Genomic DNA, 55,140 nt, shown 5'->3' with positions numbered 1-55,140 from the left:
GAGCCGGACAAACGACCCGGCCGGACGGCCTTCCAGCGCGACCGCGCCCGGGTGCTGCACTCCGCCGCGCTGCGCCGCCTCGCGGGCACGACCCAGGTCGTTGCCCCGATGCGCAGCGACTTCCCGCGCACCCGCCTCACGCACTCGCTGGAGTGCGCCCAGGTCGGCCGCGAGCTCGGCGCCGCCCTCGGCTGCGACCCGGACCTGGTGGAGGCCGGCTGCCTCGCCCACGACATCGGCCACCCGCCGTTCGGCCACACCGGCGAGGAGGCCCTCGACCAGGCCGCCGAGGCCTGCGGCGGTTTCGAGGGCAACGCGCAGTCGCTGCGGATCCTGACCCGGCTGGAGCCCAAGCGCTTCGCCCCGTTCGACGAGACGCCCGCCCGGCTCGCCCCCTGGCCGGGCCGCAGCGTCGGCCTCAACCTGAGCCGCGCCGCCCTGGACGCCGCCACCAAGTACCCGTGGGTGCGCGGCGGCCACCCCGGCGACCCGGGCTCCGGCAAGTACGGCGTGTACGCCGACGACCTGCCGGTGTTCCGCTGGCTGCGGGCCGGCTCCCCGGCCGGCCGCAAGTGCTTCGAGGCCACCGTGATGGACTGGTCGGACGACGTCGCCTACTCCACCCACGACGTCGAGGACGGCCTCCAGGCCGGCCACATCGACCCCCGGGCGCTGCGCTCACCGGGCGAGCGCGCCGAGCTGTTCAAGGTCGCCGAACGGTACGCCCCGGACGCCGCCCCCGACGAGCTCTCGGCGGCCTTGGACCGCCTGCACGCCCAGCCCTGGTGGCCGCAGGCCTACGACGGCTCGGCCCGCGCCCGGGCCGGCCTGAAGGACCTCACCAGCCAGCTGATCGGCCGCTTCTGCCAGGGCGCCGAGCAGGCCACCCGGGCCCGCTACGGCCCCGGCCGGCTGACCCGGTACGAGGCCGAGCTGGTGGTGCCCCGCGACGTCCGCCTGGAGTGCGCGGTGCTCAAGGCCGTCGCCGTCCGGTACGTGATGCAGCGCGACGAGCAGGCGCAGCTCCGCACCCGGCAGCGGATCGTGATCGCCGAGCTCGCCGACGAGCTCACCCGGCGGGCGCCGGACGGCCTGGACGTGGTCTTCGCCGCACTCCACGAGGAGGCGGAGGACGACCGCGGGGCGCTGCGCGCGGTGATCGACCAGATCGCGACCCTCACCGACGCCTCGGCGCTCGCCCTGCACGCCCGCCTGCTCGGGCCGGCCCGGGCTTGATCACGCCAGGGAACCCGGCGGCGGGGACGTAGACTTCCGGGGTGGCCGGGCGGATCAGGGACGAAGACGTACAGGCGGTGCGCAGCGCGCTGCCCATCGATGTGGTGGTCGGCGACTATGTGCAGCTGACCAACGGGGGCGGCGGCGAGTACAAGGGCGTCTGCCCGTTCCACGACGAGAAGTCCGCGTCGTTCTACGTGAACCCGGCCAAGGGCGTCTTCCACTGCTTCGGCTGCCAGGAGAACGGCGACACCATCGCCTTCCTGATGAAGATCGAGCACTTCACCTTCGCCGAGGCCGTCGAGCGGATGGCCGCCCAGGCCAACGTCACCCTGCGCTACGAGGACGGCGGCTACAACCCCCGCCACCAGCAGGGCGAGCGCACCCGGCTGGTCGAGGCGCACAAGGTGGCCGCCGCCTACTACCAGGAGCAGCTGCAGTCGCCGGAGGCCGAGATCGGCCGCGCCTTCCTCGCCGAGCGGGGTTTCGACGCCGAGGCCGCGCAGCACTTCGGCGTCGGTTACGCGCCCGCCGGGTGGGAGCACCTGGTGCGCTACCTGCGCGGCAAGGGCTTCAGCGACAAGGAGATCCTGCTCGGCGGCCTGGCCTCGCAGGGCCAGCGCGGGGGTCTGATCGACCGCTTCCGGGGCCGACTGGTCTGGCCGATCCGGGAGACCGGCGGCGACGTGATCGGCTTCGGCGCCCGCCGGCTGCGCGAGGACGACACCGGGCCGAAGTACCTCAACACCCCCGAGACGCCGATCTACAAGAAGTCCAACGTGCTGTACGGCATCGACCTGGCGAAGAAGGACATCGCCAAGTCGGGCCGGGCGGTGGTGGTCGAGGGCTACACCGACGTGATGGCCTGCCACCTGGCGGGCGTGACGTCCGCGGTGGCGACCTGCGGCACGGCCTTCGCCGAGGACCACATCAAGATCATCCGCAGGCTGCTGATGGACACCTCCCAGTACCGCGGCGAGACGGTCTTCACCTTCGACGGCGACGCCGCCGGGCAGAAGGCCGCCCTGCGCGCCTTCGAGGACGACCAGAAGTTCGCCGCCCGCACCTCCATCGCCGTCACCCCCGACGGCATGGACCCGTGCGAACTGCGGATCGCCAAGGGCGACCAGGCCGTCCGCGAGCTGATCGACAACCCGACCCCGCTGTTCGAGTTCGCGCTGCGCTCCGCCGTCGCCCGGCACCGGGTCGAGACCGTCGAGGGCCGCTCCGCCGCCCTGCTGGAGGCGGCGCCGATCGTGGCCAAGATCAAGGACCGCTCGATCCAGCACGAGTACGCCGTCCAGCTCGCCGGCATGCTCGGCATCCTGGACGAGCAGTTCGTCGTCCGCCGGGTCGGCCAGCTCGCCCGCTGGGACCGCGAGAACCAGCAGGCCCCGCGCACCCGGCAGTACCAGCGCCCCGACGAACGGCAGCAGCAGCCCGTACAGCCCGCCCGCCCCGCCTACCGGCTGAACCCGCGCGACCCGGCCCAGTTCGTCGAGCGCGAGCTGCTCAAGCTCGCCCTGCAGTACCCGGCACTGGTCAGCCCCGCCTTCGACAACTACGGCGAGGACGAGTTCCCCACCCCGCCCTACACCGCCGTGCGCCGCGCGATCGGCCAGTGCGGCGGCGCCGCGTACGGGGCCACCCTGCCGGACTTCACCAAGACCGTCCGCGAGGGCGCCCCCGACGACCAGGTGCGCTCGCTGGTCACCGAGCTGACCGTCGAGCCCGTCCGCACCCGGCGCAAGCCGGACGAGATCTACGCGGGCGAGTTCCTGGTCAAGCTGCGCCTGCACGCCGTCGAGCGCCGGGTCGCCGAGGTCCGCGCCCAGCTCCAGCGGCTCGGCAACCGGGCCGCCCCGGAGGAGCTGCACGCGGTGCAGACCGAGCTCTGGCAGCTCCAGCAGTACGGCGACCAGCTGCGCAGCCGGGGCACCGCCGCGCTGTAGGGGCGGCCCGGGGCCCGGGCAGAAAGTACGCGCACGAGTCTCGGCCGGAGCATGTGGCGTACGCCACACTGGAGGACGTCCCAACTCCGTCCAGCGCGGGTCCGCCAGAGTCGCGCACGGCCCCTAGGGGATGCCCGTGGAGCTTGCCGCGACAGTCGGCCCTGCGCCGGACCGGATCCCCGACGGCCCGGACGGGCCCGAGGCCCCCGACGGCCCGGACGCGTTCGGGCCCGAACCCGAACCCGGCCCCGAACCCGGACCGCCCGACGAGGACGAGCCCGCCCCCGCCTCGCTGGACGCCGCCGCCGGCCCGTCCGCCGACCTCTTCCGCCAGTACCTGCGCGAGATCGGCCGGGTCCGCCTGCTCACCGCCGCCGAGGAGGTCGAGCTCGCCCGCCAGGTGGAGGCCGGCCTGTTCGCCGAGGAGTACCTCGACCGCCACCCCGGCACGGCCGACCGCCTCGCCGACGACCTCGACCACCTGGTGGTGCTCGGCCGGATCGCCAAACGCCGGCTGATCGAGGCCAACCTGCGCCTGGTGGTCTCCGTCGCGAAGCGCTACATCGGCCGCGGCCTGACCATGCTCGACCTCGTCCAGGAGGGCAACGTCGGCCTGATCAGGGCGGTGGAGAAGTTCGACTACACCCGCGGCTACAAGTTCTCCACCTATGCCACCTGGTGGATCCGGCAGGCGATGAGCCGGGCCCTCGCCGACCAGGCCCGTACCATCCGGGTGCCCGTCCACGTGGTGGAGCTGATCAACCGGGTGATCCGGATCCAGCGCTCACTGCTCCAGGAGCGCGGGGTGGAGCCCACCCCGGCCGAGATCGCCGCCGTCCTGGAACTCCCCGAGGCCCGGATCCACGAGGTGCTGCGCCTGGCCCAGGAGCCGATCTCGCTGCACACCCCGGTCGGCGAGGAGGACGACGTGGCCTTCGGCGACCTGATCGAGGACGCCGACGCCGCCTCACCCGTCGAGTCCGCCTCGTTCCTGCTGCTGCGGCGCCACCTGGAGGCCGTCCTGGCCACCCTCGGCGAGCGGGAGCGCCAGGTCGTGCAGCTTCGCTACGGCCTGGACGACGGACGCCCCCGCACGCTGGAGGAGATCGGGCACCTCTTCGGCGTCACCCGCGAGCGGATCCGCCAGATCGAGTCCAAGACCCTCGGCAAGCTGCGCGACCACACCTTCGCCGAGCAGCTCCGCGGCTACCTGGACTGAGCGCCGGCCCGGCCCTCAGTGGTGGAAGGCCTCCCTGGCCGGCACGCCGAGCTCCTTCAGCGGGACGGGCTGCTTCTTCAGCTCGGGCAGCAGCCGGGTGAGGTCGGCGAGCAGCAGGTCGGCCAGGTCGCGGGAGAAGCCGTTGCGGCAGACCACGCGCAGGACCGCGAGGTCGGTGCGGTTCTCGGGGAAGCTGTACGCGGGGACCTGCCAGCCGCGTTCGCGCAGCCGCCGGGAGACGTCGAAGACGTCGAAGGGGACGTCACCGTCGGTGGTGAACGCGAAGACCGGCAGTTCGTCCCCCCGGGTGATCAGCCGGAAGCAGCCGAGTGCCTCGATCTCGCGCGCCAGGTACTGCGCCACGTCGCGGGAGGCCTGCTGGACGGCCCGGAAGCCGTCCCGGCCGAGCCGCAGGAAGACGTAGTACTGGGCGATCACCTCGGCGCCCGGGCGGGAGAAGTTCAGCGCGAAGGTGGGCATCTCGCCGCCCAGGTAGTTCACCCGGAAGACCAGCTCCTCGGGCAGGGCGTCGTGGTCGCGCCAGAGCGCCCAGCCGACGCCCGGGTACACCAGGCCGAACTTGTGGCCGGAGGTGTTGATCGAGGCGACCCGGGGCAGCCGGAAGTCCCAGACCAGCTCCGGGTCGAGGAACGGCGCGACCATCGCGCCGGAGGCCCCGTCCACGTGGACGGGGATGTCGTGGCCGGTGCGCTGCTGGAGGTCGTCCAGGGCGGCGCAGATCTCCGCGACGGGCTCGTAGCTGCCGTCGAAGGTGGAGCCGAGGATGGCGACGACGCCGATGGTGTCCTCGTCGCAGAGCGCGAGTGCCCGCTCGGCGTCCAGGTGGTAGGTCTCGCCCTCCATCGGGGCGGTGCGGGCCTCCACCTCCCAGAACGTGCAGAACTTCTCCCAGCAGACCTGCACGTTGACGCCCATCACCAGGTTGGGCCGGGCCCCGGCCGCGTAGCGGTCGGCGTTGCGGCGCATCCAGCGGCGCTTGAGGGCGAGGCCGGCCAGCATGCAGGCCTCGCTGGAGCCGGTGGTGGAGCAGCCGACGGCGCCGGCCGGGTCGGGGGCGTGCCAGAGGTCGGCGAGGATCGCCACGCAGCGCCGTTCCAGCTCGGCGGTCTGCGGGTACTCGTCCTTGTCGATCATGTTCTTGTCGAGGCACTCGGTCATCAGGCGGGTCGCCTGCGCCTCCATCGACGTGGTCACGAAGGTGGCCAGGTTGAGCTTGGCGTTGCCGTCCAGCATGAGTTCGTCGTGGATCAGCTGGTACGCGGTGTCGGCCGTGACCGGGCCGTCCGCCAGCCGGTGCACCGGCGGGGCCAGTTCCATCGGCCCCAGTGGATCGGCCGTGCCGAGGAACGGGCTCACCGTCAGCCGTCGGTCGTCCTCGGCTCCCTTGTGCAGCGCCATGTCGTGGTCTCGCCCTTCACTCCGGTGGCCGCGTCCCGTCCCACGCTGCCACCGGTGGCCGGGTGACGCATCTTCAGCGCCGCCCGGCCGGGCCCGCGGTCAGGACGCCGTCTCCGGGTGGATCTGCTCGCGGGCCGCCGCGTACTGCCCGCGGACGGCCGAGCCGACCGGGAGGTCCTGCTCCTGGTCGGGGGTGGCGGTGACGGCCTGCGGCAGCTCCCAGTGCGGGGGCTCGGCGGTGCCGGCCAGGGCCCAGGCCGCCTGCCGGGCGGCGCCCCGGGCGGCGTGGTCACCCGGGGCGGGGACGACCACGGGGATCCCGAACAGCTGCGGGGCGATGGCCCGGACGGCGGGCAGCCGCCCGGCCGCGCCGAGCAGGAAGACCCGGCGGATCCCGACGCCCTTGGCGCGCAGCACGTCCAGCGCGTCCGCGATGTTGCAGAGCATGCCCTCGACGGCGGCCCGGGCCAGGTGCTGGGGGGTCATCGACTCGGCCCGCAGGCCGGTCAGGGTGCCCGCCGCGTGCGGCAGGCTGGGCGTCCGCTCGCCGTCCAGGTAGGGCAGCAGCACCAGCCCGTACGCCCCGGGGGAGGACTGCAGGGCCAGCTCGCTGAGCCCGTCCAGGTCGCGGCCGAGCATCGCGGCGGTGGCGTGCAGCACGTGGGCGGCGTTCAGGGTGCCGATCATCGGCAGGTGGCGGCCGGTCGCGTCGGCGAACGAGGCGATGATGCCGGAGGCGTCCACCACGGCCCGGTCGTGCACCGCGAAGATGGTGCCGTTGCCGCCCAGCGAGACGATCGCGTCGCCCTGGCCGAGGCCGAGCCCGAGCGCCGCCGCCATGTTGTCGCCGGTGCCGGCGGAGATCAGCAGGCCTTCGGGGGTGTGCCCGGCGGGCTCGGCGGGGCCGAGGACGTCGGGCAGCCGCAGTTCGTGGCCGAGCGCGAGCTTCACCAGGTCCTGGCGGTACTCACCGGTGATCGGCGACCAGTAGCCGGTGCCGGAGGCGTCGCCGCGGTCGGTGGTGCGCCGCTGCGGGTGGCCGAGCAGCTGCCAGACCAGCCAGTCGTGCGGCAGCAGCACCTCGGCGATCCGCCGGGCCGAGGCGGGTTCGAACTCGGCCAGCCAGCGCAGTTTCGCGATCGTGTAGCTGGCGGCGGGGACGGCCCCGATGGCCCGGGTCCAGCCGGCGGGCCCGCCGAGGGCGTCGACCAGCGCCGCCGCGGCGCCCGCCGCGCGCGGGTCGTTCCAGAGGATCGCGGGGCGGACCAGCACGCCGCCCGCGTCCAGGCCGATCATGCCGTGCTGCTGGGCGCAGACGCCGATCGCCCGGACGCCTTCCAGCAGGCCCCCGGCGGCGGCCTCGCCGAGCGAGTGCAGCCAGGACTGCGGATCGGTCTCGGTGGCCCGCGCGTCGGCGCCCTCGGGCGCCGGGTGCGGGGCCTTGCCCGCGCGCAGGACGGCGCCGGTCTCGGCGTCGCACGCGACGATCCTGGTGCGGTTGGTCGAGCTGTCTATCCCCGCGACGATGGCCATGTCGAGATCATGCCTCAGCGGGCGGCCGGATGCGGCCGGGCGGCACAAGTGTTGTCCACTCGGTACCGGTGGGTAGCAGGGGCCGCCGACAGCCGCGCGGCGCCCGCCGCCCGCCCGGCCGCCGTCCGTCCCCCGAGGGGGCCGTTCACGGGCGGAACGTGCCCCAGCTGTCGTCCTCGACCGGCTGGCGGTTGAAGTACGGCACCCGCTCGGTCAGCGAGTTCGGCAGCCGGTCGCCGACCTTGTCCGCGACGGCGCCCGCGGCCTTGCCGGCCGCTGCGCCCGCCTGGTGCTTGGCCTTGTCGGCCGCGCTCTGCACCTTGGGGTTCTGGGCGACCTGCCGGGCGGCCTTGGCGATCTGCTCGTAGCGCTGGCGGCCGGCCCGGGTGCCCAGGACGTACCCGGCCGCGACCCCCACGATGAAACTCAGTTTCCACATATTCGGTCTCCACCCTTCCTCGCGGACTGTGCCGCAGTGCTCTACCCGCCGTTCGCGGCGGCGAACCGTCCGTGTTCCCAGCATCCCCGTGCGGTGGGCCGCCCGCGCGCCGGGCGCGCCGGTCGGGGCCCGCGGACCGGTGCGTGGAAAGCGATTGGCGGACCACCCCCCTGAGTGCGCTAATGTATGACCCGCAGCAAGCGCCGAGGGGCCGGGAGACCGGAGGCCCGGGCAGGACGCTCAATCCCCCATAGCTCAATTGGCAGAGCAGCCGACTGTTAATCGGCAGGTTATTGGTTCGAGTCCAATTGGGGGAGCTCAGGAAGCCGGGCCCCAGGGCCCGGCCGCCTGGACGACGGTCCCGCGGTGTCGCGGTACGGTCACACGCACAATCCCGCATAGCTCAATTGGCAGAGCAGCCGACTGTTAATCGGCAGGTTATTGGTTCGAGTCCAATTGCGGGAGCTTCATCAGGTTCGTCCCTGATGAGTGCTCAGAGCGAAGGCCCCCCGGTCGACCGGGGGGCCTTCGTGTTTCCCGTCACCTCGCCCGTGCCCGGGCCGCCCGCCTCCGGGGCGGCCGTGGCCTGCCGGTAGAGGGCGGTCACCCGGTCGTCGAAGGTGATGCTGTACGAGGTCAGGGCGGTGTCCCCGCCCTCCTGGTAGCCGCCGATCACGCCGACCACCTCGCCGGCGCCGGTCACCCACGGGCTGCCGCTGGTGCCGTTCACGAAGCCGTCGCAGTCGAAGCGCTGCTGGGTGGGGCTCAGCGCGGACGTCCGGCCCGAGCAGGTGATCGGCTCCTCACCCCGGTTCGGGTAGCCGGTCACCGAGACGGCCTGCCCGGCTCCTCCGGCCCCGGCGAGGGCGTTCGCGCCGACCACGTCCTCGATCCGGCGGCCGCCCACCGGCGGGACGGTGAGGAACGCCACGTCGTACTCGGGGTCGGCGTCCTCCGTCCAGCGCGGATCGACCGTCATCGCGCTGACCGGCCAACTTCCGTACGGAGAGGCCCCGTTGCGGTACCCGGGGGTGAACACCAGATCCTCCAGCGGATCGGGCGGATCGGGCACGACGCAGTGCGCGGCGGTGACCAGCAGGTTGCGGCCGGGGCTGTGCACCACGCTCGCGGTGCACTCCCGCGGGCCCTGTGCGCTGCCGACCGACAGGGTGCCGACGCGGTCGCCCGCGTGGTCCGGCGGTGCGGTCCTGGCCCGGGGCGCGGGCGGGGCACCGTCGCCGCCGCCGTTCCCGCCGCAGGCCGCCGCCGTCAGCACCAGGGCCGCGAGCAGCAGGGCGGCTGCTCGGGCGGGCCGCCACCGGCGGGCGGGCCCTGCCGGGCGAAGCGCCATCGGGCTCCCCTCTCGTCCGTGCACCGGGTCTGCGTCGCAGGCCTCTCGGAAGATCTACCAGGCAGGGAGGCCAGGGCGCCACCAGCCACGGCCCGTCAGCCGGTCGCCCGGTCGTACAGGGCCTGCACGTCATCACCGAAGTAGCTGCTGTACGAGGTGTCCGGGGTGTCCCCGCCCTGCTGGTAGCCGCCGATCACGCCGACCACCGTGCCCGTCCTGGTGGCCGGGTCGAAGTCCGTCACCCAGGGGCTGCCGCTGGTGCCGCCGGTGTAGTCCGGGCAGTCGATGCGCAGTTGCGTCGGGCTCTGCTCGCCGGTGGTGTTGCTGCAGGTGATGGGCACCTCGCCGCTGCTCGGGTAGCCGGTCACCTTCACCGGCAGGTCGTAGCCCCGGTCGGTGCCCAGCCGGTTCGCGCCGAGCACCTGCTGCACCTGCAGCCCGCCCTGCGCCTGGACGACCGCGAAGGCGACGTCCAGATCCGGGTCGGCCGAGTCCTGCCAGCTCCGGCCGACCGTCACCGAGAGCAGGGGCCAGACGCCGTCGGGGGTGTCGCCGTCGCGGTAGCCGGGGACGAACACCAGCTCGCTGCGCCGGCCGAGCCCCGGGTCCCAGACGCAGTGCGCGGCGGTGACGATGAGGTTCTGGCCGGCGCTGTCCACGACGCTCGCGGTGCAGAAGTGGTCGCCGCCGGAGTTGTGCGTGAACACCGCCCCCACCAGCGCGTTCAACGCCGTGGGCCCGGCCGTCCGGGTCGTCCCCGGGTGCTCGGCCACCGCCGCGCGGATCCGGTCCCCGGTCCAGCCGTGCCCCGGCCCGGCGGTCGGGGAGGCGGTACCGGAGGCGGAGGCGGGGGAGGCGGCCGGTGTGTCCGGTCCGGCCGGGGAGGAGCAGGCGGCGCAGGCCAGGGCGAGCGCGCCCGCGCAGGCCCGGCCGGTGAGCTCACGTATCGTCATCCGCCGCCGTCCTCCCGCCCCGCCGGGCCGCCGGCCGGCCCTTGTCCGGTCCCAGGCTCCGGCCCGGGGCCGGCCGTGGCCACCGGGATTCGCCCGGACGGGGAGGGTGGTGCGGGTCCGCACCCGTGTGCGCCCCCGGCGCGCATCCCGGGTGATCGACCGGCTATGCTGCCCGGGACGGCCTTCCGGGGCCGTCTGCTGTTGCCTCACCCGGATCACCGGACGGGCACGGCGAACCGGGGCGGTAGCTCAGCCGGTTAGAGCAGGGGACTCATAATCCCTTGGTCGTGGGTTCGAGTCCCACCCGCCCCACTCTCAGATGTGATGAACCGTCCGAGAAGTACGCGCGCTGACCTGCGGGAACGTCCGGCCGCCTCGGCTTGTAGCCCACGTTAGCGCCTGCTGCGGACTCCCACACGTAACGCCACGAGGCCCATCCGTGGAATTTCCGTGGAAGTCCCGCAGGACTCACCCCTGAAGCCATGTCCGAGGCGCAGGGTCTCATGGCCGGACAGGGCCCCGCTGCGGGCCGCTGCGGCTCCCTCCGTCGTGGAACCGGAGGCGCACCGATCCGAGCCTCACGGAATCACCCATTCGGGGATCGCTCTTCGCTGACCTTCCCGGCACGCATCAGGTCGCGGGACGAGGACTTCGCCGAGGTCACCAGCCTGCTCGCGCCGGGCGGCGCCCGCCGCTGGACGCGGCCCGGGCGCTTCGGTCAGCGCAGGGCCTGCAACGCGTAGAGGGCGCCGACGCCGACGGCCAGGCCGCCGAGCAGCATCCGCAGCGCGGTCTCGGGCAGGCGGGGTTGCAGGCGGGCGCCGAGGTACCCGCCGGCCAGCCCGCCGAGTCCGCTGGCCAGCCCGAGCGTCCAGTCGGGTGCGATGTCGCCCTCGGCGACCAGGGCGAGCAGGGCGTAGGTGCCCGCGCCCACCAGCGAGGTGACGAAGGTGGAGGCCAGGGCCGCCGGGGCGACGGTGGCCACCGGCAGGCCCCGGCCCACCAGGACAGGCCCGAGGATCGAACCGCCGCCGATCCCGTAGATCCCGCCGACCGTTCCCACCGCCAGCGCGAGCGCGGTGGTCGCCCGCCGGGACGGGGGCACGGTGGCCGGCCGGGTACGGGCCGGGCGCAGGGTGCGGGCACACAGCCAGATGCCCAGAGGCAGTAGCAGGACCGCGACCAGGAGCCGGAAGACGCGCGGGCCGGGGACGGCGAAGACCCGCACGGCCGCGCCGATCACCACCCCGGGCACGGTGCCGGTGACCAGCAGCCGGGTCAACGGGCCCCCCAGGCTCCCGGCCCTCCGGTAGCGGGCCAGGGCGCCGGGCCCGGCGACGACGTTGAACAGCAGGTTCGTTGGCGTGACCGCCGGACTCGGCACGCCCAGCACACTGACCTGGACCGGCAGCAGGAACACCGCCCCGGACACGCCCACCGGCGCGGTCAGCGACGAAATCAGCAGCCCGGCGGTGAATGCGAGCAGCGGCGTGGACCAGGTCACCGCGCACTCCCCCCTCGACGGCTGGCCCGGCCAGTATCCGCTTGCCCGGCACGGGGCCGGCCTCCGGGTCGCGCAGCGCCCGCAGGCAGCCCGGCATCTCCGGCGGCAGGAAGGAGTGCTGGCCGAGCATGTTGACGTGGTGCCGCACGAACGGCGAGAGCCGCCTACGTCGCGCTCTTGGACGGCGAGAGCGGATGTCCCCGGGAACTGTCACGCAGGGGCTTCCGTGCTCTGGGCCTTCCGCTGCCGTGCTCGGCGCAGCGCGGTGAGCCGGCTGCCACCTACCGGGCGCAGCTCGGCGGCCTCGGCCGGTGCAGGTACCGGAGCTGGCACGGCGGCCGGGGTCGGCGCGGGGATGGTGGCGGGCCGTCCGGCGCGAGGCACAACACCTAGCGCGCGCTCGGCCAGCTCCCGCTGCTCCTCCTCGAAGATGTTCGTGTAGGTGTCCATCGTGAGCTGGTAGCTGCTGTGCCCCAGTTGCTCCTGGACGGCCTTGGGCTTGGACCCGCCGCGGTGCGCGATGCACGCCGCGCCGTGGCGAAGGCCGTGGAGGGTGATCGGCGGCAGGCCTGAGAGTTCGACGAGCCGCTTGAACCTCCGGGTGAGGAAGTCAGGGTGGTAGCCCTCGCCGTTCTCCTGGGTCCACACGAGCCCGGTTTCGACCCAGGCGGGCCCGGCCTTGAGGCGCTGAGCGAGTTGGCGGCTCCGGCGGTCGGTGAGGTTCTGATGGGCCTCGCTGTCGATCGGGATGATCCGCTCGGATCCGGCCTTGGGGTCGGCGCCGATCAGCTGGTTGGCGACGGAGATCACCTGGCGAGTGATGGCGACGGTCATGTCGTCGAGGTTCACCTCCGTCCACGGCAGGGCGCACGCTTCGCCCCGGCGCGGGCCTCGGAACGCGAGGAAGTGCCACAGGTCGTACAGTTCGTCGGCCTCGTGCCGGTCGAGGAATTCGCCGGTCAGCTCCGGCGTCCACACCATGACCTTGCTGGGAACCTCTCCTGTCTCCCGCCAGTGCGCAACGCGGGAGGCCGTCCACAGCATCGGCTTGATCCGGGACTTGCTGATCTTGATGAGCAGCGCCCAGTTCTTGGTGACCTCCTCCGCCTCGAATGCGTCCTGGAGGGCGGAGGACAGGGTGGCCCGGACCTTGTACTGGGTCGCCGAGTCGGTGATACGGCGGACCTTCTTGCGTTCGGCGGCGAGGAGTTCCCGGGCTTCGTGCCACGTGGCCCGCAGGGTCGGCCGGTCCTCCTTCGATCCGTCCCGCCACCGGCGGCGCTTCTCCTCGCAGTCGGACGTGAGCAGCGACACGTACTCGCGGTGGATCTGGGCGGTGATGTTGCGGTCGTTGATGCCCTTGAACATCGCCTCCAGGTCGTGCTTGCGCAGGTCCTTCCGGTCGATCTGGCCTATGAACGGGACGATGTGTAGCCGGATGTGCTCGCGGTACTTCTCCATGGTGGAGAGCGCGACGTCCTTCTTGTTGTCGGCCCATCGCTCCAGCCACTGGGCGACGGTCTCCTTGATCGTCACGTCGATGCCGGCGGTGTGCAGCTTCCACACTTTCTCGGCTTCCTCGGCGGCCTTGTCTTGGGTGCGGAAGCCGGAGCGGCGGTACCGGGTCGGCTCGGCCTGGCCGGGGGTGTCGAGAAGCAGAAAGTAGGACCAGACGCCGTGTCCGCGCCTTTCGAGCTGAGGGCAGGCGGAGCCGAGTTCGCCGGTCTTGTGGCTGCCTTCGCTGTCCAGGATGGGCTTGCCCTTGTTCGGGCCTCGCCGGTGGTAGAGCAGGCCGGTGCAGTAGCACCGCTTGTAGGTCCTGTCTTCGAACATGTGAGCGAGTCCTTGCCTTTCCCTCAATGGTGCGATTTGCGCCGGGTCGCTACCTAGTGTTACTCGAATGTGCGTTCTATTATGTCGAAAGTTGGGCGCCTTGTATACGCATGACCCTTTACTGGTAAGCAAGTTGGTCGCATTGAGCCTGTCGACTCGCTCAAATGTTCGATTAACTGTTGTGCAGGGAAACGCGCTATCCTGAACTTTCCGTCGTTGTCCATCGCTGTTGTTGTTGCGTTGGTGAGGGCGGGCCAGGTTGGCGCGGGGGAGATCGCGACGACCCATGGACAGTGGCAAGACCAACCAGGTCGAGGTGTCCGAGGAGCGCGGCATGACGGCGCGGGAGGTCCTGGACCTTCCGGTGACCATCAGTGTCGTGACTGCTGCTCGGGTGCTCGGAATGGGACCGAACAAGGCATATTCGCTGGTCAGGAGCGGGGACTTCCCCGTGGACATGATCACGGTGGGCGGCACGAAGCGCGTGTTGACCTCGGCCCTGTGGCGGTTCCTCGGGCTGGATGGACTTGCCTTGCAACGATGACTCCGCCGCCAACGTGATGGAAGATCATGGGAAGTCCTCCATCACGTTGGCGGCCGGTATTGACGGGTAGGAGCCGATGCCACCGAGACAGTTCGGGTTCGCTGATTCCAGCCGGGAGACCCTGCACGAGAAGGAAGCAGGGATCACTGCTGAGGCCGCGCACCTCAGCGCCGCCGGCGCGAACGACGCTGCCGTGGCAGCGTTCCTCACCAAGGCCGGGTTCGTGGGAACGCTCGGCTCCCGCTTCACGTCGCAGACCGCAGGCCGGCTGCTGACGAACCCGGCCATCGCTGGGTTGAAGAGGGACGCGGCCGGGGAACTGGTTCCGGCCGGGCACCCGTCCATGATTACGCCCGAGCTGTTCGCGGCGCTGCTGGAGATGCGCCCGCCCAAGCCTCGCGCCGAGGACTTCGACTACATGCTCACCGCGGCCGACCTCGTCGTGTGCGGCCGGTGCGGGACTCCGCTTGTCGGCCAGCGTTCGTCGTCGGGCCAGCCCGGGTACTCCTGCCCGGACGGGCCGCGCCAGGACCGGCCCGGCAACTGCGGCCGGGTTCGTTGCAACGCGGGCCTCCTGGAAGACCACGTCGGCGAGCAGATCCTTGCCCGCCTGCTGCTGCCCGCGACGCAGGCCGACCTGGAGAAGACCCGCCAGCTCTTGGCCGGACAGCTGGACGCCGACCGCCTTCGCGTGACCGAGATCGAGGCGTCCATTCAGGAGCTGGCTGCGATGGTGGTCCGCCGGGACCTCCAGGCCAAGGACCTGAAGAAGGCGAAGGCCGAGGCGGCCGACGAGACGCGGCAGCTCAAGCGCCGCATCCGCTCGGCCGAACAAGCGGTGGCCGCCCCGGTGGCCGGAAGTGTGGACGAGCTGGTCGAGTGGTGGAACACGTCCTCCGCGGAGGCTCGGCGAAGCCTGGCGATCCTTATGTTCCACCGCATCGACGTCCACCCGGCAGGGAAGGGCACGCGCAGCATCACGCCGGGCCGGGTCGTGCTGTGGTGGCGCAATGAGGCACCTCCGGGGCCGATCGTGCTGACTGGGTGAGCGGCAGGGCGCGGGAGGCCCGGCCGGAGGCGGCCGTTATGGCTTCAGCGCGGAGAACAGCGGGCGGGCGAGGGAGCTGATGGCTAGCCCGGAGAGCGAGCACAGCAAGCCCGGAGAGCGAGCACAGCAAGAACAGGCCAGAGGAAAGGCTGCTCAGGTTCTCTCCCACCCCCGGGTCCCACGCCAGGCCGAACACCTGCTGGGCGGCGACGAACGCGGTCCCGGCTGCGCCGTAGATGACACACGCCACCCCGCCGGCGGCGAGAAGGGCCTGACCGAGGCCGAGGGTGCGGTGCCCTGCGCTGCGCAGGTTCGCGCCAGCGAGCGTGCCGGCGTCGATGGCAGTGGTGGCGCCCACCCACAGGCTGTAGAGGTACACCACCAGGAGGTAGGCGGCAACGCCGCGGTCAGTGGCGAATGAGCTGGTGAAGTCGAGGCTGCTCCGGTTGGCGACGTAGAAGATTGCGGACGCGGTGAACGCCACGGCACCCGCCACGGCGATCCGTAGTAGTGCCGCGTTCTTGCGGGAGTCCACCCCGTGGGTCCACTCGGTCATTGCGGAGCGCAAACCGACAGCCAGGCCGATCCCGCACAGGTGCGCGCCGAGGCGGCCGGCGTTGTCGATGCGGGTCACCTGTTCGACGAGTTCCGCTATGGCGGGTACGGCGCACAGGCTTGCGATCACAGACATGACGGAGCCGAAGGCCAAGCTCCCGGGCAGGTGCCGGCACGGCCCCGGGCCTCCGGGACCACCTGCATGGACCGCTGCGGCGCCGAACAGCAGGGTGCTGATCAAGGCCACTCCGGCAGTGACGCTGAAGATCGCTGCGTCCACGTCGTATCACCACTTGATTCGTACGGGCCGACACATCGGGTGTGGGCCGCTAGTCGTAAAGGGAGTAAATGGACTGGCGACTTGCCTCGGCGGCCTCGGTCCGTGACAGCCGGCCGCGGCGCTTCGTCTCCGGGCGCGCGGGGGCTTCAGGGTGAGCGGCAGGCGTGTCCTGCACGGCCATGCCTCGGACCTCGCGCAGGGCGCGGGCCGCCTGTAGCAGCCCGTCGGCGCCCGAGTCCCCGAGGGGAGCGATCAAGCGAAGCGCCTCTCTGACCTCGTCGTGCCTGTAGTACACCTCCAGCGATTCCAGGTCGTGAGGCCCTGGGAGGAGGTATGCAGGCGGGCAGTCGAAGGCTTGGGCCAGCCCGAGAATCGTACGGCACGGCGGGTTGGATTTGGCCCCGCTGAGAGTGTCGTGAATCACTGTGTGGTCAATGATCGAATTGCCGTCGTTGTCCTTTGCGCGGGCCGCAAGGGTGCGAGTGCTCGGCGGCTTGGAGCCACGGAAGGTGAGACGTTCACGGAGGAAGGCGAGCTTCGCAGCCAGGCTTCCTTCCGGAGGTGGCTCATAAATGGCCGACATAAAGATCCTTTCTGCGAGCGCCGCTCCCCTGCGCCGGGTTGTTGGCGGCCACCAACAGTGGGAGGTATCACACGCTCCCGCTTCGCGGATATCGGGATTTTGACAGCTTCATTGGTTCGGATGCAAGCTATGTGCCTGCCGCCGGTTGCCCGGCGGTCACCTGTGGGCCCCCGGGGACGGATCGGGGGCCGGTTCCGTGCGGTCGGCTTCCCCGGCTGTGATGCCCCGGGAGTAGGCGTGACGATGGACCGTGGCGGCGCCCTTGTCGGGCGCGCGGGGCAGTCCGGGGCAGATAGTGCTCCCCGCCCGGTCGGCCGGGCCGTGCAGCTCCGCTCCCCATGGGATCGTCGCACGTCACAGTGCATGGTGCGAACCTTCATGCTACCCGGGGGTCTTTAGCATGGCGGTCACGAGTGCGGGCGTCCTCAAGGCGCTCGCGGAGATGCGCCGCGCCGGCGTAGAGCGGGGTGACGATGGCGGCAGTCCGTTCGCCGACTTCGCTGACGCGGCACGCGCCCTCGCCGTTCTGCCTCGCGCTGTGGGAGGGCAGGCTAAGCCCGCCGACGTCTGCGGGGGAAGCCGGCTCGGGGAGTGAAATCCGCCGCCGGCGCGCGGATTCGCCGAAAGAATTCTGATCGGTGGGTCCCGCAGCGCCTCCGCCGTATTGAGCCTATGTAGTTTGCATGCAACGCCCACTTGCCTCCGTATCGAAGGCAGGGGGGCGTTTCCCGATTTACCGGGTACGGTCGTGCGGCCCGCCGACGTAACTACGCAGGCAGGTTTCATTAACCGGAGCCGGTGGCGCAGGCAAATTCTGACGTTTTTTTGAAAGGAACCTCCAGTGTTGACCCGCCATCAAGATGAGTATAGAATTTACTTACAAGGAAGGGGGGAGGCCCCCACCGAAACCCGCTCACAGGAGAAAAGATCATGGCGAAGACGCTGAAGATGTCGAAGGTCCACCCCAACGCGGCGCAGCCTCGCGAGTATTTCGACCCGGAGAAGCTGATCGAGCTGCGCGACTCCATTATCGAGCACGGCCTGATGACCGCCATCGAGGTCCGCAGGCGCGCTGACGGCGACTACGAGATCGTGATGGGCGAGCGCCGCTACCGCGCCAACGAAATGGCCGGCAACACCACCATCAAGGTCGAGATCGTCGAGATCGCCAGCGACATCAAGGCGTTCGGCCGGGCAATGGCCGAGAACGTCAACCGGCACGACATGACGCCGATCGAGGAGGGCCGGGGCTTCCGGCGCATCCTCGACGAGGACACCCAGGACGACGGCACACCGCTCACCGTCGAGGACGTCGCGAAGCGGTACGGCAAGAGCAGCAAGTACGTCAAGGTCCGCATGGCCCTGCTCGACCTGATCCCCGAGGTCCAGGAGCGCGTCACCCTCGGCAACATCGGCACCGGAGCCGCCCACCGCATCAGCGAGTTGACGCCCGAGAACCAGTTGTCCGTGCTCAAGAAGTGGGCCGCCGAGGACATGACCGAGAACGAACTGCTGCACTTCGCCCACCAGGTTCGCGAGCAGCAGCGGCAGCCGTCCATGTTCGACGTCGAGGAGATGAGCGACGACGAGAAGAAGGAGCGCGTCGCCACCCAGAAGGCCACGCGCAACAAGCTCGACCGCATCGAGGGCATACGGGCCCTCGCCGACGAGCTGGCCCGGACCCCCGTGACGGAGCTGGCCGCCGCCCTCGGCGGCGAGCTGGGCGCCCGCCTCGACCAGCTGGAGCGCGCCGCCAAGTCCATCCAGGACGCCAAGTTCCAGGTGAGGCAGGCCAAGGCGTTCTCCGACGCGGCGCAGATCGTCGTCAGCAACGCGGCCGTGCAGCCCGACCTGACCGCCGACCAGGACCCCATCGACGCCGAACTCGCCGAGATCATCATCGCCACCAAGGAGGCCGAGGCTGACGCGCCCGCCGACGGCGCCGAGCGGGTGGGGGACACTGACGGCGCCGAGCTCGCCGAGCTCGCCGCTGCCTGATCCGCGCTGGGCGGCCCCGCACGGGGCCGCCCAGCAAGCTCATGAGGAGGAGACATGCCCCGGCCCAACTGGCTGCACATGCCCGCCAGCGCCTGGTACGGCCCGGAAGTGGACCGACAGGAAACCCTGTTCGCCCTGCCCAGCACCGACGGCAACGACGATTTCGGTACCCCGCCGTTTGAGGCGTGCATCGCTGAGGTGGTGCCCGCAGAAGCGCCAAAGAAGCATGTGGATAGATAAGTGATACGGTCTGCTTGTCGCTGACGGAGACGGCTCCCCATAAGCCACTTCCGCCAGCGGCAGCGCCGTGACAGCTGCACCTCCACGGTTCTGACGGGCGGCACCTCCCCCGCGCCCCACCCGCCAGAACCGGGCCCGCTCCCATGAGCAGGCCAGGAGGGGAAGCCCACGACCAGGCCCGCCCTTCCGTTCCGCGTCGGGCGGGCCCGCGCACACCCAGGAAGAAGCACCATGGACGACTACAAGGCCCCGGCCTCAGCGGACCCCGACCTGTACGCCCAGCTCATGCGGGAGCGGTACGGGCCGATGCGCGCGGTCTTCGCCGAGCAGAACCGCCCCGCCCCGTCGCCGCCGCGTCCCCGGTCACGTCGGCACAGCGTCCGCTGGCCTGACCCGGACGCCGCGAAGCACAGGGCGGAACTCCTCCGAGCACTCGACTTCCACCGGCAGAGGACCAGCACGTGAACGCTGACACCACCGATCCCGACCGCACCCCGCCCGTTCCCGGCGCAATCTGGTGCAAGGCGTGCGACTCCTGGTGCTACCCCTCCTCCGGCCTGTGCCGCTGCAACAACCGGTGACCGGCCCCGTCACCGCCGGGCAGGTCTACGAGGCGTGCCATCCCGGCGACGGGGAGCGCCGAATCCGGATCGTCTCCGTCTACGGCAACCGGGCCGAGATCGAAACCCTCGGCCCCGGTGCCGCCCGGCGCCGCGAAGTACTCCTTCACACACTTCATCCGGCGGGGACCACCGCAGCCGGACGCCCCCGGCGCAGCGGATACCGTCTACTCGACCTCGCGGAACGGAGCACCGACGTGAACGACCAGCCAGCGCCATCGCGGCCCACCGCCAGCAACATCACCGACCCCGAACTCGACCAGCTGTGGGAACGAGTCGAGGAGTTGGAAGGCCGGCTCGCCGCCGCGGCCCGGCTCATCGTCTCCGGCTACTCCGATCCCCACACCCGCGCGCAGATCGCCGGCCGCCTGTGCGCAGGCGAGATCACCCCCCAGCAGGCCCGTGACGAAGACCGCGGCGAGTAGAACGCCGCTACGAACCCGCCCGGCCGGACCCGCCATCCGGCCGGGCGGCGCAGCGACCAGCCCCGCGCCGGTGCGCTACTCCTGGTAGAAGAAGAGAGCCACGGCGATGCCCACCGCGATGGTCGTGCCGAAGGCCGTACCTCCGTCGCGTACTGCTGTGGGCCAGGGCGTACCGCTGGCACGCGACAGGGCACCCGAGGTGAGGCCGGCCACCAGGCCGACCAAGAAGATGCAAGCAGCGACGAGCGCGCGAACCAATGGTTTACGTTCCATGCTGGACCTCCTTCGGGAGGTCGAGCCGATCCAGCGCAGGGCAGGCCGGTTCGACCTCCCGCGTAAGCGGACAAGGTTCGAACCGAGATCCCTGCCGGCGCATCGTCTCGTTCAACAGGCGTCGATCGCGCGATCGGCGCCTCACCGCACGGTGGAAACCACCTGCCCCTGCCGGGGCGCTCACCTCACCTACTGCGCGAGGTAGCCACATGATCGAACCACGCGCCGGCGTGGTTGGGACCATTTAGGCCGCTGAGCGTCCTCTCCCTACGTTATCGGGAGAGCGGGCGCGGTTTGTTCAACCAGACCGCCACGGCAGCAGTCTCGATGGCCCGGCCGCTTCTCGTCAAACCTCCTGCTCAGCGGGATGGGAGAGCCGACACCTCGGAAGACCGCCGGGCGGGTCGTCTAGGCTGTTGCCGCGTGGGGCGCGGGGAATCGGCCTACGAAGGACCATTTCCGTGCCCTACCGCGAACCCGTTGACCGGATCGTTGACGGTCTCCTGCCCTTCGCCGTCCCGATCGGCGACCTGACCCGCTACCACCAGAACCCTCGGCGGGGCGATGTGAACTCCGTAGCCGAGTCCTTGAAGTGGCACGGCCAGTTCAAGCCGATCGTCGCCAACCGGGGCACCCTGACCGGCCGCGCGTCCGAGATCCTGGCCGGCAACCACACCTGGGACGCCGCCATCCAGCGCGGCTGGGACCAGATCGCCGTGACCTGGGTCGACGTGGACGACGACGCCGCCGCTCGGATCGTCATCGTCGACAATCGCACCTCAGACCTGGCCGGGTACGACACCGAGCTGCTCGGCGACATCCTCTCCAGCCTGCCCGACCTCGACGGCACCGGCTACGACCAGGACGCCCTGGACGACCTCCTCGACTCCATCGAACTGCCCTCCCAGCTCGCCTCGGAGACCACCGAACGCGAAGGCGACAAGCTCGCCGACGAGCACCTGCAGTGGGGCTTCGTGCAGTGGGGGACCACCCGCGTGCAGATCACCAAGGAGGAGGTGGAGCGGCTGAACAACGTCCACGACGCCTTCTACACCAGCAGGGGCACCGACACGGGCTTCGCGCACTACCTCCTCGACCAGCACGACGCACAACGGGAGCTGGCCGATGCCTGAGTTCATCGAGTCCTACCCGATCGGGCAGCTCAAGCCCGCCCCGTACAACCCGCGCCGCCTCACAGGGGAGGCGTTCGACCGCCTCCAGCGGTCCCTTGCCCTGTTCGGGTGCGTCAAGCCCGTCATCGTCAACGGCAACCACATCCTCGTGGCAGGCCACCAGCGGACCAAGTCCCTGAAGGCCATCGGACAGACCCATGCCCCGGCGATCCTCCTCGACGGCCACGTCTCTACCCAGGACGAAGTGCAGTTCAACCTGTTGCACAACTCGATCGAGACGGACGGCTCGAAGGTGCGGGTTCCGGCGTCCGGGCCGGACGCGCACGGCTGGGAGTGGATCGCCCCCGAGGACGTGACCGCGGTGTCCCGCTCCAACCCGGCGATCCAGGCGGAGATCCGCCGCCTCGTCACCCGGTACGGCACCTGGGGGTCCGTCGTCGCTGACCACGCCGGCAGGGTCATCCTCAACAACGACTACGCGGTGGTCGTCTCCGACCTGAAGCTGCCGCTGCTGTGCTACCGGCTGTCCGTGCAGGAAGCCGACGAGCTGGCGGTGTGGCTCGACGCCGACTACGGCGTCTACGACTACACCCAGCTCGGCATCCGCGCCTACAACCAGCACTGGTGTCAGATGCACCGGCTGGGCGGCGACGACAGCGACTCCAACAAGAGCACGACGTACGAGCAGCACGTCCTGCCCGCGCTGCGCCCCGGCCAGCGGGTCATGGACTTCGGTGCGGGCGAGCTGGCCTACATCAAGCAGATCAAGTCGCAGGGCTTCGACGCCCACTGGTACGAGCCGCACGTCAAGGCGGCCGGCAAGCAGAACGCCCTCGACGTCGCCGCGTCGGTCTCCCACATTCGCGACCTCCAGCGGGACATCCCCGCGAACGGCTTGTACGACGTGGTCGTCCTGGACTCGGTGATCAACTCCATCACCAGCCTGGAGTTCGAGGCGGCCGTCGTCATCGCCTGCAACTCGCTGCTCGCGAAGGGCGGCACCTTCTACGCCGGGACGCGATCCCTCGGATCGGTCGAGCGCAGGGTCAGCGGCAAGAAGGCCCGCAACAACGGCCGGTATCGGCGCAGCATCGAGTTCCTGGACGAGGACGGCTTCACCGCGTCGTTCCGCGCCGGAGTGTGGACGATGCAGAGGTTCCACGATCCGGCTTCCCTGCACAAGTTGATGGATCGGTACTTCGGGGAGGTCGAGATCCGGGGGAATCCCAACGGGGGGAACATCTACGCGGTGTGCCGGAAGCCGAAGGTGCTGCCGGAGGCGCAGCGGAGGGCGGCGCTTGAGGTCGAGTTCAACATGGAGTACCCGGGGGAGTACCGGCACAACCGGCACCGGCCGCTGGTCGAGGCGCTGATGCGGGCCTGCCGGGAGCGGGATGGCGATTAGGTAGCCCTCCTGATTGAGTATAGAATTTACCTAGAAGGGATTGTTCCAACTCAGAACCAAGGAAGCGAAGTTGCCAAGAATCACCGTCGCTGTCGGGGCCCGGAAGTACCGATACCTGTGGCTCAAATACGTCACCGGGATCGATCTCACCCGGCACTGCGCCGTCGCCCTCCACGGCCGATACAGCCGCCACCTCAACGAGGACACCCGCCACGTCGAAGTCCAGCTCGACGAGTTCCCGCACGCCCTCGCCTGGTACCTCTGCGGCGTCACCACCCGCCCCTACCGCTGGGAGGACAACCCCCATCTCGCCCTGGAGCCGGCCCCTGGTCACACCCAGGACCTCCAGGTGAAGGACCTCACCGTCCACCTCGACGGCATCCGCCCGATCGACTTCACCAACGCCGACGTGCCGGCCGACAGCCCGCACGCCGACGACCCCGTGTACCAGACCTGCCGCAACTGGCAGTTCGCCCACCACCTCCACGCCCGCGGCATCCCCAGCGTCCAAGGCGACCGACCACGCATCACCACGCTGCGCCCCGGGTCCGGTCAGGTCGAACTGCTCCCGAGGCCGGCGCGGAATCCCTTCGGGGAGCGAGGTGACGGGACTCGCACGAATCGGGGCTCCATAGACGACGGCGTCGAGCCAAAGCCCCGTGCCGCCGCGCGCCAGCTGCCGTTCGGGGGCGGCCGGGCCGCACCGACTGAAGGCGAAGGCGAGTCGGCCGTCACGGAACCGATCAACCTGCGACCGTCGTAAGGGGCGGCAGGTCGGGTTGGCCGCCCTGGGGCGCCGTCTGCGTATCCCGGGGCGGCTGCCGCTGAGCCTCCGTGCCCTTGAAGGAGAGGTGCGGCTTGAGGACGTGCTGAAGCGAGCTACAGATGACCAGGCCCGGTGGGTCAGCCCAAGTAATTCCTTGGGCTGACCCACCGGGCCTGGCCGGATTCTGGGGCCGCTTCAGCAGCACACCTCCAGTGAGCCCGCCCGCCTTAGCGTTCGTGACCCGGCTGCGCTTCCTCCGACTGAGCCTTCAGTTTGCGAGCGCGGTAGGCGGCCTGCCGGCAGGGGCTGGAGCAGTACTGGCGTGGTCGGCCGCCGGGCCCGCGGTCGGGCTCCAGTACCCTGCGCTGGCAGTGGGCGCACGACCCAAGGAGGCGAAATTCCGTCTCCTTCCACAGTCGACGGAGTTCAGGGAAACGCGAACCCGCAAGTGCCCTCACCTCCCGCTGTGCAACGGGATCGTGAAGGATCACCAAGGCGTGTCCCACCGCGCGCCAGAAGTCGCCAGCTTCGCCTTCACCGTCCTGGAGCCGCGAGATCGTCGTGCGATGACAGCCGTCGAGCTGGACGGCTCGGGCGATGAGCTGAAGCTCACGGCTCACAGCTTGCGGTACATCGACATCCTCAACTCCCGCCGCCCGCGTGGTTGGGTCATGGAGCTCCCGGGACCGTCTTCTCATCGTTCCCCGCGCTTCCTGGTCGCCGCCGAATTAGCATCCTTCCCCGCTTCCGTCCACCTTCCGGTCGTCCGATGGTGCCGCCGCATGAGCGGCGGCAGAAAGCCTTCCAGTCCCTGTGCGAACAAGCGCAGCTGCTCGATGACTTGGGGCAACTCGCTGGGCCGCGCCTTGCTGACGGTGAGCCGGGCGACGAAACCCGTCAGGAGCACCAGCGCGGCGACGGTGAGGAGCCAGGCGAGGCCGGCGACCAATGCGCCGCCGACCACGGGATCCAGTTTCACGTGTTCCTCCGGAAACGAAAAGGCCCCCACTCGTGTGAGTGGAGGCCAAGGGCAGGCAGCAAAAAACCCCGCCGACGCGACGGGGGCTGTCCAGGCATAGGGGTGCCTTCGTGAGCCACCCTTCCAGAACACCGAGCAGTGGTCAAACTCGCCTTCTCTGCAGGCCACTTGCGAACCGGGCGCGACCCCGCGAATCAAGGGGTTTCGTAACGCCGAGCACCTGTGGGCGGTCACGGGGCCCGGGGCGACGCGAGTGAGTGACTGTCGCGTGCTGGATGAAGTCGGCCAGGTCGGTCAGCAAAGGTCTGCCTGGTCTAGCAATCCAGTACAAGGGCAGCCCGGCGTAGACGTCGCTGCCTTTTCCGGCCCGGCGGCCATCCTTCAGACGGCACCCCTGTCAGAGGCGGGGATCTCCTCCAGGCCGAACACCCAATGGTCCTTCGGGACGTCCCGGCGCTCGTTTGTCTCGCTCATCTGCATGAGGATGCCAGGCCCTACCCTCAACCGGCCTACCCAGCCTGTCCGATCCCCGGGCACATGATCCTGTTACGAGCTCCTAGGGACATGCGCGCGGGTATGCGAGTACGGCGAAGTCCGGAGTGCCGCGCCAGAGCGAGGTGTGGTCTGCCTCTGGAAGTGGAGGAAGCTCCTCGAATCGGATCAGCTGAGCACGAGGCAAGAGCTCCACGACCGCGTCCAGCAGCTGACCGACCCCTGCCTGCTTGGCTGACCGCCGTGGTGGCTCCAGGTCTACGAGAAGGGCTGGTACCTCCGACAGTTCGGCCTCGGCCGATCGGAGGTCCGTGAGCAACCGGGTGAGGACTACCATGTTCTGCTTCATGACAGCCACTCGTGGCGTCGCGGAATGAAGGTTGACCGGGTCGAACAGAGGGAGGTTGGGATCTTCCTTCTCGAACATCAGGCGAGGGAGTGGAGTTTGAACATAGTCCGTTTCCGTACTCGTCATGAACTGGAGGTGAGAACGGTCCTCCTGGGTGAGATCTCGGGTACCTCGACCGACTAGGCCTGCCTCCAGTCGATGCTGGGTCTGGCTGCGCAGTTGGTTGTGCATGCCATGGAAGACGATCACCAGGCGGAATCCGGCGTCGAGAGCCCGAGCGACGATGCCTACGCCGACGGTCGTCTTGCCTGACTGGAGCGGAGCAACCACGACCCCAGTTGTTCGATGCGCTTGCGCCGAGGTGGGATCGGCGAGGCAGCCGATCACACGTGCGCTGACGATGTCGAGTCGGTTGATCTGGGGTGGCTGCCAAGCGTGCTTTTGCCGGTCCTCGACGAATGTGCACCAGTTGGGGCCCCACCGGCGGGCAAGGTGGAAGGACTCGAGCGCCTGTGCCCGTGTTTCGGCTTGCTGGGCCCGGCGTTCGGCGTCATGCCGGTTCCGTCGTTCCATCTGGGCGAGTGCCCCCCAAGCGCCGTTCACCTCGAAGGCCTGTTCATGTAGGCCCCTGATTCGGTTTCGCTCGTCCTCACTGACCTGCACGCCGCGTGCTGCCTCTACTTGGTTCAGCAGAGCCTCGATGAAGAACGCTGGGGGGATCCGACTGCCGTTCAAGTATCGACTGACACCGCTGTGGTCCATTGGAACGCGCTTGCTGAACTCGCGTTGTGAGTAGCCAAGTTCAGCGAAGAGGCCCCCAAGGGCGGCTGTTAGGCCTGGATCTGGGCTTGAAAGCTCGTCGGCGCTCGGAAGCGACTCAGGGAAGGTCATTCCTCTTTCTACCGTGAATCCGAGGTGTGTCGAAGTGCTTCTGCCTGGTACGCCAAGTGGAAGGCGCGCGCCGGCGCTGGGGCAGTGGGTCGACAGGGTGGGTGTTGCGCTCTGATGTCAACATGTTGCTGCAGGCGCAACGGGTGGGCTGCTCGCGAATGTGGAGTCATCAACCGACCGAGAGGACGAACGATGGACCACGACCTGCAGGTGCAGCACAAGCGAGAATGTGGTGGGGCGCGCACGGTTGGCGGCCGACGAGATAGCTGGGTCTGGGCGAGGGCTAGGATGCGGGCCATGCTGCGGCCAGCTTTCGAAGGACTGCTCCGAGGGGCCGCTAGTGGTATCGGCGGCCTAGCTGTCGCATGCGCTGTCGACTGGCTCAAGGGGCGGTGACAGTTGGCTCAGCGAACCTTTTGCGGGTAATAAGGGCCCGGGCCCTGTTGCGCCAGCTAGGTGCCGAGCCATGAGTGTCGGCGCGAGGGCGTACCGTCGAGGGCCTCGTCCATATCTCGTTTCACCCGGCAGCAGGCTGCCATCGCCCGCCGGCGGTCCGACGCCGTCGAGCTGCGCCTCGCCGGCGCCGAGGCCGTCAGCGCGCTGAACCTGGTGCCCCCGAGATCAAGACCGCGCTCCTGGACGCCCACGACAAGGACACCTTGCTCACCGCCGTATTGGGGCTTCAGCCGAGTTGACAGGAAGGGGAGCGATGGGGGCGTTGTAGACGTAGTGAGTACCGCGCCCCTGCCTCTGCTCGACCACGGTGCCCTCCCTGAGCGCGTTCATGATCCACCGCTCCTCCTCGCGCCAGCCGAGCTGGGCGAGCAGGGGGAGCAACTCCTTTTTGGAGAGCCCGGCAGTGCCTGCTTCGCGCAAGGCATCGAGGACCTTGGCTTCGGCGCGCTGTCGATTGATCTGGTTGGCGGTCGGCATGTCCTTGACCCGGATGGCTGCCATATCCAGGTCGGCCCCGTTCGCGGCTGCCCAGCGCGCGATGTAGGTGTCGGCGGCGGCCTCGTCGGAGCCCAGCACGTAGCTCAGGCATTCCACGAGGGCGTCGTCGCGGTTTGCCTTCAGGAGATGTTCCATCTCCGCACCGATGTTGGTGGTGCCGCCGAACTCGGCGGCGACGTGTGCGTCCCGGTGGGCTTCCAGTCGCAGTTGGGCGGCCTGCTCGGCGATCGTGTCGGCAGCGTCGGCGGGCGATGCGAAGGTATCGGTCATGGCTGTCACCGTATCGAAGACGGTGTTCACAGGTGGCGGGAAGATCTGATGCTGGTGGGCGAGGCCGGAGTCGAACCGGCACAGCCGAAGCGAGGGCTTTACAGGCCCTTGGGCTCTCCAGTGCCCAGCTCGCCCTTGGTGGAGGAAGTGGGGGCGAACCCACGCGGGTGCTCGCGCACCCAACGGTTTTTCGAGACCGCGGCCGGCGCCTCCTGTCGGCTGGCTCCTCCAGTGAACTGCTGTGCGTTGCGCGGAGAGTGCGCGGATCGAACGCGCGCGGGCTTTCACCCGACTACGGCTTAGCAAGCCGCTGCCTTACCACTCGGCCAACTCTCCGGGTGCTGCGCTGCCGGACGAGGATTCGAACCCCGAGTCTCCTGATTCAAAATCAGGCGTGCTGCCAGTTGCACCATCCGGCACTGTGGGGCGACAACGAGAAAGGCCGCCCTGGCGGGGAAGTCCCCCGGGGCGGCCAGGCACAGTCGGTGCCGGTCTACCGCTGGGAGGGATACCCCTGGTTCTGCTGAGAGCTCGAAGAACGCTGATACGACTGGCTGCTGCTCATGACGCGCGTTCCTCTCCGTGCTGGTACCGGACTGATGCGTCTACTCTGCGGCACGGCCGTGCGCGCGGGCAACCGGATTACGCGGTGGCGCGGCACGCGCCGGCATCCGCTGCGTCGACCACCCGGAGTCGATGCCGGGGGTGGACCGTATGGGTGACCCGCCGCCATGGACCCCGACTTATCCACAGGGCGGTGATGAGTTTCCCGCTCCCACTCGGTGGTCCGGCACAGTGCACTCCATCGGTCGCAGCTCGGCGGCCCGTTCCGGAAGAGTGATCACCATGAGGATCGCATCGCGTGTCAGGACACCGCGGCGGACCGGCCGCAGCAGGGTCCGGCTGCCCGTCGTCCGCCAGCGGCGCGACCTCGAAGATCGGCCGAGTCGGCTGGGCACGGCGAGGATCAGCGCCCGCCTCCTCGGTGAGCTGATCGGTGGGTTCTTCGGCGGCTGATCCCGGGCGCCGTGCCCGGCGAAGCGTGCCGTCGTTGGCCAGGGGGGAGCCCCTGCTTCCCCGGGTGTTCACTGCTTGACCCGCGCAGTAGTCACCCGGGCTCGCCGACGCGCCGGGATGGGTAGGGGGCAGTGGGCTCGTTGGTCTGGGCGTCACCTTGCCGTCGCTGCGGCTGGACGGTCGACTGACCTCCTCGGTTAGCCGGGACCAGCGGTGATCTGGAGAAACGGTTTTGAGGTGCGGTACAGGCGCCGCTCCAGGTAGAGCTCCACGAACACCGTCACCTTGGCACGCAACGCCCACGGGTCGAAGGGCTTGACGATGAAGTCGACGGCGCCGACGGAGTAGCCGCGCATCGAGTAGTCCGGGTCGTTGCCGATGGCGGTGAGGAAAATGATCGGGATGTTGCGTGACTTGGCGCGGCGCTTGATGTGGCCGGCGGTCTCATAGCCGTCCATATCGGGCATCTGGACGTCGAGGATGATGACCGCGAAGTCCTCGTGCTGCAGCAGTTTCTTGAGGGCTTCGTGGCCTGAGGAGGCCGTGACTAGTTCCTGGTCAGGTACGTCCAGCACGCTTGTGAGGGCCAGCAGGTTGGAGGGCTGATCGTCCACCAGCAGGACCTTCGGTCGGATGTCGGCGGGCAACAGGTGGCGCACACTGTCGACGGCCGGGAAGACATCCTCCCCCGGGTCCTTACCGCGCAGGACCTCCACGAGGGCCAGCTGGCGCTCCAGCAACTCGCAGCGCACCTCCGCCTGCGTTATCCGAGCCTGCGCCTCGCTGAGCTGCGCCCGCAGCCTGGTGACCTCCGCCGCCAGCCGGTCCCGCTCGGCCAGGGCCGTCTCCACGTCCACTTCGTCTGCGCTGACGCTCTGGAGGTTCAGGCGGACCTGCAGGTCCGCGATCCGCTGGTTGCGCTCCACCAGTGCGTCGTCCAGGACATCCTTGCGCGCCGAGGAGCGGCGCGCCTCCCGATCGGCATCCACCAACTGGAGCTGCAACTGGGCTACTGCCTTCGACATCGAGGCGGACGTGCGTTGCGCCGCGCGATGCAGGCTACGCACGACGTCGATCGCCTCGGCGGTGGCCGGCATTCCGCGCTCCTCGGCCACGTCGATTAGCAGATCCTGGACGAACTTCCACGGCGGGACCCGGCTTCCGGCGAGGTAGCGTGAGAGCGTGCCCGGGTTGATGAAGCGTCGCGTCGCGTAACGGCGCGCCGACACTCCCAGTGCCTCGAACTGCTGGCGCAGGGCCTCAGCTAAAGCCCGGCACTCGCTGTTGAGGTCCTTGTCGAGAGGCTGCAGCCCTGCCATCCGTGCCCCCCCGGGCTCAAGGTAGTCCGACATCGTCTGTGCGCTCCTTCTGGTCCGGACCCTCCGCCCGGGAAGCGCGCTGTGCGGCGCGGATCCCGGGCGGAAGGCCGCTCTCACGACGACGAGTCGGGGTCCTCCCCGGTTTCGGTGTGGCTGCCGACCAGGTGGTCGAAGAACGGTACTGCCACCCCGAAGGCGCCGACGCCGTACAGGACGCACTGCGCGGGAGCGGTGTGCGCCAGAGCGGACAGAACCCCCGCACCGATACCGACCAGTAGTGCCAGGGTCAGCACGAGGGCCGACCGGACTGACAGCAGCGAGCGCCGCACGCAAACCTCCACAACCGCGACGGCTTGGGACCCGCCGCATCAATCCCGGCATCTGTCGGCCGAGTTGAAACAGCATGGACCACCGATCGGGTGTTGCACCTCGTGCATCACCCTCTTGGCGCACACGGCAACACACCGGCAACAGATGATCACGAGCCGCTTCTTCACAGTGCGGCCGTCTGTACGGTTGGCGTCGGCGTCGGTTACGACGGGCGTCCGCAGGCCAGTTGTCGGTGTCTCGGTCGAGCGTCGGTGGTGGCCTGGTTTCTGGCAGCCGCGTCGGCGCGGCTCGGACTGGATCGGCTTTCGGGGTTGCAGCGCGGTGATTTCGCTATCGCCGGTGGTGGCACGCCCGGGGCACTGGGTTCGCGGGCGGCTACTTCACTCACGCCCAGGGGCCCAGTGGTGCCCAGACCTCACGGCCACCACGTCTCGCCCGGTGTGTATACCTCGTCCTCTGGTTGGTCTGTGGAGGGCGGGCTGCCGATCTCAATCTGGACAGCTACCCGCGGTCAGCATCGGATCTTGCCCGGGAGGTGGGTGCCGGACTGCCGGCGGCCGCCCCCACAACAGCGTTGCCGCCGCGATGGCCCGGCCGCCTCACAGGCAGCCGGGCCTTCTGATCGGCGGCTATGAGCGACGCGCGCCCGGGCGCCGCCGGTTCACCCGCCGGGAGAGGGGACGCCTGGACTGCGCGACGACCCGCACCTCCGGTCGCACCGAAGCCGGGAGGCGGCCGCCTGCAGTGCGGCGGCGCTCGGCCGCCCGACGAAGCTCACCCAGGCGCCGACTCCGGAACGGCACGACGACGGCCTTCCGCTCCTCCTGCGTACGGAGACGGTGGTGGATCACGAGCTGGAGGGTGACCTCCAGGCCCCCCACGATCGCGAAAACGATCAACTTGACGGCGAACTCCTCGCCGAGAGCGTGCAGCATGATGTGGATCTCCAGAGTGACGGGAACGAGGACATGTCACCCGCTCGGCGTCCGACTGGAACCCGGGCGCGTTAGACGGCCAGGGCCAGCCGTGACAGGCCGGAGCAGTGGGGCGAATCCACCCGCTCGGATCCGGCCTGGACACTCAGGACGGCAACCCGAGCCATGGCCGCAGGTTGAGTTGAGCGGGAGGTCGCCGCAGACGGCGGTGCCCCCGGAGTGATCGGTACGGTCATCCTGGTGATACCGCAGGCGACCGCCAATGGTTCAGTCTCAGGGCCGCAGAAATGTCCAGGCGAATCCTGCGGCTGCGGTTGTTGGTGATCGCGGGTGCGCAGGAACTCGAAGCCGTACCAAACCAGTTGCAGTCGCCGACGGAAGCTGGCGGCGTTGTATGAGCGCCAAGGGCTGCCAAGGAAGTCGATGACCGTCACGTCGTCGAGCCCGTTTGGCGCGAACGGGGCGGACGGCTGCGGTGGGGCCGGCCGGTTTAGCTGTCCGGCGCGCAGAACGGCGTCCATGAACGCGGTCTCGTCGCGGCCCGTGGCCAGCGCCGCAGTGTCCAGACCCTCGGACGCGATGGTCTGAATCAGATCGAATGTCAGGCTCGCACTAGCGGTAGTGTCACCGTGGCCGAAGTATGTGACGAAGTCGTACGTCGAGTCGAGGTGTTCGAACAGCGTGGCGCTGTAATGCCACACCTCGTCGCTCTCCTGCCAGGCCTCGGCCCAGTACTCATCAGTCATGGGTACTGAGTAACGGAGCTGGGGGACTGCGTCCAGCACGTCGCTCGTCCCGCACGTGTTGAGCCTGACGATGAACATCGGTCTCTCATGCCAGCCGAGGGTTGGCGTAGGCGGGCTGGAGACGACCGGTACCCAGCCGCGCAGCACATATGACTCGGCGGTGATGCCGGGAATCGGCTGCTGCGGGCGAGTGCTCACAGCGGTCATCGTAGTCGCCTCCAGCTGCCGCGCCGAATGAGCAGCTCAACGCGGGTGCATCCGGTGGCCCCGGTATGTGATTGTCTGACTGGCTGACGCTGAAAGCCAGTTGACGATGCACCGGAGCAGTAGCGTCGCGCCGGTGGATACGGGGTGAGGCCCCAGCTGGGGATAGGTGGACGCCGAGCGGTCCAGTACCCACTGGCGCTGGACCGTCCGGTTGATACGGGCCGGCTAAGACCTGCGGTTGCCTGGGCGTCGGCGGCTCACCGTCCGGCCCTCCGGCGCGGGCGAGCGCCGAGCGTGCACGATCACGCGCACCTCGGGGGCGGGCGCAGTTCCGAAGGCCGGCTTGGTCGGCTGGGCGCGGATCGGCGGACGACTGCCAGGTGGTTCCTCCGCTGGTGTTCTCCGCAGCGCGGCCGGATGTCGTCGTTGCACTGTGGGGGAGTGTCTGCTTTCCCAATGCGTTCACTTCGTGTTCCGCACAGCCGGTTCTCCGGCTCTCAGACCGGGTGGCCGGCGGGCGACCGGGTGCACAGTCCCTCCACTACCGGTCGCGGGGTGGGCCGCTTTCCTGCGCGATGCGTAGGTCTATCTCGTGCTCGTCGGGACACGGGTGCCTGTCCACCGGGCAGCGTGTGACTTGTTCGAGGAAGAAGCCGGGCCGCATCGCCTCGACTTCCTCTCGACGTCGACGGTCTGCTGCTCATGGGGCGGGATGGGCACCCGGCAGACCTTAGCTGCATTCGGTGGCGCTCGAACGGTATCGCGTCGAAGCGGATAGCCGGCGGGAAGCACGAAGCCCGCATCCTGCGGGCTCGCTGTGCTACTCGCACGCCGAGCGGCCCGGCGCCTGTTGGTGCCAGGCCGCTCGGTTGGCCACGGACGACTACGACCGGCGATTGCCCGGGCGGCGCCGGTTCACCGTCCGGCCCTGGTGCGCGGGTGAGCGTCGGGCCTGCGCGATCACGCGCGCCTCGGCGACGAGCCGGCCGCTGGCCGGTGCCATCCGCCGACGCGGTGCCGCGGCACGGTGCAACTCGCCGACGCGCCGGGACGGGTAGAGGGGAGCGGGCGCCGCGGTTTCGGGCTGCGGCTGGTCGGGCCGCGCCTTCCGCTGGGCCCGCGTCTGGCGCACCAACTCCAGCAGGAGGCTCAGGACCAGCGTGAGCACCTTCCACGCGTTGTCATCGGATTCGAGCGAAGGCAGGACGTGAAGCACGTCAGACCCCCAGGGATGCAAGGCCCCGCCTGGTCGGCGGGATGGTGTTGGCATGTCCCGGCCCGCAGTCGGCCATGGTGGTGCGCCGAAGGGGCACCATCGGGCGTCTGGGCCGGTATCGGCTCGGCGGCCGCACGGGTGCGGGAGAGGCGCCTCTAGTTGGCCTGGGGTTCACGGGCACGCTGCGCCACGCGCACCCGTCCAGGGCAGTGCCGAGGGCGAAGGCGAAGGAGGCTGCACGGTCTCCTGGGGAGAGCGGTGTGCAGGATCAGGCGTGGGACAGGGCGAAGGACAACAGGAATCCGCACACGACGATCAGGCCGATCGCTAGGTGCGCGTCCTCGAACGCCTCGGGGATCATCGTGTCGGCGATCATCGCCACGATCGCCCCGGCCGCCACGGCCGTCACCCCCGCCACCACGGCCGCCGGCGCCCCGCCCAGCAGCAGGTAGCCGAGCACCGCCGACACGCCGCTGACCACCGTGATCAAGCCCCAGACCGTGAACACGTAGCGCCTGCTGCGGCCGGCCGCCCGCATGCCCGCCGCGCTGGAGAGCCCCTCAGGGATGTTGCTGAGGAACACCGCCACCACCGTCACCATGCTGACCGCACCGCCCTGCAGCAGGCCGACCCCGATCACCGCTGACTCCGGCACTCCGTCCAGCAGCGCACCCAGCGCCAACGCCGTTCCCGACCCCTGCTGCTCGCTCTCGGAAGGCTGCGACGGGCCGTTCCCGGACCGCTTGCGGTGCCTGGCGCCCCGCCGCGCCAGCACCACGTTGCCCACCGTGTACGCCGCCGCGCCCGCCAACGTCCCCACCACGGCCGGCCCCAGGCCGGCCTCCTCGTATGCCTCACCCAGCAACTCGAACGACACCGCCGAAAGCAGCACCCCCGCGCCGAAGGCCATCACCGACGCGATCACCCACTGCGGCACCCGCACCCCGAACCCCACCGCCGCGCCCGCCAGAAGCGCCGCACCCGCCACCAGACCCCACAGTCCCGCCTCCACCACACCTGTCATGACTGGGCGGCTACCCCCACTCCACCCGGTGCACGCCGCACCGCCCCGTCCGGCCCTGGCGCCCGAAGGACGTCAGGACCATCGACGGGAAGCCGCCGCACGTGAGGTCAGCGCCTCACTGGTTGCCCGATGGTGATCATGTCGGCACGGTACGGGATCATGGGTGGTGGCGCGGGGGCGCACCATGGAGGACCCTCGCCCATGCCCCGCCCCACCCGGGTGCAGCGCGCCGCCATCGCCCGCCGACGGGCCGACGCCGTCGAGCTGCGCCTCGCCGGTGCCGACCCGTTGACCGTCGGCCGGAAGCTGGCAGCGGACCCCGCCGTCAACTCCGACAAGTTGGCGTACCCGTTCGGGTACGGGCACGAGCTGTACGCGCGCCGTCGCCCGGCGCCCGACGACACGACCCTCATCCGGTCCGTGAACCGGGACGTCGCCGACGCACTCGACCACCGGCTCGACGCCGCCCTCGCCTCTGTCGAGGAACTGCGGGCCCTGGAAGACGCACGCCTTGACCGCATGTTCATGGTCGCCTACAGGAGGGCGGTCCGAGACGGCGATCTGTTGGCGATCGACCGGGCGCTGCGGATCATGGAGCGCCGTGCCCGCCTGCTGGGCCTGGACCAGCCAGCGCGGACGGAGATCACCGGGCAGGGGGGTGGCCCGATCGAGGTGGACACCACCGCCGACGAGCTGGCGGCGCTGATCGCGATCACCGACCCGGCCGGCAGCGGGGGTCGGGAGTGAGCGCGCAGGCCGACCTGGTCGAGCAGTATCGGCGGCTGCCGGCCGATCGGCGTCGCGAGATTGCCAACCGGGCATCACCGAAGCTCCGTGCACAACTCGCCGATGCCGAGCGGGACATGGCGATGCGGCACTCGCCCGGGTCGTTGGCCGCGCTGCTCACCGACGGCCGGGAGATGCAGGCGGCCCACCTGGACCTGATCGACCAGGCGTTCCGCAGGATTGCGGCAGGAGAGACGATTCGCCTGCTGCTGACGATGCCGCCCCGGCACGGCAAGTCCCGGCGAGCCGCGCGGTGGGCGCCGCTGTGGTACCTGCTCCAGCGCCCGGACCACCGGGTAATGATCGCTTCGTACTCCTCCGACCTGGCTGACGATCACGGCCGGTGGATCAGGGACGCCATCACCACGTGGGGCGACCAGCTCGGCCTGCACCTCCACCCGGGCAGCAAGGCCGCGAACAGGTTCGACATCCTCTCGAAGGAGGGCGGCCTGTTCGCAGCCGGTGTCGGCGGCGGCCTCACCGGAAAAGGCGCCCATCTCGCGATCATCGACGACCCGATCAAGGACGCTGCGGACGCCCAATCACCCACCATGCGACGCAGGTTGTGGGAATGGTGGCAGGCCGTCCTCCTGACCCGCATCGAGCCGGACGGCAGCGTCATCGTCATCCAGACGCGCTGGGACGAAGACGACCTCGCCGGGCGCATCCTCGCGGGAGAGACCGCCTCCGACTGGACGATCATCGACCTGCCCGCCATCGCGGACAGCACGGGCGACGCCCTCGGCCGGAAGGCCGGCGAGCCGCTGTGGCCTGCCCGCTACGGGCGCAAGGCCCTCACGGCGATCCGGCGCGCCGTCGGCGAGCGGGTGTGGTGGTCCCTGTACATGCAGAAGCCCCGCCCGCAGGAAGGCGGGGTGTGGAAGCGCGGGTGGATCGACGCCGCCCGCGTCACCCCCGTGCAGTTCGGCGGCCTGGAGATGGCCCGGATCGTCGTCGCCGTCGACCCGTCCGGCGGCGACTCCGAGGTCAACGACGAGACGGGCATCATCGGCCTGGGAGCAGGGTTCGACGAGCACCTGTACGTCCTCGCTGACGAGTCGGGCACCCTCGGCCCCAACGACTGGGGCCTACGAGCATGCCAACTCGCACTCGACCTGCGGGCCGACGCCATCGTGGTGGAGAGCAACTACGGCGGGGCGATGGCCAAGCAGATCGTCCGGCAGGCGTGGGAGCAGCTGGCGCGGGAGGGCAAGACCCGCGGTGTGCTGATGCCGATGCTGCTGGAGGTGACCGCGAAGGTCGGCAAGCGGCTTCGGGCCGAGCCGGTGGCGCAGCTGTACGAGCAGGGCCGCGTCCACCACGTCGGGCACTTCCCGGAGTTGGAGGGGCAGATGGTGACGTGGGTGGCGACGATGGACAGTCCGGACCGGATGGACGCCGCGGTGCACGGGCTGACCGAGCTGGCCGACCCCGATCAGCTGGCCGCGCTCGCGGGCGGAACGCTGGACGGCCGGCTCGCCGGCCGCCGGTAGGGCCGGTGGTCGTTGAGGTGGTGGAGCTTGCCGCGCTGGTGGAGCGCGGTGAGTTCCTTTGCCGCAGTGCCGGGAAGCCCGAACTCGACGTCTGGACGGGCGAGGACCTGTTCGGTGATCCGTTCGGCGTCGGGCGCGGCTGCCGGTAGCACGGCCAGAAGCAGCGCCGTGCTGATGGGGGGCGCGCAGCAAACAAGGTCGCCATCATCAAGGCAGTACGAGAGACGACGGGACTCGGCCTGATGTGCGACATCCTCCGAGCTCGCAGGGAACTCACGGGATGTCGCACAGTCCGGGCCAAGCCCCACCCGTCAAAGGTGTGACAGCAACGCCGGTTTTCCGTTCCGTTCCTACTCGGACCTCGTGTCCTGCCGTCCGTACCTCACAACCGCGCGAGGGCCACAGGCCACCTGGTCGTCACGGGAGGACTTCGGCCTCGCCTCGGCCCGGATTAGGGAGTGTCGGGGCAGCCGCCCCGGGCTGAGAGACGGCGGCTGGATCTGTCATGGGCGGCGCTGCGGTGCGGGGTACGGCGCTCAGCGGGCGAGACTGATGGTCAGGGTCTCGTTGGGGCAGGTTGCGGCGAGGTCGCGTAGGACGTTCTTCTCGGTGGTGTCGACAGTCTGGCCCCAGCGGGTTTTGGAGACGGTCCAGCGGGCGACGTAGTCGCACTTCTCGGCTTCGATCGGGCGCCACTCGGCGATGTCCTTGTCGGCCTTCTGCCGGTTCGAGCGGGCGGTGACGGCGACCAGGTCGCGGGGCTCGTCCAGGTCGTTGGCGTAGGCCTGGCGCTCGGCCGCGGTCCAGGCGGAGGCGCCGCTGTCCCAGGCCTCGGCGAGGGGGACCACGTGGTCGACGTCAAGGGCGGAGGCGTCGGTGACCGTCACCCCGTCGTAGATCGAGTACCACCGGCCACCGGTCAGGGTGCAGCCCGGGCCGACCTCGGGCGCCTCGACGGCTTCCCGGAGGATGACCTCCTTGCGGGTGTTGCATCCGTCGTGGTCGGCGTCCACCCAGTGCTTGAACGCGGTCCGTACATATCCGGCGCGGCTCTCCTCGGCCACGGTGAGCTCCTCGATCGCGTCCCGCAGCGGTGCGGTGACGACCTGTCCAACCTCCCGGTGCCCGGCGACGGCGGAGGATGCGAGAGCCCGGTCTGCGGCGTGTACCGGTGCGGCACCGGCGGGGGCGGCGGTTCCCGCGAGCAGGGCTGCCGCGGCTGTCGTGGTGAGTACTGCCCGGGCCATGGCCGTCATCCGCACCGGCTGCTCCTTTGTCGAAACGGGTTCGTTCGTGAGCCTTCTTACCGATCCGGGATGGGTTGTTACCAACCGTCAGTGCTGCGGGTCACCCCGGTGGGGGAGAAGTCGTACCGGCTGCCCCTGTTTTCGCCGGTCCGCCGAGGACGGCCCCGGTGCCGGACCGGGCGCGGCCGGCCGGCTGGCTGGTGCGGCGCCGGCCGCTGATGCTGCAGCCGCCGCTGTGCCAGGTGGCGTGCGAGAGCCGTCGTCGGGCGGGAAACGCGCCGGGAGGGTGACAATGCGCGGTCGGTCGCCGAAGGGGCGGTATTCCTTGTCACGGCGATGTGGTTCGGATGCGTATGGATCTGTTGTGCGTTCGGGATTTCCTCCGGATGCCGTAGGCCTGGCGTACTCCTGCGGGGCCGCGCGCTCCGGTTGCGTGTCCGCGGGGGTGTGCCGATCCGAAGGAGTCTTCCGCGCGGAGTTCCCCGCGGTGCCGACCATGTGTGGTCGGGGTCGCGGGCTGGCGCCGGCCTGGGCCCGGGGCCTTCGCCCGCCGGGCCGCGGTCGCCGTGGCCGGCGCGATCCGATTTCCCCGCCGATTTTCCCCGTCTGTCCCAGGCCTGCGTCCGTCCTGCCTCCCGGCCGGACGGACGCGGCGACTGCGCGAGCGGGAGTTGTCGATCCCCATGAGAAAGAGGTCTGTCATGCAACGTGTCCTGAACCGGATGGTGCTCGTCCTCGGGCTGCTCACGGCCTTGTTGGGCGGGGTGGGTGCCGGTACCGCGAGTGCGGCCGCGCCCGTCGTCCGGATCACGAACAACCTCACCGGCGGAAGCCTGATGCCGCAGGACTACGGCGCGAACTCCAACGACGGCATCGCAGTGTATGCGTGGGATCCCTCCGACACTCGGGGCGCGGACCTGTGGCGGGTGGAGTTCACCACGGACGGCTACAACGTGATCCGCAACATCAGGACGGGCAAGTGCCTCAAGCCCGGTGGCAACTTCGAGGGTGAGACCTTCCTGTCCCAGGGCACCTGCAGCACCAGCCTGGAGTTCCTCTGGTCACTCAAGCACCGGGTGACGGACGACACCTACAAGATCAAGTCGGTCTCGTCGGGGCAGGTGCTCGCGCCTTACGAGGTTGACCTGAACCAGGTCGTCGTCCTGGAGGCCGACACCAACATCGCGAAGAACTGGTGGTCCGTCGACGAGATCTGATTCGACGCCAAGTGATGCCGCGGTCCGGCCGGAGTGCGTTCGCCCCGGCCGGGCCGCGGTGGCACACGGGCTCCGCGGTCCGACTGCGGGGCCATCCGGGTGACCCTCGGTGGGTTGAGCCCAAAAGGGTCGTTTGTATAGGGACTATTAGGGCGCAGTCGAGCGGCCCCTCGCGCATCTTGTGTGACGGTGACTCATGCTCACGACCAGAAGGAGAAGTTCCATGCCACGTGCGACAACCCCGGGTGCGATCAACCAGCCCCAGCAGGCGGAGACGTCCCTGCCCGAGGTCGGCAAGCGCAAGCTCGCCTCGTTCCTGGAGGCGGACACCGTGAAGGGCAGCGTCCTGCAGGGCAAGGCGAAGGCGACGGTCAGCGCCACCCTCACCAACATCGACGGTGACCCGCTCACCCAGCAGACGATCCACTTCAAGGTCGCCTCCTCGGGCATGGACCTCGGCTCCGCCCCGACGAACGCCAACGGCCAGGCGATCCTCGACATCGGCCAGCACATCAGCGACATCCAGGCGATGATCACCGGTGGCCTGTCCGGCTACGTCGCCGAGTACAAGGGCAGCGCCAACTTCGCCCCCTCCTCGGCCAAGGGCAGCTTCAACGCCACCATCTAGGCCCCGCCGTCGTGACGGCCCGCCGGCTCACCCCGACGGGCCGTTGCCGCCCGCGTCGCGCGTACCGGGAGGACCCCGGGCCGGACCGGCATCCGGCCGGCGCCAGTCCGCCGGACCGGGACCCTTCGCATGGGTCGCCTGCCGGCGGAGGCGGCCCGGCAGGCTATCCGCAGAGGCGGCGAAGGGATGCCCGGGCGGAGCACTTCTCGGGCCTGCCCCGTTTCGGCGCCCCTGCCGGGCGTGATCGCGCAAGGCGGCGGGGCCCTCTGTCCCGGCCGCGCAGGCCCGCGTGTCCGCCGGCGGGGAACCGTCGGCGCCGGAGTCTCCGGTCCCTGCCCTCCGCTCCCGTACGCGGCGCCGTGCCCGGTACGGGTCCTCACCCACGGGAGTCCCCGTTGAAGCTCAGACTTGCCGGTATCACGCTCGCCGCCGTCGCGGTGTCCGTGATCGCCGTGGTGGCTCCGGCCTCCGCCGTCGACCCGGGCCTCGCCCCGGCTGCCGCTCCCGCGCCCAGGATTCTGAATACCGGGCTGGCCCAGTTCGCGGCGGCGCTGGCGAAGTCCCACCTGGACCCGATGATGTCCCCGCCCGGCGCGAATGACTGGACGTGCAGGCCGACCGCCGCGCACCCGCGCGCTGTGGTGCTGGTCCACGGCACCTGGGCGAATGCCTACGACAGCTGGGCCGGGCTGTCCCCCGTCCTGAAGGGCGCCGGGTACTGCGTCTTCGCGCTCAACTTCGGCGCCCCGGAAGGGGACGTGTACAAGGCCGCCGGCCCGATCCCGGACTCGGCCAAGGAGGTGGCGGCCTTCGTCGACCAGGTGCTGACCGCCACCGGCACCGACCAGGTCGACCTGGTCGGGCACTCCCAGGGAGGCGGCCTCCTGCCGCGCTGGTACCTGAAGTTCGAAGGCGGCGCGGCGAAGACCCACCGGCTGGTGGGCATCTCGCCCAGCAACCACGGAACGACCGCGTCGGGCCTGGCAGCCCTGGCAGAGGCCCTGCACCTGATCGACGCCACCGCACAGCTCGTCGGGCAGGCGGCGAAGGACCAGCTCGTCGGATCCGACGTCAACACCCGGCTGGACGCCGGCGGCGACACCGTGCCGGGCGTGCGGTACACCACTATCGTCACCCGCACCGACGAGGTGGTCACCCCCTACCGGCAGCAGTACCTCACAGCCGGCCCCGGCGCCACCGTCGAGAACCTCAACCTCCAGGACGCCTGCCCGTTCGACGTGAGCGGCCACCTGGCCATCACCTACAGCACCGTCATGTACCGGACGGTACTCAACAGCCTCGACCCCCAGCACACACAACCCGCAACCTGCCGAAGCTGACACCCCCGAGCGGCACGACCAGCGGCAGGCCCGATACCGCCACCATCACCAGTGGCATCTATCGCGTTTCGGCACACGAGCACCCTGCTACCTTCTCCCTCCATGAAGATCACGGGGAGGCGGCGGATAGCCGTAGAGGCCGGCGGCGCGCTGCTGGTGCTGGGCGCGATCACCGGAGGGATCGTGGCGTTCGCCGGCGACCCGAAGCCGACAGGGCCGGCGGAGGGCAGCCCGGAGTGGGTCCAGACAGTCGACGCGAAGACCCGACGGTCGGCGGACCTCGGCCGTGTCTACCGCGACATAATCCGAGGCCGGGGCCAGGAGGTCACCGACGCGCTGTGCACGGTCGAGTGGGGCAAGCTCACGAACGAGAAGCAGGCGGACCTGGACGAGTACGCGTTCGCCGGCGGCTGCCGGATGAGCTGAAAACTAGGGTCAAAGCCACTCGTTGATGGCTGCGACCAGCACTGTTGCTTCGTAGCGCACGGCCAGTTTGTCGTATTGGACCCTGCGCGTCTGCCTGGACCGACGTAGACGAGTGCGACGAGCCGTGAGCTCCCGCTTCGCGAGGCCGTGCGGCACAGGGCAGCTACGGACGGCGGTCTTGGGCTCAGCCGACGCGCATCACGTTCTCGGCCTGCGGGCCCTTCGGCCCCTGGGCGAGGTCGAACTCGACCTTGTCGTTCTCGGCCAGCTCCCGGTAGCCGTTACCGGTGATCGCCGAGAAGTGGACGAACACGTCCGGGCCGCCAGCGTCCTGCGCGATGAACCCGAACCCCTTCTGCGCGTTGAACCACTTCACAATCCCTGAAGCCACGACACTTCCCCTTCCAGCACTACCGCCCGCACCCGCACCCTCCAAGAGCCCGGGAAGGACGACCGAAGCCGCACACCTGCACGGCACCACCCCACCCAACACCCTGACCGCGCTCACCGGCAGCAGAAGCGTTTCCCCCCGCGTGCCGCCGCCGGGCGTGCATGATCCAGGCGATCGACCGGACGATCGCCCAGTAGACATCTAGGCTGATCTGCAGCGCGGGGGCGTGGTTGCCTGGGAGGGCAGCGCCTGTGGACCTGCGCCAAACGCTCATCGACGCCTGGTCGTGGCTGAACTACAAGCCGATCATGGCCCAGCCAGTCCGAGCGGGGGTCGGCCCGTTCGGTGACCTGGCCGGCGGCTGGGTACCCCCGGAGGACCTGCGGCGCCTCCAGGCGTACAAGGTCCTCGCCGCCTACGACCAGAACCAGGCCGGGCAACTGGCCTTCACGGGCGGTGACGAGTCCGGGCTCGACAGGCGGGAGCTCGGCGACCCGGCGAAGATCAACGCCGCGGCGCTGGGCTATCTCCTCGGCGCGTCGCAGCGGATCGTCGTCCCCGGTGCCGAGGGCGACAACAGCCTCCAGGCGGCCCCGGGGTCGGCGGCCGACGTGCAGGCCCGGCTGAGGGACTGGGCCCGCCGGGAACTGTTGCCGCTGCGCATGCAGCAGTGCGAGCGGTCGGCGGTGCGCTCCGGAGACGGCGTGTACACCCTGGCGTGGAACCCGCAGGTCGGGCGGCCGGTGCTGCGCACCTTCGACCCCGGGTTCTTCTTCCCGGAGGTCGATGACGAGATCGACGGCGGCGAGTTCCCGGGCAGGGTCCACTTCGCGTGGGAACTGCCGGAGGATCCGCGTACCGGCCGCAAGGCCCGGTTGCGCAGGATCACGTACGAGCTGGGCCCGATCGGTGCGGCGACCCGGCCGGTGCCGGCATCGGGCAAGGCCGGGGCGCACCGGGAGTGGGCGACCGGTCCGGACGGCGGCTCGGTCCTCACCGCCGGGGACACCGCCGACCCGGTGAGCGGGCTGATCAGCCGCAGGTACCCGTGGGCTCCCGGGAGGCCGTCGCAGACCACCTGCTACCTGACCGATGCGGAATGGCTCCTCGAAGACCTCAAGGCCGCGCACGACGTGTACAATCTACCCTCCGACAAGGCCGAGTACAGGGTGCGTGCCGACGGGGAAGTCCTCCAGGGCCTCGATCTTCACGTGGACTTCATGCCGGTGGTGCACCTGACCAACTCGGTGCCGGACGCCGGGGAGCACTGGGGGCAGCCCGTCATCTCCCGGGTGATGCAGGTCCTGGACGAGATCGCGGCGACCGACACGGACTCGTCGGCGGCGTCCGCGACGACTGGGCAGCCGCTGCTCGCGGTGTCGGGGGCGAGGGCGCAGAAGGACCGGAACACCGGGCAGCCGCTGCCGATCGAGGTGAAGCCGGGCACGGTCATCTCGCTCGGTGACGGCGGGTCGATGACCGTGCTGGATACGTCGGCGCAGCTCGCGGAGCTGCGGGAGCGAACCGACCACCTCCTCGACCGGCTCGCCGGGAACTCCCGCCTCACCAGCTCCGGTCTGGGCACGCTGCAGCCCTCCCAGGTGCCGTCCGGGTATGCGCTCGCTCTGGCGCTGGGGCCGCTGGACTCCCTGGTGGGTGAGATGCGGCTTGCCCGCGCGCACAAATACGCGCTGCTGCTGCGAATGGTCGGCCGCCTGTTCCAGGCCGGGCGGGTCGAGGGCTGGCCGGAGGGCGAACTGCCCCCGGCGGAGCTGGTCTGGGGGCCGCACGTGCCGACCGACCGCACCGCGACCCTTGAGGAGGTCACCAAGGGCTATGAGGCCGGGGTGTTCAGCCTGGAGACCTGCGTGCGGATGCTCGCTGGTGTCGGCTACCCGGTTGCCGAGGCTGCCGAGGAGATCCGCCGGATCCGGCAGGCGGACTTCGACGCCGCCGCTCGTCTCGCGGACGCGACCGGCGACAATGCGGCTGTCCGCAACTACCTCGGGTTGGCAGGCACGGGCCCGGAGATCCCGGTCGTGCAGCTGGCCGGGAAGGAGACGGCGTAAGGCGCGTGACCGAACGGCGACGATGCCGGTTGCCCTTGTCGTGACCGATCGCGATAGCCCGCCGTACGGCCGCGGCAACGTGCTGGGCCGCCACTTCAGTGGATGGCCCAGTACGGACGGCGGTGGTGGCGGCTGATCGAACGGAACATCAACGGGGCGCTAGACCGGGCACCGGCACCATGGGAGGTGACGTGCTCGCCGGTGCGGCCGGTGATCAGACCAGGCTCAGACGAGGCCGGTTGGTGACCGGATCGGCGGAAGGCTGCCGCCCGCCCTCCTGGGCGGTGACGACAAGGCCGAAGACGAGATCGTTCAGATCGGCCTGGTGCAGGTGTAGGTCCCGGGCCACATCGGACATCTTCACGCCTTCCAGGCGCATTGCCCCGAACACCTTCGCCAGAACCTGCGAGGACTCGTGCTGTAGCCCGCGCGGCTCGTCCTTACGGTAGCCGAGCCGGCCGAGGTCCACACAGTGGGTGCGGTACTGCCAGTCGGTGGTGAGGCCGAGTTCGTGCAGGCGGTGGGCCAGGGCCATCGCGGCGACCCTCCAGTGCCGCTTGGCGGTGAGGATCCACTCGATGGAGGCGTTCTTCGGCGCCCGTGCGAAGACGTCGGCGGCGGGCATGAGGAGCGCGGCGGCGAAGCGGTGGGCTTCGGCTTCGGCGTCGGGGCCGTGCGGGATCTGTTCCTCGCCGTGGAGGACGAGGTGGCCGAGTTCGTGAGCGGCGTCGAAGCGGCTGCGCTCGGCGGTCTTCGACGTGTTGAGTAGGACGAACGGGGTGCCGAGGCTCCAGAAGGAGAACGCGTCCACGTCGGCGCAGTCCCTGGAGAGCGAGAACACGCGGGTGCCGTGTGCTTCGAGGAGATGCAGCATGTTCGCGATCGGGGTGTGCCCGAGGCCCCACCGTGCCCGGACCAGGTTCGCTGCTTCCTCCGCGGGGGGCGTCCCCTCGGCGGTTTGCCCCGGCATCGGGATGTCGGCGGGGCTGTCGGTGCGGCAGCGGCTGAAGGTGGTCAGGGACGGCAGGTCCGGGTCAAGGAGACGAAACCTGTCACCGATCCAGCCTTGGAGCTGCCGTGCGAGACGGCCGTTGCTGAGCGCGATGTCCCGCTGGGAGGCCGTCATTTTGCTGGGCGCGCGGAAGGAGACCGCGTCCGGCGGCAGGTCGGCGACCTCGTCGGCGTGGAAGAACGACTCGGGGAAGTCCAGGGCGCCTACGAGAGCGGTCAGGGACGCCGGGGAGGGCTTCGCCTTTCCGTTCTCGAAGTCGCCCAGCCGCCGGGTCGTGATGCCGGCGAGCTGGGACAGGCGGGTGACGGTCATGCCCCGGCGCTTGCGCGCCAGGACGAGCCGGGATGCGGTGATCATGGGAGGGGACGTTTCAGGGGAGAGGGGCGGCCGGGTAGCTCGCTCAGCCCAGTCGTTCGACCGGAATGTCGAACCCGCTGTTCGGGTCAATCGCGTCCTCGAACGGGGTGAAGCCGTCGAAGTCGATCTCGGGCAGGATAATCCGTTCGTTCCACTCCGCGATCTTGCCGTGCTCGCCTGCGCCCTCCGGGAGGGACAGCTCGGCGTGCAGGCGGACCCCGTCGGGGCGGTTCACGTGCTGGTAGAGCAGGAACCACGTTGGGATGCCGTCGCCGAACTCCACGTCCTCGTCGTCGTCGAAGACGCCGGGGAGGAGCAGCTGTCGGTTCGTCTGGACGCGGCCCATCACGGCCGTGCCCTTGGAGTAGCGGGTCGTCGGCTTCAGCGCCCCGAAGCCCGTTTCGCGGCTGCCGCTGGAGACGGTGACCGCGAACTCCTCGGAAGGCGCGAGGAGCAGCGGCACATTGCGGGGGCTCTGTGCCATCCAGCCGTGCGGGACGTAGGTCTCGCGGAGGAATCGCACAGTGCGGCCCCAGAAGATGTTGCCCGGTAGGGACACGGGATCCAGCGGAGTGCAGAAGTTCCGTTCGGCTTCGGCGCGCCGCAGGACGGTGTGGATGTTCTGGATGGCGGGAGGTGTGCCTTCGGGCGACAGCCCGAGCTTCTTGAGGCGTTCCTCGACCTCGTGCTCGTCGGTCCACACCACGGTCATGTTGCGCCGCCCCTCCGGATCACCGTCAACTTCCGGATACTCTTCCTCATCTGAGGTGGAAAATCAAGAAGAGTCGCAAGTGGAAGTGGGTGTGGCTGACTGCGGCGGGGAGCCCCCGTGTCGGCCGGTTTGAGGGCGGGGCGTCCTGCCGAGATGGGCTGTGGTGCGCCCGGCGAAGCCCTGCGCGGCCCCCAGGAGCGTCCTTGAGGGCCTACGAGTCCAAGACCGTGCCAGCGAGCACGACAGGGGCGACAAGGAGGCGTACAAGGCCCCGCAGGGCTGCCTGCAAGAGATCCCACGGCCCGGCGAACGGGCCCCGTCGCCACAAGGGCGCCGCCGTGGGTGCGGCGGGCGCGTCGCCACTCCCGGGTCACTGGCACCCAAGTCTTCAACGAGATGCCATCCTCCCGGCTGCGCCACCGTAACCGTGCGCCCCTTCACCGTCGCGCACCACCTCGCCACTGGGGGCCAGACCAGGGCCTGCGGATCGAATGCGACCCACCCGTCCTCCCGGGGATGAGCGGCGCAACGCCGTCCGGTGCACCGAACGGGACCATCGGGACCGGCCGCCCCTCTAGAAGCTCCGGCCATGCCGGAGCCGAAACGCCACGAAGCCGTGAGGGATCGCGATGCCAGCGGTCGGGCAGAGCCAAGCAGATCACCTCCGCCAGCATGATGCTCTTGGGCGGCGCGCATTCAACACCGCCCCTGCCCTCGCTTCGCCGAGCGCCCAGCCAGCGGCGCAGACACGCGGGGGTAAAGGGGGAAGGTACTGAAAGAGGAAAAGAACAAGGTACAGAAAGGGGTTCCCGATTGGTAACTCGTGGGTTCCCACCTGGGAACCTGCTGGGTTCCCGATCGGGAACCCGTGTCGACCCTCACCGTGGGTTCCCGATCGGGAACCCACGGGGGCGGGCGGGGATCGGGCGGGCCGCCGACAGGATGAGTCGCTACACTGATCACCGGCGCGGGGGCGCTGCTGTCCGGAGGAATCCGATGACCGCCCCCCACCCCCCGTCGACTCCGCCCGCCAGCGCGCCATCCGCGCCGGAGCCGGGCAGCACCCTCATCACCCAGGACACCCTGGCCAAGCTCCTCACCCGCGAGAAGTCCCAGGGCGAGCGCGCCGCCATCCGCAAGCTGGTCAGCGACCTCGGGTTCACCGACGCCGCCGAACTCACCACCTGGGTCGAGTCGCAGCGCACCGCCGAGCAGGCCGCCCTCACCGAGGTCGAGCGCCGAGAACAGGCCGCCACCCAGCGGGAGCAGGCCGCGCAGCAGCGCGAGCAGCAGGCCGCCGCCCAGATCCAGTCCGCCCGCCGACAGACCGCCCTGTCGCGGCTCGGCGCGACCGGCGGCAACCTCGCCGACGCGGACCGGCTCCTCGATCTCCCGGCCGATGCCGACGACCAGGTGGTGGCCGATGCCGCCACCGCGCTCGCGCAGCGCCGCCCCGAACTGTTCACCACGCCCGGACCGGCTGCGCCGCCTCCGGCCCCGGGCGGTTCCCCGGCCGGCGGGCCCCCGCCGCGCGGCCACAACACCCCGCCCGCCGGCAGTGCGGGACTGGACATGGCCAAGCGCCGCGGCTACCTGACGGCCTGACCTGTCGCCGCACCAGGCCTGACCCGGCAGCGATCCGGGATGGGGACCACGCCCCTCTTCGTGGACGGCACCACCAGCAGGTGAGTGCGTGACCGCCAGCTCCAGAAGGCGATCACCCCCCTTGACCGTCCAGCCGATCACCACCTCGGTGACGCTCACCGCGAACCGCTCCTGGCTCGCCTCGCTCCACGGCACCGACCAGACCGAGACCGTCACCCTCGACGCCTCCAAGCTCGTCGCCGGCACCCACTACGTCGCCTCGGCCGACTCCACCCAGCCTTACAGTCGCCTGCTGTCCGGCGTCCCGCTCGGGCGGATCACCGCGAGCGGGCTCTACGGGCCGTTCGACCCGGCCGCCGTTGACGGTCGCCAGAACCTCGCCGGACTGGTCTTCGAGGAGACCCTGTTCGCGCCGGGTCAGCCGAAGATCCCGTGCGCCCTGCTGTGGCACGGCGTCGCCCGCGCCGCCAAGATCCCCGGCGGCATCGACACCACCAAGATCACGCTGTCGCCCACCGGCGCGCTGATCCGGTTCGTGTGACGGGGGCCTGAGCGATGACGATTCAGGACCTCATCAAGGGCGTCACGGCCAACGACCTCACTACGTTCGCCCGGTCTATCCCCACCCCCGCCGACTTCCTGCTCACCGACCTGGTGTTCCCCACCTTGGTCACCAACGAGGTCAAGTGGCGGATCAAGCAGAACGGCCGGCGCGTCAACACCGCCAAGTACCGGGCCTACGACAGTTCGGTGCCGTTCGCCGACCGCACCGCGTGGGAGACCACGAAGGAAGGGCTGTTGCCGCCGCTGGGCCAGAAGCTCGTCGTCGGTGAGCAGCAGCAGATCCTCCTGGAGCAGTCCCACGGTGCCGACCAGGACCGGCTGCTGGAGCTGCTGTACGACGACGCCGAACGGCACGTCGAGGCAATCCGCTCCCGGCTCGAACTCGCCGCCGGTGACGTCCTCGTGGACGGCAAGTTCACCCTCAACGCGGAGAACGGGCTGACCATCGAGATCGACTTCGGCGTTCCGGCCGGCAACATGCCGACCGCTCCGAAGCTCTGGTCCGACCCGACGTCGGACCCGATCCGCGACGAACAGGGCTGGATCCAGTACCTCGACGATCTCGGCGCCCCGGAGCCGGAGATGGTCCTCACCTCCCGACGCGCACTGTCCTACCTGGCGACCAACAACGCCTACCGAGCCGCGTACTTCGGGACCACCCCAGCGAACACGCCCACCCAGTCCCTGAACCCTAATCAGGTCAACTCGGTGCGCGCCAACTACGGCCTGCCGCCCGTCACCATCTACAAGGGGCAGGTCAACGTCGACGACGTCGCCACCAAGGTCATCCCCGACGACCGGTGGATCATGCTGCCGCCCGACCGCGCGAAGTGGGGCCAGACCCAGTACGGCGTCACCGCCGAGGCGCTGGTCCTCTCTCGCGGCACCAACCCCGAGATCGTCCGGGAGGATGCGCCCGGCGTCGTCCTCACCCGCGGCGCGCAGGACGACCCGGTACAGATCTGGACCAAGGGCGCCGCCGTGGCGATGCCGGTCCTCCACACCCCGGACTGCCACATCGTGGCCAAGGTCCTGTGACGGCCGGTAAGCGGCTCGCCGCCGCCGTCCACCTCACCCACCCCACCATCGGGGAGCGGCTTGTCCTGCTTCCCGGCGACCAGGTGCCACCCGAGCTGGCCGAGCTGATCACCCACCCCGACGCCTTCCTCCCCACCCCGGACGAGGACGGCGACGAGAACGGGCCCGACGAGACCGAGGCCGACGAGGACGACGACCCGCCCACCAAGGCGGTACGGGCCCGCAAGGCCAGCACCGACACCGAGTAGCCGCCGCGCCGCCGGACCGGCACCCCACCCCGGGGGTGACGGTCCGACGGCCGCACCCGACGAACGGACCCCGCCCGTGGATCCCGCAGCCCTGGCCTGGCTCCTCGCACAGCTCGGCCCCACCACCAGCACCGACGATCTCACCGCCCGGCACGACCGGCTCGGGACCGCTCGCGCCGTAGCCCTCGAAGTCCTCGCCGAGCGCCGGGCGGCGCTGCTCGCCGAGCCACTGCGCCTGGTCGTGGACGGCGTGGTCACCATGGACCGCACCGGCAACCTCACCGGCATCGAGCGGCAGATCGCAGCTCTTCACGACACCGACGGCCCCGATGGCGCCCCGGCCGGCGCCGACACCGCCCACCAGATCGAAGCGGTGCCGATCCTGGCCGCCCGGCGGACCCGGTGAGCCTGCCGCCCGCCGAGCACAGCCAAGGCACCCGCGCCGCGGCCGCAACGGCCGCAGACGCCCTCACCGACGCCTGGCAGCGCCTCGCTGCCGCGCAGACCGCCGTCCTCGTGGCCTTCGCCACCCGCCGGCGCCCTGAAATCGGCTACGCCCTGGCCCAGTTCACCACCGCGATCCGGGATTTCCAGCGGGCCGTGGACACGGCCGTCCACAACCTCGCCGACCAGCAGCTGCCCGCCGTGTACGAGCAGGGCGCGAGCACCGCGGCCGCCACCATCGGCCGTCCGTTCACCTGGACGAGCAGTCACCAGCACGCCCTACGCGCCCTCACCACCGACACCTACACGGACCTGCTGCGCCACTCACAGCTGACCGTCCGCCGCGCCGGCGCGTTCTACCGGGCTGTTCGCACCGCCGCACGCCAGCACATCCCCACCGCCGTCACCGGACGAACCGCCGTCCAGGCCGCCAACGCACTGGCCGACCAGCTGGCCGCCGCTCACCCCCTCGACCGGGTCGTCTACCGAGGCGGTGCCCGCGTGCCGGTCCGGGCCTGGGCCGAAGCCGCCACCCTCGCCCGAACGGCTGTCGCCTACAACGCCGGGACCCTCGCCGTCGCCCGCGAACATGGGGTCCAGCTCGTGAAGGTCTTCGACGGCTTCGACTGCGGGTGGACCAGCCACCCCGACCCGGACAAGGCGGTCCGGACCCTGCGCACCGTCGAGGACGCCGCCGAGTGGCCGATCTCCCACCCCCGCTGCACCCGGGCTTTCGGCCTGCACCCCAATACCGAGCCAGCCGATGCAGACCCGCCACTGGGCATGTGATCAGGCAGCAGCCCCGACAGCATCCAGGAAGGCCTCAACGCCGGGCACGCGGCGGTGAGCCTTGAACGCGGTGCTCAGGGCGGCGATCGACCGAACGCGGGGCGTTGCGCCGGTGCACTCAGCGAGGGCCAGGGTGCCCAGTGCGGTGGCTGCGCCATGGTCGATCTCTACCGGGACTGATCGCTGTGCCTTCGACTCGGGCGGAGCCGAGTACCCGTCCATGGTGTTTTTGACAGGATATAAGCCTGATAGTGATGAATGCTTCCTTCGTCCGCTGGCGCGTTCGCAGTCTTGGGTGGGAGTGCCGATCAAGGGGGCCCTGGGTGCGTGCTCACCCGGACGGGTGCCAATCCGGTGGTGGGGGTGGTGGCGAATGGGGGGTGTGCGCCGTTCGGCTTCCAGGCTTCGGCGCGCTCGGCGGGGCCCGGTGGGTCCGGGTCCCGCCCACCACGATTCGTCGGTGCGGGCGGGTCAGCCCTGGTCGAGGGGCAGTGCGACGTCGACGACCTGGTAGCCCTTGGGGAACGCGCCGAGGTCGTAGGCGGTGCCGGTCAGGACGTCGACCTTGTAGAAGCGGCGCTCCCCGCCCACGCCGAGGGAGGCGTAGCCGGTGTTGGTGTGGTGCTCGGGGTTGTAGTAGATGTCGAATCCGGCGTGGTTGTCGGCGTCGATGCCGAGGCTGCCGGTGGGGGCGAGGCTGCCGGCGTTGGCGGGGGACTGCAGGGAGACGCGGTCGGCGGTGGTGTCGATGTCGAAGAGCGTGGTGGCGGTCGTGGCCTCGGTGTCGTTGTTGGTGTAGGCGGCGCCGGTGACGCCCTTGGCGGTGGTGCCGGTGGTGGCCGGCGGGACGGGCGGGTTGGTGAGGGTGCCGTCGGCGACGGTGGTGCCCGCTGCGGGGGCGCCGTTGGGGTCGTCGATGTTGTGGCGCAGGTTCTGGCCGGTGTCGGAGATGACGCGCAGGCGGTTGGCGGCGGGGTTGAAATCGACGCCGAAGCTGGTGCCGTCCAGGGCGATGGTCAGCTGGGAGACCTTTTTCGCGTCGGCGTTGTCGTCGCTGACGGTGTAGATGCCGCCCTTGTCGCCGACGCCGTAGAGCTTGCCGTTCTGGACGCGGTAGTCGATGCCGACCAGGTGCTGGTCGCCCTCCAGGCCGGTGATGCTGCCGATGCGGTCGACCTTCTCGGGGTGGTCGGTGGCGAAGGCGACCAGGTCGTGGTCGGTGGTCAGGCCGAGCGACCACAGCAGGTTGTGCTGGTGGTGGCCGTGGTGGTGGCCGTGCTCCTCGCCGTTGCTGGTGTTCTTCTCGGGGCTGGCCGCGGCCGGGCCCATCCCGTCGGCGAACGCGGCGGGCGCGGCGAGGGCGGCGGCCACCAGCAGGGCGGCGGCGGGGATCAGGGCAGTGCGCTTGAGCATGAAAGTTCCTTGACGTCAGAACGGCTGGGGAACAGAGGGTTTCGTCCCCGCATCGACGCTAGGCGCCCGCTCCGCGAGCCGCAGGACGGCCGGGGGTGGTGCACCGCCAGGTGGCGCACCGCCGCAACCCAGCGCCCGCAGCCCTCCCCGGCGCACGCACCGCACCCGCGCGGTGCGCACCGGACGGACGGTGCACTCGCCGGAGTGACCACCCGACAGTCCCGAGAAACCACGCCCCCCGCAGGCTGCCACCCCGTCCCCGTCCACGGTCGCCCCGGCAGGGGGATGCGCACCGGCAGCGCCGCATCCCAGGAATCACCCTGACGGCCCCTCGCCTGTCGCAGAGGCCTTCGCCCCGGGCCTACCGTGAACACACGCGGCCGGGCGCCCGATGTCATCCGAAGTGCTGCCCGCTGCGCCGAGCCCCGGGTCGCCACTACCCGGCCCGGGGCGGCGGGTGCGGTGACCACGTACTCCCGGTCCGCCAGGGTGGGGGCACCCGGCGGACCGGGACCAACGGGCCGGCCGCCGTGAGGGGCGGAACGCGGCGGACCTGTACGAGCACCCGCCGGGTCGACAGGTGGGCGGATGGCGGTGCGGGGGCGCGGCACCCGCTGGGAGCGGTCGAGGCTGCCGTAGCGGGGCCGATCGGTGCAGGGTCCGGATGCACGGGCCGCCGCAGGGTCGGCCCCTGTGAGGCGGCCGACCCCGGTTCCCGGACGGCGTGGCGGGTCAGCTGCCGGGCAGTGTGAAGGTGACGCGGGTGCCCAGGAGGTTTCCGGGGCCCAGAGTGATCGTGCCGCCGTGGTATTCGACGATCTTCTTGCACATGGCCAGTCCGATGCCGTTGCCCTCGTAGTCGTCGCGGGCGTGCAGGCGTTGGAAGATGACGAAGACGCGCTCGGCGAATTCGGGTTCGATGCCGATGCCGTTGTCCTCGACCGAGAACATCCAGGTGCCGTCCTCGTTCTGCGCCGCACCGATGCGGATCCGTGGCGGGCGGTCCGGGGAGCGGAACTTGACGGCGTTGCCGATGAGGTTCTGCAGGAGCATCCCGAGCTGGGTGGGGTCGCCGTCGATGACCGGGAGCGGATCGCGGGTGATCTCGGCGCCGCTCTCCTCGATGGCGATGCTGAGGGTGTCCAGGGTCAGGTCGGCCAGGGCCTCCAGGTCGACCTTCGCCCGGTCCGCCATGGTCCGCCCCACGCGGGAGAAGGTGAGGAGGTCGTTGATGAGCGTCTGCATGCGGTTCGCGCCGTCGACGGCGAACTCGATGTACTGGTCGGCCCGGGCGTCCAGCTTTCCGGCGTAGCGGCGTTGCAGGAGCTGGCAGAAGCTGGCGATCTTGCGCAGGGGTTCCTGGAGGTCGTGGGAGGCCACGTAGGCGAACTGTTCGAGTTCCTCGTTGGAGCGGCGCAGGTCGGCGGCCTGCAGGTCGAGGGCGACGCGGGCCTGCTCGGTGAGGCTGATCTCCTCGGTCAGGCGCCGGCGCATCGCGTCCACGTCGCCGGCGAGCTCGCGGATGTCGGCCGGGCCGCTGGGGGTGATGCGGTGGGTGAAGTTCCCGGCGCTGACCTGGCGGGCGTCGCGTCCCAGGCGGGTGAGAGGAAGGGTGACGCCCCGGCGCAGGCCCTCGAAGGCGAGGGCGGTCATGAGCAGGACGACCAGGGCGATGGCGCTGAAGACGGTGTTGCGCAGTTCGCGGGCCGCCGCGAGGTCCGTGCGGGCGGCGGCACGTTCGTCCTGCAGGTGCTGCTGCTGTGCGGTCAGCGTCGCGCGCAGCGCGTCGAACGTCTCCTTGGCCTGCGCGGCGGCGACTGCGTCGGTCGGGGCCGGTGTGCCGGGGGGAAGGGCGGCGACCGGTCGGGCGACGCGCTCCTGCCACGCCTCGGCGCTCGCCAGGACGGCGTCGAGGTCGGCGCCGGCGCGGCGGTCGCCGCCCGCCAGGTCGCGCAGCACGGTGGTGGCCCGGGCCTGCTGGTCGAGCCCCAGCGTGTAGGGCTGCAGGAAGTCCGGGCGGCCGGTGGCTTCGTAGCCGCGTATGCCGGTCTCCTGGTTGATCAGGGAGTTCTCCAGCCGCACCGAGGCGATCAGCGCGGGGGAGGACCGGTCCACGAGGTGGTTGGAGACGTCGGCGGCGTGGTTGAGCGCCCACGTTCCGACCCCGCCCAAGACGCACAGCACCACCAGGGCGGTTCCCACCGCGGCCCGCAGCCACTGCCGTGTCGTCCATCCCGGCGCCGGCCGCGCGGGGCGGGTCGGCTCTGCCGGTCGGGCACGAGGTGCGTCCTCGGTCATGAATTCCTCCCGCGCGGCCGGCCGTAGGCCGCACCGCCTCCCGTGCCGCGGCTGCCGTGGCGGCCTCACTGTACTTGGCAGTCGTACCCCGGGTGAGTGCCCGCTCCTCTATGCTGCGCTCATGCCGGGCCGCGCCGGCAGGGCCACTGCCAGTGCGCTGCCGAGTCAGGAGTCCATCGTGATCACCCTTGTTCCCGGGCGCCCCTACCGCGTCCTGCTCGTCGAGGACGACCTGGCCGACGCCATGCTCATCACGGAGGCGTTGGAGGAGAGGGCGCAGCGGGAGATCGTTCGGGTCGGCGACGGCGAGCTGGCGCTGCAGTACCTGCGGGCGGCGGAGAACCCGGCGCCGGACCTGATCGTGCTGGACCTGAACATGCCGCGGATGAACGGCCGGGAACTGCTAGATGTGATCAAGGTCGACGCTGACCTCAGGTCGATCCCCGTGGTGGTGCTCACCACGTCCGCCGCACCCGACGACGTGTCCGGCGCCTACCACCGCTACGCCAACGCGTACGTGACCAAGCCCGTCGGACTGGACGAGTTCACCCAGGCCGTGCAGAGCATCGACAGCTTCTACCTCGACACCGCGACCTCCCCCAACGACTGACAGGCAGGGCAGAGCCTCGCACCTGTACGGGCGGCCGGGGGCGGTCAGCCGAACGGGTGGCGTGCGGCATGACCTCTGGCCGGGCGGGCAGGCGATCGGTACGGCTCTCGCCCGCGCAGTCCTCAGGAGGTACTCGTGTCCGCCGCGATCGTGCTGTTGGTGGCTCCGCTCGTTGTCTCGACCGTGGTGGTGATGACCGCCCCGGCCACCGGGCACTCGCACCGCAGGCCCGGGGCCTGCCCCGGGGCCGCCCACGGACGCCAGAGCGAGGCCCACCGTCCCCGGCACGCCCGGCACAGTTCCTGATCCAGCTGCCCACACCGGTTGCCTCGGCGCCCCCAGGCCGCCCACGGTCGGCAGCGGGGGCCGCCAGGTTCATCGCCGCCCGGCTCTTTCGCGGTGACCGCCGTAGACA

53 protein-coding genes and 6 tRNA genes (1 of these 59 only partly in view) are annotated in these 55,140 nt (G+C 70.3%); 32 read left to right on the top strand and 27 right to left on the bottom strand.

The features are described from left to right. From ACFUK0_RS01575 to ACFUK0_RS01565, 3 genes are all read left to right on the top strand, one after another. A protein-coding gene (locus tag ACFUK0_RS01575; RefSeq protein ID WP_380245971.1) for a deoxyguanosinetriphosphate triphosphohydrolase crosses the window boundary here: on the top strand, positions 1–1,236 show its 3' portion. The gene continues 87 nt to the left of window position 1, outside the view; only the last 1,236 of its 1,323 coding nucleotides appear in the window; its start codon lies beyond the left edge, outside the window; its stop codon occupies positions 1,234–1,236. 41 nt (positions 1,237–1,277) lie between these two features. Next, a complete protein-coding gene (gene dnaG, locus ACFUK0_RS01570) occupies positions 1,278–3,188 on the top strand; it encodes a DNA primase (RefSeq protein WP_380245970.1) in 1,911 nt (636 codons plus the stop codon). A gap of 175 nt (positions 3,189–3,363) precedes the next feature. Next, positions 3,364–4,407 (top strand): RNA polymerase sigma factor, encoded by a 1,044-nt coding sequence (locus tag ACFUK0_RS01565; protein ID WP_380246078.1) that lies wholly within the window; start codon positions 3,364–3,366, stop codon positions 4,405–4,407. Positions 4,408–4,422: 15 nt separating this feature from the next. Here the strand turns inward: ACFUK0_RS01565 and ACFUK0_RS01560 are convergent, their stop codons facing one another. From ACFUK0_RS01560 to ACFUK0_RS01550, 3 genes are all read right to left on the bottom strand, one after another. Beyond that, positions 4,423–5,826 carry a glutamate decarboxylase gene (locus tag ACFUK0_RS01560; RefSeq protein ID WP_380245969.1) on the bottom strand — a complete coding sequence of 468 codons (1,404 nt, stop codon included), beginning with the start codon at positions 5,824–5,826 and terminating at the stop codon, positions 4,423–4,425. A gap of 99 nt (positions 5,827–5,925) precedes the next feature. Next, on the bottom strand, positions 5,926–7,359 hold the full coding sequence (locus ACFUK0_RS01555; protein WP_380245968.1) for an FGGY family carbohydrate kinase: 1,434 nt from the start codon (positions 7,357–7,359) through the stop codon (positions 5,926–5,928). Positions 7,360–7,504: 145 nt separating this feature from the next. After that, on the bottom strand, positions 7,505–7,798 hold the full coding sequence (locus ACFUK0_RS01550; protein ID WP_380245967.1) for a hypothetical protein: 294 nt from the start codon (positions 7,796–7,798) through the stop codon (positions 7,505–7,507). A gap of 244 nt (positions 7,799–8,042) precedes the next feature. Here ACFUK0_RS01550 and ACFUK0_RS01545 point away from each other — a divergent pair. Then, positions 8,043–8,115 (top strand) — tRNA-Asn (locus ACFUK0_RS01545). Between the two features lie 75 nt (positions 8,116–8,190). Next, positions 8,191–8,263, top strand: a tRNA-Asn gene (locus tag ACFUK0_RS01540). 28 nt (positions 8,264–8,291) lie between these two features. On the opposite strand, the gene ACFUK0_RS01535 is transcribed toward ACFUK0_RS01540, so the two are convergent. Both ACFUK0_RS01535 and ACFUK0_RS01530 read right to left on the bottom strand, forming a co-directional pair. After that, a complete protein-coding gene (locus tag ACFUK0_RS01535) occupies positions 8,292–9,149 on the bottom strand; it encodes a trypsin-like serine peptidase (protein ID WP_380245966.1) in 858 nt (285 codons plus the stop codon). A 95-nt stretch (positions 9,150–9,244) separates the two neighbouring features. After that, positions 9,245–10,102 carry a trypsin-like serine peptidase gene (locus ACFUK0_RS01530; protein ID WP_380245965.1) on the bottom strand — a complete coding sequence of 286 codons (858 nt, stop codon included), beginning with the start codon at positions 10,100–10,102 and terminating at the stop codon, positions 9,245–9,247. A gap of 238 nt (positions 10,103–10,340) precedes the next feature. Between ACFUK0_RS01530 and ACFUK0_RS01525 the strand changes: the two genes are divergently transcribed. Beyond that, a tRNA-Ile gene (locus tag ACFUK0_RS01525) sits at positions 10,341–10,414 on the top strand. Between the two features lie 406 nt (positions 10,415–10,820). Here ACFUK0_RS01525 and ACFUK0_RS01520 read toward each other — a convergent pair. Both ACFUK0_RS01520 and ACFUK0_RS01515 read right to left on the bottom strand, forming a co-directional pair. Beyond that, the gene (locus ACFUK0_RS01520) at positions 10,821–11,606 is read right to left on the bottom strand and encodes a TSUP family transporter (RefSeq protein ID WP_380245964.1); all 786 of its coding nucleotides are present in this window, start codon (positions 11,604–11,606) and stop codon (positions 10,821–10,823) included. A 210-nt stretch (positions 11,607–11,816) separates the two neighbouring features. Beyond that, complete coding sequence (locus tag ACFUK0_RS01515) at positions 11,817–13,439, bottom strand: tyrosine-type recombinase/integrase (RefSeq protein ID WP_380245963.1); 1,623 nt, start codon at positions 13,437–13,439, stop codon at positions 11,817–11,819. A gap of 286 nt (positions 13,440–13,725) precedes the next feature. On the opposite strand from ACFUK0_RS01515, the gene ACFUK0_RS01510 reads away from it, so the two are divergent. Together ACFUK0_RS01510 and ACFUK0_RS01505 are read left to right on the top strand one after the other, a co-directional pair. After that, positions 13,726–13,983, top strand: a complete 258-nt coding sequence (locus ACFUK0_RS01510; protein WP_380245962.1) for a DNA-binding protein — start codon at positions 13,726–13,728, stop codon at positions 13,981–13,983. A 76-nt stretch (positions 13,984–14,059) separates the two neighbouring features. Further along, positions 14,060–15,031 (top strand): recombinase zinc beta ribbon domain-containing protein, encoded by a 972-nt coding sequence (locus tag ACFUK0_RS01505; protein ID WP_380245961.1) that lies wholly within the window; start codon positions 14,060–14,062, stop codon positions 15,029–15,031. On the opposite strand, the gene ACFUK0_RS01500 is transcribed toward ACFUK0_RS01505, so the two are convergent. Continuing rightward, positions 14,961–15,866, bottom strand: coding sequence for a hypothetical protein (locus tag ACFUK0_RS01500; protein WP_380245960.1), 906 nt, complete (start codon positions 15,864–15,866; stop codon positions 14,961–14,963). The genes ACFUK0_RS01505 and ACFUK0_RS01500 overlap by 71 nt on opposite strands. A gap of 49 nt (positions 15,867–15,915) precedes the next feature. Further along, positions 15,916–16,449: a hypothetical protein gene (locus ACFUK0_RS01495; protein ID WP_380245959.1), complete on the bottom strand. Its 534-nt coding sequence runs from the start codon at positions 16,447–16,449 to the stop codon at positions 15,916–15,918. Between the two features lie 930 nt (positions 16,450–17,379). Here ACFUK0_RS01495 and ACFUK0_RS01490 point away from each other — a divergent pair. The 4 genes from ACFUK0_RS01490 to ACFUK0_RS01475 all read left to right on the top strand — a co-directional run bounded on the left by ACFUK0_RS01490 (position 17,380) and on the right by ACFUK0_RS01475 (position 19,732). Then, positions 17,380–18,447 carry a ParB/RepB/Spo0J family partition protein gene (locus ACFUK0_RS01490; RefSeq protein WP_380245958.1) on the top strand — a complete coding sequence of 356 codons (1,068 nt, stop codon included), beginning with the start codon at positions 17,380–17,382 and terminating at the stop codon, positions 18,445–18,447. Positions 18,448–18,501: 54 nt separating this feature from the next. Then, a complete protein-coding gene (locus tag ACFUK0_RS01485) occupies positions 18,502–18,687 on the top strand; it encodes a hypothetical protein (RefSeq protein ID WP_380245957.1) in 186 nt (61 codons plus the stop codon). 231 nt (positions 18,688–18,918) lie between these two features. Then, positions 18,919–19,152 carry a hypothetical protein gene (locus ACFUK0_RS01480; RefSeq protein WP_380245956.1) on the top strand — a complete coding sequence of 78 codons (234 nt, stop codon included), beginning with the start codon at positions 18,919–18,921 and terminating at the stop codon, positions 19,150–19,152. A 112-nt stretch (positions 19,153–19,264) separates the two neighbouring features. Then, entirely contained in the window at positions 19,265–19,732 is a 468-nt protein-coding gene (locus tag ACFUK0_RS01475; protein ID WP_380245955.1) for a hypothetical protein, read from the top strand. Positions 19,733–19,807: 75 nt separating this feature from the next. On the opposite strand, the gene ACFUK0_RS01470 is transcribed toward ACFUK0_RS01475, so the two are convergent. Next, complete coding sequence (locus ACFUK0_RS01470; RefSeq protein ID WP_380245954.1) at positions 19,808–20,005, bottom strand: hypothetical protein; 198 nt, start codon at positions 20,003–20,005, stop codon at positions 19,808–19,810. A 461-nt stretch (positions 20,006–20,466) separates the two neighbouring features. Here ACFUK0_RS01470 and ACFUK0_RS01465 point away from each other — a divergent pair, with 461 nt between their 5' ends. From ACFUK0_RS01465 to ACFUK0_RS01455, 3 genes are all read left to right on the top strand, one after another. Then, positions 20,467–21,138, top strand: coding sequence for a ParB/RepB/Spo0J family partition protein (locus ACFUK0_RS01465; protein ID WP_380245953.1), 672 nt, complete (start codon positions 20,467–20,469; stop codon positions 21,136–21,138). Further along, on the top strand, positions 21,131–22,543 hold the full coding sequence (locus ACFUK0_RS01460) for a ParB N-terminal domain-containing protein (RefSeq protein ID WP_380245952.1): 1,413 nt from the start codon (positions 21,131–21,133) through the stop codon (positions 22,541–22,543). Before ACFUK0_RS01465 ends, ACFUK0_RS01460 begins: the two co-directional genes overlap by 8 nt. A 70-nt stretch (positions 22,544–22,613) precedes the next feature. Next, the gene (locus ACFUK0_RS01455) at positions 22,614–23,306 is read left to right on the top strand and encodes a hypothetical protein (RefSeq protein ID WP_380245951.1); all 693 of its coding nucleotides are present in this window, start codon (positions 22,614–22,616) and stop codon (positions 23,304–23,306) included. Between the two features lie 697 nt (positions 23,307–24,003). On the opposite strand, the gene ACFUK0_RS01450 is transcribed toward ACFUK0_RS01455, so the two are convergent. From ACFUK0_RS01450 to ACFUK0_RS01425, 6 genes are all read right to left on the bottom strand, one after another. Continuing rightward, positions 24,004–24,288, bottom strand: a complete 285-nt coding sequence (locus tag ACFUK0_RS01450) for a hypothetical protein (RefSeq protein ID WP_380245950.1) — start codon at positions 24,286–24,288, stop codon at positions 24,004–24,006. Between the two features lie 556 nt (positions 24,289–24,844). Continuing rightward, positions 24,845–26,020 carry a hypothetical protein gene (locus ACFUK0_RS01445; protein WP_380245949.1) on the bottom strand — a complete coding sequence of 392 codons (1,176 nt, stop codon included), beginning with the start codon at positions 26,018–26,020 and terminating at the stop codon, positions 24,845–24,847. A 663-nt stretch (positions 26,021–26,683) separates the two neighbouring features. Continuing rightward, positions 26,684–27,244, bottom strand: coding sequence for a hypothetical protein (locus tag ACFUK0_RS01440; protein WP_380245948.1), 561 nt, complete (start codon positions 27,242–27,244; stop codon positions 26,684–26,686). Positions 27,245–27,296: 52 nt separating this feature from the next. Further along, a tRNA-Tyr gene (locus ACFUK0_RS01435) sits at positions 27,297–27,379 on the bottom strand. Positions 27,380–27,495: 116 nt separating this feature from the next. Further along, a tRNA-Ser gene (locus tag ACFUK0_RS01430) sits at positions 27,496–27,580 on the bottom strand. A 10-nt stretch (positions 27,581–27,590) separates the two neighbouring features. Further along, positions 27,591–27,663 (bottom strand) — tRNA-Gln (locus tag ACFUK0_RS01425). Positions 27,664–28,090: 427 nt separating this feature from the next. On the opposite strand from ACFUK0_RS01425, the gene ACFUK0_RS01420 reads away from it, so the two are divergent. Next, positions 28,091–28,261 carry a hypothetical protein gene (locus ACFUK0_RS01420; protein ID WP_380245947.1) on the top strand — a complete coding sequence of 57 codons (171 nt, stop codon included), beginning with the start codon at positions 28,091–28,093 and terminating at the stop codon, positions 28,259–28,261. A 197-nt stretch (positions 28,262–28,458) separates the two neighbouring features. On the opposite strand, the gene ACFUK0_RS01415 is transcribed toward ACFUK0_RS01420, so the two are convergent. From ACFUK0_RS01415 to ACFUK0_RS01395, 5 genes are all read right to left on the bottom strand, one after another. Next, positions 28,459–29,580, bottom strand: a complete 1,122-nt coding sequence (locus tag ACFUK0_RS01415) for a response regulator (protein ID WP_380246077.1) — start codon at positions 29,578–29,580, stop codon at positions 28,459–28,461. A gap of 113 nt (positions 29,581–29,693) precedes the next feature. After that, positions 29,694–29,909, bottom strand: coding sequence for a hypothetical protein (locus ACFUK0_RS01410; protein WP_380245946.1), 216 nt, complete (start codon positions 29,907–29,909; stop codon positions 29,694–29,696). A 1,007-nt stretch (positions 29,910–30,916) separates the two neighbouring features. Then, positions 30,917–31,789: a hypothetical protein gene (locus tag ACFUK0_RS01405; RefSeq protein ID WP_380245945.1), complete on the bottom strand. Its 873-nt coding sequence runs from the start codon at positions 31,787–31,789 to the stop codon at positions 30,917–30,919. 892 nt (positions 31,790–32,681) lie between these two features. Next, the gene (locus ACFUK0_RS01400; protein ID WP_380245944.1) at positions 32,682–33,014 is read right to left on the bottom strand and encodes a hypothetical protein; all 333 of its coding nucleotides are present in this window, start codon (positions 33,012–33,014) and stop codon (positions 32,682–32,684) included. Between the two features lie 268 nt (positions 33,015–33,282). Next, positions 33,283–34,038, bottom strand: coding sequence for a ZIP family metal transporter (locus tag ACFUK0_RS01395; RefSeq protein WP_380245943.1), 756 nt, complete (start codon positions 34,036–34,038; stop codon positions 33,283–33,285). A 201-nt stretch (positions 34,039–34,239) separates the two neighbouring features. On the opposite strand from ACFUK0_RS01395, the gene ACFUK0_RS01390 reads away from it, so the two are divergent. Genes ACFUK0_RS01390 through ACFUK0_RS01380 form a run of 3 tightly spaced genes read left to right on the top strand, consistent with a single transcriptional unit; the run spans position 34,240 to position 36,466 of the window. Continuing rightward, positions 34,240–34,785, top strand: a complete 546-nt coding sequence (locus ACFUK0_RS01390) for a hypothetical protein (protein WP_380245942.1) — start codon at positions 34,240–34,242, stop codon at positions 34,783–34,785. Then, entirely contained in the window at positions 34,782–36,317 is a 1,536-nt protein-coding gene (locus ACFUK0_RS01385) for a terminase large subunit domain-containing protein (RefSeq protein ID WP_380245941.1), read from the top strand. Before ACFUK0_RS01390 ends, ACFUK0_RS01385 begins: the two co-directional genes overlap by 4 nt. Positions 36,318–36,334: 17 nt before the next feature. Beyond that, entirely contained in the window at positions 36,335–36,466 is a 132-nt protein-coding gene (locus ACFUK0_RS01380; protein WP_380245940.1) for a hypothetical protein, read from the top strand. A gap of 387 nt (positions 36,467–36,853) precedes the next feature. Here the strand turns inward: ACFUK0_RS01380 and ACFUK0_RS01375 are convergent, their stop codons facing one another. After that, positions 36,854–37,573, bottom strand: coding sequence for an HNH endonuclease family protein (locus ACFUK0_RS01375; RefSeq protein WP_380245939.1), 720 nt, complete (start codon positions 37,571–37,573; stop codon positions 36,854–36,856). A gap of 692 nt (positions 37,574–38,265) precedes the next feature. Between ACFUK0_RS01375 and ACFUK0_RS01370 the strand changes: the two genes are divergently transcribed. From ACFUK0_RS01370 to ACFUK0_RS01355, 4 genes are all read left to right on the top strand, one after another. Then, positions 38,266–38,781 (top strand): RICIN domain-containing protein, encoded by a 516-nt coding sequence (locus ACFUK0_RS01370; protein ID WP_380245938.1) that lies wholly within the window; start codon positions 38,266–38,268, stop codon positions 38,779–38,781. A 223-nt stretch (positions 38,782–39,004) separates the two neighbouring features. After that, positions 39,005–39,409 (top strand): Ig-like domain-containing protein, encoded by a 405-nt coding sequence (locus tag ACFUK0_RS01365; RefSeq protein ID WP_380245937.1) that lies wholly within the window; start codon positions 39,005–39,007, stop codon positions 39,407–39,409. A gap of 395 nt (positions 39,410–39,804) precedes the next feature. Next, entirely contained in the window at positions 39,805–40,749 is a 945-nt protein-coding gene (locus ACFUK0_RS01360) for an esterase/lipase family protein (RefSeq protein WP_380245936.1), read from the top strand. A 102-nt stretch (positions 40,750–40,851) separates the two neighbouring features. Further along, positions 40,852–41,175 carry a hypothetical protein gene (locus tag ACFUK0_RS01355; RefSeq protein WP_380245935.1) on the top strand — a complete coding sequence of 108 codons (324 nt, stop codon included), beginning with the start codon at positions 40,852–40,854 and terminating at the stop codon, positions 41,173–41,175. Between the two features lie 184 nt (positions 41,176–41,359). Here the strand turns inward: ACFUK0_RS01355 and ACFUK0_RS01350 are convergent, their stop codons facing one another. Continuing rightward, positions 41,360–41,566: a cold-shock protein gene (locus tag ACFUK0_RS01350; RefSeq protein ID WP_380245934.1), complete on the bottom strand. Its 207-nt coding sequence runs from the start codon at positions 41,564–41,566 to the stop codon at positions 41,360–41,362. A gap of 251 nt (positions 41,567–41,817) precedes the next feature. On the opposite strand from ACFUK0_RS01350, the gene ACFUK0_RS01345 reads away from it, so the two are divergent. Then, positions 41,818–43,635, top strand: coding sequence for a hypothetical protein (locus tag ACFUK0_RS01345; protein WP_380245933.1), 1,818 nt, complete (start codon positions 41,818–41,820; stop codon positions 43,633–43,635). 214 nt (positions 43,636–43,849) lie between these two features. On the opposite strand, the gene ACFUK0_RS01340 is transcribed toward ACFUK0_RS01345, so the two are convergent. Together ACFUK0_RS01340 and ACFUK0_RS01335 are read right to left on the bottom strand one after the other, a co-directional pair. Further along, positions 43,850–45,004, bottom strand: a complete 1,155-nt coding sequence (locus ACFUK0_RS01340; RefSeq protein ID WP_380245932.1) for a helix-turn-helix domain-containing protein — start codon at positions 45,002–45,004, stop codon at positions 43,850–43,852. A gap of 43 nt (positions 45,005–45,047) precedes the next feature. Further along, on the bottom strand, positions 45,048–45,716 hold the full coding sequence (locus ACFUK0_RS01335) for a hypothetical protein (RefSeq protein WP_380245931.1): 669 nt from the start codon (positions 45,714–45,716) through the stop codon (positions 45,048–45,050). A 996-nt stretch (positions 45,717–46,712) separates the two neighbouring features. Between ACFUK0_RS01335 and ACFUK0_RS01330 the strand changes: the two genes are divergently transcribed. From ACFUK0_RS01330 to ACFUK0_RS01305, 6 genes are all read left to right on the top strand, one after another. After that, a complete protein-coding gene (locus ACFUK0_RS01330) occupies positions 46,713–47,321 on the top strand; it encodes a hypothetical protein (RefSeq protein WP_380245930.1) in 609 nt (202 codons plus the stop codon). 121 nt (positions 47,322–47,442) lie between these two features. Then, entirely contained in the window at positions 47,443–47,862 is a 420-nt protein-coding gene (locus tag ACFUK0_RS01325; RefSeq protein ID WP_380245929.1) for a head decoration protein, read from the top strand. Positions 47,863–47,876: 14 nt separating this feature from the next. After that, complete coding sequence (locus ACFUK0_RS01320) at positions 47,877–48,923, top strand: major capsid protein (protein ID WP_380245928.1); 1,047 nt, start codon at positions 47,877–47,879, stop codon at positions 48,921–48,923. After that, positions 48,920–49,171, top strand: a complete 252-nt coding sequence (locus tag ACFUK0_RS01315; protein ID WP_380245927.1) for a hypothetical protein — start codon at positions 48,920–48,922, stop codon at positions 49,169–49,171. The genes ACFUK0_RS01320 and ACFUK0_RS01315 overlap by 4 nt, the downstream gene beginning before the upstream one ends. Before the next feature lie 76 nt (positions 49,172–49,247). Beyond that, positions 49,248–49,577, top strand: coding sequence for a hypothetical protein (locus ACFUK0_RS01310; protein ID WP_380245926.1), 330 nt, complete (start codon positions 49,248–49,250; stop codon positions 49,575–49,577). Further along, complete coding sequence (locus ACFUK0_RS01305; protein ID WP_380245925.1) at positions 49,574–50,404, top strand: hypothetical protein; 831 nt, start codon at positions 49,574–49,576, stop codon at positions 50,402–50,404. The genes ACFUK0_RS01310 and ACFUK0_RS01305 overlap by 4 nt, the downstream gene beginning before the upstream one ends. 471 nt (positions 50,405–50,875) lie before the next feature. On the opposite strand, the gene ACFUK0_RS01300 is transcribed toward ACFUK0_RS01305, so the two are convergent. Beyond that, positions 50,876–51,817: a DUF4394 domain-containing protein gene (locus ACFUK0_RS01300; protein WP_380245924.1), complete on the bottom strand. Its 942-nt coding sequence runs from the start codon at positions 51,815–51,817 to the stop codon at positions 50,876–50,878. A 732-nt stretch (positions 51,818–52,549) separates the two neighbouring features. Then, the gene (locus ACFUK0_RS01295) at positions 52,550–54,115 is read right to left on the bottom strand and encodes an ATP-binding protein (RefSeq protein WP_380245923.1); all 1,566 of its coding nucleotides are present in this window, start codon (positions 54,113–54,115) and stop codon (positions 52,550–52,552) included. Between the two features lie 178 nt (positions 54,116–54,293). Between ACFUK0_RS01295 and ACFUK0_RS01290 the strand changes: the two genes are divergently transcribed. Both ACFUK0_RS01290 and ACFUK0_RS01285 read left to right on the top strand, forming a co-directional pair. Continuing rightward, on the top strand, positions 54,294–54,725 hold the full coding sequence (locus ACFUK0_RS01290; RefSeq protein WP_380245922.1) for a response regulator: 432 nt from the start codon (positions 54,294–54,296) through the stop codon (positions 54,723–54,725). 135 nt (positions 54,726–54,860) lie between these two features. Then, the gene (locus ACFUK0_RS01285) at positions 54,861–55,031 is read left to right on the top strand and encodes a hypothetical protein (RefSeq protein WP_380245921.1); all 171 of its coding nucleotides are present in this window, start codon (positions 54,861–54,863) and stop codon (positions 55,029–55,031) included. Positions 55,032–55,140: the final 109 nt, after the last annotated feature.

This window comes from Kitasatospora sp. NPDC057223 (assembly GCF_042669755.1).
Taxonomy (GTDB): domain Bacteria; phylum Actinomycetota; class Actinomycetes; order Streptomycetales; family Streptomycetaceae; genus Kitasatospora.
The sequence above is the reverse complement of the archived record's forward strand: the minus strand, read 5'-3'. Positions and strand labels throughout refer to the sequence as shown.

What these genes read in the sequence shown, in the direction of transcription:
- ACFUK0_RS01560 (WP_380245969.1), bottom strand. Translation starts at nt 5,826, where the DNA reads ATGGCGCTGCACAAGGGAGCCGAGGACGACCGACGGCTGACGGTGAGC.
- ACFUK0_RS01550 (WP_380245967.1), bottom strand. Translation starts at nt 7,798, where the DNA reads ATGTGGAAACTGAGTTTCATCGTGGGGGTCGCGGCCGGGTACGTCCTG.
- ACFUK0_RS01320 (WP_380245928.1), top strand. Translation starts at nt 47,877, where the DNA reads ATGACGATTCAGGACCTCATCAAGGGCGTCACGGCCAACGACCTCACT.
- ACFUK0_RS01295 (WP_380245923.1), bottom strand. Translation starts at nt 54,115, where the DNA reads ATGACCGAGGACGCACCTCGTGCCCGACCGGCAGAGCCGACCCGCCCC.
- ACFUK0_RS01495 (WP_380245959.1), bottom strand. Translation starts at nt 16,449, where the DNA reads ATGTCGGCCATTTATGAGCCACCTCCGGAAGGAAGCCTGGCTGCGAAG.
- ACFUK0_RS01330 (WP_380245930.1), top strand. Translation starts at nt 46,713, where the DNA reads ATGACCGCCCCCCACCCCCCGTCGACTCCGCCCGCCAGCGCGCCATCC.
- ACFUK0_RS01510 (WP_380245962.1), top strand. Translation starts at nt 13,726, where the DNA reads ATGGACAGTGGCAAGACCAACCAGGTCGAGGTGTCCGAGGAGCGCGGC.
- ACFUK0_RS01555 (WP_380245968.1), bottom strand. Translation starts at nt 7,359, where the DNA reads ATGGCCATCGTCGCGGGGATAGACAGCTCGACCAACCGCACCAGGATC.
- ACFUK0_RS01485 (WP_380245957.1), top strand. Translation starts at nt 18,502, where the DNA reads ATGCCCCGGCCCAACTGGCTGCACATGCCCGCCAGCGCCTGGTACGGC.
- ACFUK0_RS01355 (WP_380245935.1), top strand. Translation starts at nt 40,852, where the DNA reads ATGAAGATCACGGGGAGGCGGCGGATAGCCGTAGAGGCCGGCGGCGCG.
- ACFUK0_RS01530 (WP_380245965.1), bottom strand. Translation starts at nt 10,102, where the DNA reads ATGACGATACGTGAGCTCACCGGCCGGGCCTGCGCGGGCGCGCTCGCC.
- ACFUK0_RS01420 (WP_380245947.1), top strand. Translation starts at nt 28,091, where the DNA reads ATGAGGATCGCATCGCGTGTCAGGACACCGCGGCGGACCGGCCGCAGC.
- ACFUK0_RS01340 (WP_380245932.1), bottom strand. Translation starts at nt 45,004, where the DNA reads ATGATCACCGCATCCCGGCTCGTCCTGGCGCGCAAGCGCCGGGGCATG.
- ACFUK0_RS01445 (WP_380245949.1), bottom strand. Translation starts at nt 26,020, where the DNA reads ATGACCTTCCCTGAGTCGCTTCCGAGCGCCGACGAGCTTTCAAGCCCA.
- ACFUK0_RS01535 (WP_380245966.1), bottom strand. Translation starts at nt 9,149, where the DNA reads ATGGCGCTTCGCCCGGCAGGGCCCGCCCGCCGGTGGCGGCCCGCCCGA.
- ACFUK0_RS01390 (WP_380245942.1), top strand. Translation starts at nt 34,240, where the DNA reads ATGCCCCGCCCCACCCGGGTGCAGCGCGCCGCCATCGCCCGCCGACGG.
- ACFUK0_RS01515 (WP_380245963.1), bottom strand. Translation starts at nt 13,439, where the DNA reads ATGTTCGAAGACAGGACCTACAAGCGGTGCTACTGCACCGGCCTGCTC.
- ACFUK0_RS01490 (WP_380245958.1), top strand. Translation starts at nt 17,380, where the DNA reads ATGGCGAAGACGCTGAAGATGTCGAAGGTCCACCCCAACGCGGCGCAG.
- ACFUK0_RS01480 (WP_380245956.1), top strand. Translation starts at nt 18,919, where the DNA reads ATGGACGACTACAAGGCCCCGGCCTCAGCGGACCCCGACCTGTACGCC.
- ACFUK0_RS01335 (WP_380245931.1), bottom strand. Translation starts at nt 45,716, where the DNA reads ATGACCGTGGTGTGGACCGACGAGCACGAGGTCGAGGAACGCCTCAAG.
- ACFUK0_RS01470 (WP_380245954.1), bottom strand. Translation starts at nt 20,005, where the DNA reads ATGGAACGTAAACCATTGGTTCGCGCGCTCGTCGCTGCTTGCATCTTC.
- ACFUK0_RS01375 (WP_380245939.1), bottom strand. Translation starts at nt 37,573, where the DNA reads ATGACGGCCATGGCCCGGGCAGTACTCACCACGACAGCCGCGGCAGCC.
- ACFUK0_RS01415 (WP_380246077.1), bottom strand. Translation starts at nt 29,580, where the DNA reads ATGGCAGGGCTGCAGCCTCTCGACAAGGACCTCAACAGCGAGTGCCGG.
- ACFUK0_RS01365 (WP_380245937.1), top strand. Translation starts at nt 39,005, where the DNA reads ATGCCACGTGCGACAACCCCGGGTGCGATCAACCAGCCCCAGCAGGCG.
- ACFUK0_RS01505 (WP_380245961.1), top strand. Translation starts at nt 14,060, where the DNA reads ATGCCACCGAGACAGTTCGGGTTCGCTGATTCCAGCCGGGAGACCCTG.
- ACFUK0_RS01370 (WP_380245938.1), top strand. Translation starts at nt 38,266, where the DNA reads ATGCAACGTGTCCTGAACCGGATGGTGCTCGTCCTCGGGCTGCTCACG.
- ACFUK0_RS01440 (WP_380245948.1), bottom strand. Translation starts at nt 27,244, where the DNA reads ATGACCGATACCTTCGCATCGCCCGCCGACGCTGCCGACACGATCGCC.
- ACFUK0_RS01460 (WP_380245952.1), top strand. Translation starts at nt 21,131, where the DNA reads ATGCCTGAGTTCATCGAGTCCTACCCGATCGGGCAGCTCAAGCCCGCC.
- ACFUK0_RS01300 (WP_380245924.1), bottom strand. Translation starts at nt 51,817, where the DNA reads ATGCTCAAGCGCACTGCCCTGATCCCCGCCGCCGCCCTGCTGGTGGCC.
- ACFUK0_RS01395 (WP_380245943.1), bottom strand. Translation starts at nt 34,038, where the DNA reads ATGACAGGTGTGGTGGAGGCGGGACTGTGGGGTCTGGTGGCGGGTGCG.